The following is a 56,433-nucleotide window of genomic DNA, read 5'->3' as shown; positions in this document are numbered from 1 at the left end:
ACGGCGTTCATGGCCAGTGCCATGGGGTGCTTGACGGTGTCGGAGATGGGGTTGACCTTGGCGAAGTAGTAGGCCAGGGGCGTGCCCTGGATCGTGTCCCCGGAGTCGATGGTGAGGGTGTTGCAGGCGCCGCGTTCTGCCCGGACCGCCTTGATCAGGGTGGCGGCCTGCGCGATGCCGATCTTGTTTCCTGCGTTGTCCGAATAAGGCACGTCCTTGAAGTAGTCCCAGTTGAAGACGTTGTTGTGCAGGTCGGTGGTGCCGAGCACGGTCAGCTGGAACTGCTTCTTCCCGTTGGCCGGCGCGGCCTGGGCCGCCGGGGCGCCAGAGAGGGCGGCAGCGGCAGCGCTGCCGCCGACGAAGGCCGCGGTGAGCATGGCGCGGCGGGAGAACGAAGGATTCGGATCGGTCATTGGGTGGACTCCTCAGGGTTTGGCGGCCGGTCGGCACAGAGCCAAAGTCTAGGGGCCGCGCACGCTCCTGAAAAGGAGAGCCCCCAATCATTTACAGAAGATTCACCTGGGCCGGATCCGACCCGGAACGCAGGAAACCCCGCCCACCGGAGTGGACGGGGTTTCCCGAAGCTGGAAAGCTGAATGCCTTCCGGAGCTCAGAGTGTTACTTGAGGGTAACGGTGGCGCCGGCAGCCTCGAGCTGCTCCTTGGCCTTCTCTGCAGCTTCCTTGGTGGCGCCTTCGAGGACAGCCTTCGGTGCACCGTCGACCAGGTCCTTGGCTTCCTTGAGGCCGAGGGAGGTGATAGCGCGAACTTCCTTGATCACTGCGATCTTCTTGTCGCCAGCAGCTTCGAGGATGACGTCGAAGTCAGTCTTCTCTTCAACCTCTTCAGCGGCGCCGCCGGCGGGGCCAGCAACAGCAACCGCAGCAGCGGTAACTTCGAAGGTCTCTTCGAAGAGCTTGACGAACTCGGAGAGCTCGATGATGGTCAGTTCCTTGAAAGCTTCAATGAGCTCTTCGTTGGTGAGCTTCGCCATGGTTGGCGTCCTTCCTATAGTGGTGCTTGGCGGCCGGGGCCGTGCCTTCGCACCGGAGTCTGGTTTGAAAGAGAGTTAGTTCTCTTCGGCAGCTGCGGCTTCGGCCGGAGCTGCGGCTTCGGCGTTAGCCTCGGCTGCGGGGGCTTCTGCTTCTTCAGCGGCGGGCGCTTCGGCAGCTGCCGGTGCACCGTTCTCTTCTTCAAGCTTGAGGCGCAGTGCGTCGATGATGCGTACAGCAGCGGCAGCAGGAGCCTTGAGGACGCCTGCAACCTTGGCGAGCTGCAGCTCACGGGACTCGAGTGCTGCCAGGGCAGCAACTTCGCTGGCGTTCAGTGCCTTGCCTTCGAAGTAACCGGTCTTAATAACCAGCTGCTTGTTGGCCTTGGCAAAATCCGTCAGGCTCTTGGCAGCGGCAACTGCGTCACCCTTGATGAACGCGATTGCAGTGGGGCCGGCGAGCTGGCCGTCGAATGCTTCGACACCAGCTTCCTTGGCTGCAATTGCGGTCAGGGTGTTCTTGACGACCGAGAACTTGGTTTCCTGGCCGAGAGAAACACGCAGCTGCTTGAGCTGTGCAACGGTGAGCCCACGGTATTCGGTCAGGACAGCGGCGTTCGATTCCTTGAAATCGTTAGTGATCTCAGCTACTGCTGAAACCTTGCTAGGCGTTGCCATAACCCTCCTTCCGGGGATAGTGCCGGTTTGTCCGGGTCCCCGCTCAGATGAGCTAAAACTAAAAACGCCCCGCGCAGATGCACGGGGCTTGGCTCAACGCGATCATGCCGCGGAGCTTTGCTTCGTTCACCTGCGCCGGCCGCCCTATGTCAGGGTCCTTCGTCTGGAGATCCACTGGCCCTCCCGGCGCAGCTGCAGAATTGAGCCTTGCTTGGGAGAGTGGATTTCCAACAACCGACGGTCTTTGGTCCCATCAGCTTACGGGAAGGGCACCGTGTGCTCCAAATCGGCTCAGCTGACACTGGGCCGGAAGTCCGGCAGCTCCTTTTGCCAGATGCCCGTCACGCCCGCGGTGGTGAACCCGAGCTGCTGGTTAACGGTGAGGAGGTAGCGGTTTTCCGGAGCGTTCCAGGTATAGAGCACACGCGCGTCCGGGAACTGTTCGGTCAGCCTTTCCATGTTCGCCACCTTAATCAGCAGGCCAAGCTTGTTGCCGCGGTGCTCGCGCAGCACAACGGTGTCGTCCTGGAAGACGACGTCGGGGCGCAGGGCCAGGACGCTGATGGTGGTCAGCCCCACGAGCGTTCCGCTGGCGATGTGCTCGACGGCGGTGACCACCGTCCGGCGTCCCTGCGCGATGGCGACGTCCTCCGCCTCACGGAGGATGCCGCCGTCGAACACCAGAGCCCCGTCGTCGGCGCCGGGGATACCATCCTCTCCGGCCTGGTTCTCCAGCGCGGCGACAGCCTCGAGCCACTGCTCCGGGCAGCGGTCCGTCCAGTGGTGCAGCCGGTAACGTCCGGCGTTGGCTTCTTCCGCCTCGGCCTGCAGCTCGGCGACCAGCTTGCTGTCCAGCGGAAGGGTGCAGGAGCTGAACTGTTCGATGTGCTGCAGGGTGTAGCCGGTGTGCTGCGCGAATTCCACCTCCCGGCTGTTCAATGGCACGAACCCCATCCCGGTACCGGGAATCAGCTGCCCTGCCTTGCTGTCGGCGAGCGTCGCGCCGGGGTGGTTCGTGTCGATCAGGATGATGCGCCTGCCCTCCTCCCGGGCCAGGTGCTCCGCGGCTTCCAGCAACTGCCGCCCCACGCCGCGGCCCTGGAACTCCGGCAGGATGTCGAGGGTGAATTCGGCCAGGTCCAGGTTGTCCGCGAGCGGCAGGGCAATATCCACGGTTCCGACGATCTGGTTGTCGACCTTGGCCACCAGGATCACCTGGCGTTCATAGGGGTCCGCCAATTCCAGCAGCTTCTCCAGCGGCGCGTAGGCCAGGTCATCGCTCCCCCACGTCTGCATCCGGACTTTCCGCCCTACTTCGACGGCGGCAAGGAAATCTGCTGCATCCGGTCCGTCCAGCGAATCCGGGATCCAGAGCTGCTCGACCCGTACCTCGTGTGCCTTAGCGGGCATGTTCCCAGCCATCCTGCCGCCCAATGCTCTACCGCCCCATGCGTTGCCCGGCCCGCGCCGGGCTTTCAAGCGTCAGCATATGCCCGTTTGGGTCCGCATTCCATGGCCGGCACCGGGATGTTTGCGGGCAGCCTCGATGCAGGCGGGGTCACTCGGACGCCGCTGCTGTCCCGGACGTGACGGAGCGTTGCCATTCCCCGTCCCAACCGGCCGGACGGAAGCCGAGGGCCACGTTGATGGCCAGCATGTGGTCGTTTTCGGCGGCGTTGAAGGTGGTGACGCGTTCGACGCGGGGGTAGTCCGCCAGACGGCGGAGGTTGGCGATCTTGACCAGCATGCCCAGGCGGTGGCCGCGGTGGTTGGCGGCCACCAAGGTGTCATCCTGCTCGGCAAGCCACGGCTTGCTGGGCGCCAGCTCGAGGACGGAGTAGGCGGCCAGTTCGCCGCTCTCCCGGTGCCGGGCCGCAGCCACAAGCGAGACGTTGCCGGCCTGTTTCCAAGTGTCCTCCACATGCCGGACGCGTGCGGCGTCCCAGGTTTCCTCGTCAAAGCTGAGGCCTCCCGTGGGCGCGTCCGTGCTCATCCGTGACATCAGCACGGCAAGCTGCTCCACGTGTTCGTCCGGGCAGCGGTCCGTCCAGGTCAGCAGCTCGTACCCGGCGGCCCTGGTCTGCGCGTCCCGCTCCAGGCCGTCCAGCGCCGGCGCCGCGGCAGCGAGATCCAGGCTGCTGAACCGCTCCACCTGCTCGAGCTGGTAGCCTGCCGCCGCGGCGAAACGAACGCCGCGGGCCGCAGCCGGCAGGGCGCCGGTCCCGGTCAGCGGGGCGATCACGTCCGGGCCGTCGGCGTCGAAGTCCGCCGGGTGTTCCGTGAAACTCATCAGGACGCTGCGGCCGTCAGCGGCGGCCAGCTCCTCCGCGTGCTGCAGCAGCGCCCGGCCGATCCCGCGGCCGGCATACGCCCTGAGCACGGCGACGTGCAGGAGTGCCCGGCCAAGGTTCTCCTGCTGCTCGAAGCGGATCCAGGACTTCGCCGCCATCCGGCCGTCAACGCGGACAAAGAAGATCCGCATCCGGGTGTAGGCGTTGTCGCGCCAAAAGCGCAGCCGCGCCGGGGGCGCCGTCGCCCGGTCCAGGCTTCCCCAGGTTTCGAGGGTCAGCGCGTCACAGAGGCGACCGAATTCGTGGAAGTCCGCGGCGTCCGGGGCGTCGATGGTTTCCGGGAGGGTCAGGGGTTCGATGAGGTACGTCGCTGGAGTCACCGGGACAGCCTAACCGGGGTCCGGAATGCAAAAAAGACCGCCCCGCGGACGCGGGACGGTCTTTTCGTTGCTTACTACGGCAATCCGGGAGGGGATTAGACCTCGGTCAGGACCTTGGTGACGTTGGGGTCAACCGAGATGCCCGGGCCGAACGTGGTGGCGACGGTGGCCTTCTGGATGTAGCGGCCCTTGGAAGCGGACGGCTTGAGGCGAAGGACCTCTTCCAGAGCGGCTGCGTAGTTCTCGGCCAGCTTGATGGCGTCGAAGGAAACCTTGCCGATGATGAAGTGCAGGTTCGAGTGCTTGTCGACGCGGAAGTCGATCTTGCCGCCCTTGATGTCGTTGACAGCCTTGGCGACGTCAGCGGTCACGGTACCGGTCTTCGGGTTCGGCATCAGGTTGCGCGGGCCGAGGACCTTACCGAGGCGGCCAACCTTGCCCATGAGGTCAGGGGTGGCGACGGCGGCGTCGAAGTCGGTCCAGCCGCCGGAGATCTTCTCGATCAGGTCGTCGGAACCGACGAAGTCGGCGCCGGCAGCGATTGCGGCCTCAGCCTTGTCGCCCGTGGCGAAGACGAGGACGCGGGCGACCTTGCCGGTGCCGTGCGGCAGGTTGACGGTGCCGCGGACCATCTGGTCGGCCTTACGGGGGTCGACACCGAGGCGGAACGCGACCTCAACGGTGGCGTCGAACTTGGACGGGTTGGTGTCCTTGGCGAGGGTCACTGCCTCGAACGGCGCGTAGAACTTCTCCGCGTCGATCTTGGCGGCGGCTGCCTCATATGCTTTGCTGCGCTTTGCCATGCTGCTTATTCTCCTTGTGCAGTTGTGGTCTGCGGACCGCGCTGGGCCCTGCCACAGTCGGATGCCGAACGGTTGATCCGTTCCTGGTTCCCGACATTTCAATGTTTAGGTGGTGCCGGTCGCCCGGCGGTGCTGTCCGTCGTCGGTTTCGGTTTCCCGGACCCGGCGCCGCATCAGCGGTGGGGGAATTAACCCTCGACGGTGATACCCATGGAACGGGCGGTGCCGGCGATGATCTTCGCGGCGCCTTCCAGGCTGGTGGCGTTGAGGTCTTCCATCTTGGTGGAGGCGATCTCGTTGACCTGGGCCTGGGTCAGCTTCGCAACCTTGACGGTGTGCGGGGTAGCCGAACCCTTGGCGACGCCTGCAGCCTTCTTGATGAGCTCTGCAGCCGGCGGGGTCTTGGTGATGAACGTGAATGAACGGTCTTCGTAGACGGTGATTTCAACCGGAATAACGTTGCCGCGCTGGGCTTCCGTCGCAGCGTTGTACGCCTTGCAGAATTCCATGATGTTGACACCGTGCTGGCCAAGCGCAGGACCGATCGGCGGGGCCGGGTTAGCGGCACCTGCCTGGATCTGCAGCTTGATGAGGCCGGTGACCTTCTTCTTGGGAGCCAATGTAGGGTCCTTCTCTCAATTACGTCCTGGGACACAGGAGCGTGCCTCAGGTTGTTGGCCGCCATGGCGAGGCGGCCTGCCGCTCCAAGGCTGCTAAGCGGGCAGCCCGGGGCGAATTCTGTCGGTGTTGCTAGATCTTGCTGACCTGGTTGAACGCCAGCGTGRCCGGGGTCTCGCGCTCGAAGATGGAGACCAGCACCACGAGGGTCTGCGAATCCACCTTGATCTCGGAGATCGTGGCGGGGAGGGTCTCGAAGGGACCTTCCTTGACGATAACGGATTCGCCGACCTCGAAGTCGACGTCGACCGCGGCGGCTGCGTGCTTGACCGGCTTGCCCTTCTCGGCCTGCTCTTCTTCGAAGACCGGGGCGAGCATGGAGAAGACCTCGTCGAGGCGCAGCGGCACGGGGTTGTGGGCGTTGCCCACGAAGCCGGTGACGCCGGGGGTGTGGCGGACGGCGCCCCACGAGGCGTCGGTCAGGTCCATGCGGACCAGTACGTAGCCGGGGATGCGGACGCGGTTGATGACCTTGCGCTGAGCGTTCTTGATCTCAACGACTTCCTCCATCGGGACCTGGATTTCGAAGATGTAATCTTCCATGTCCAGGGTCTGGATGCGGGTCTCAAGGTTTGCCTTGACGCGGTTTTCGTAGCCGGCATACGAGTGGATGACGTACCAGTCACCCTCCTGGCGGCGCAGCTTGGCCTTGAATTCGTCGGCGGGGTCGACCTCGGCCGCGGCGGCGGCAGCCGCGAGGGCGTCGCCTTCCTCGCCGGTTCCGGTTTCCTCGGCAGCTACGGCCTCGTCAGCAGTCTCATCGGCGGCGTCGGATTCGGGCGCAGCAGACACAGCCTCGGACTCTTCCGTGGCTTCCGCCGCGGCGTCCTGGCTCTTATCCAGCTCAGTCTCAGTTACCTCGAGCTCCTGCTCAGACACTTGGTCTCCTGCTTCCTCATTGCCTAACATGCCTATTTAAATGACTCAATTCCGCACACCCCGCGGAAGCTCCGGTTTCCCGGAGGTCCACGCAGTCTGCGGACCGGTCGCCTTAGCGGTCCGTGGCGCCTGTTCCGCCGAATACCCAGCTCACTCCGGTCCCGAAGGCCAGGTCCAGCAGGGTGACGATCACCATCATGATGACCACGAACACCAGCACCACGAGCGTGTAGTTGATCAGTTCCTTGCGGGTGGGTGCAACGACTTTCTTCAGTTCACCGATGACCTGGCGGACGAAGAGTGCAATCCGAGCGAAGAATCCTGCCTTAGGGGCATTCTTGGCGGGGCGGCCTTTGGAGCTGCTGGCAGCTGTTTCGGTCACCTGATCCTCACTCATCCTCGCGATGTCGGATACCCGGCTCTGGACTGAACCATGGTTGCTGCGCTGGTTCCGATAAACCCCGGAACAGCTTGCGCAGGGCAGACAGGACTCGAACCTGCAACCTGCGGTTTTGGAGACCGCTGCGCTACCAATTGCGCCACTACCCTATGGATCGAAAACCGGTCAGACCGCGCATTTCCGCAGGCTTCCCTGAGGCGCACGCCATCATCGTGTTTTCAACACCGGAGAACCAGTCTACGCAACAACTGCGTCCACGTCGAACCGGCTCCGTCCGGACCCCTGGCTGCCTGCGGAAACGGCGGACCCTAAAGCCGCATTCCCGCTCTGGGTCACATTCATACCCGGCACCCCGGAGGATCCGCTGAACAGCATAGAGTAGATTTCGTCGAATCCCCTCATCCAGCCACGAGCTGAACGCGAAGAACGGACCCGCAATGCCTGCCGCCCGCATTTCCCAGCGCATTTCCGCCATAGCCGAATCCGCCACACTGGCTGTCGATGCCAAGGCGAAGGCGTTGAAGGCGGCCGGCCGGCCGGTGATCGGCTTCGGCGCCGGCGAACCCGATTTCCCGACTCCCGGCTACATCGTCCAGGCAGCCATCGAGGCCGCGGGCCAGCCGAAGTACCACCGGTACTCCCCCGCCGGCGGACTGCCCGAGCTGAAGCAGGCCATCGCGGACAAGACCTTCCGGGATTCCGGCTACAAGGCCGAGGCATCCCAGGTGCTCGTCACCAACGGCGGCAAGCAGGCTGTCTACAACACCTTCGCCACGCTGCTGGATCCGGGCGACGAAGTGATCGTCCCTGCGCCGTTCTGGACCACTTACCCGGAGGCGATCCGGCTGGCCGGCGGCGTTCCGGTGGAGGTCTTCGCCGGCCCGGAACAGGGCTATCTGGTCACGGTGGAGCAGCTGGAAGCGGCCGTCACGGACCGCACCAAGATCCTGCTCTTCGTCTCCCCGTCCAACCCCACCGGCGCTGTCTACTCCCCGGAGCAGGTCCGCGAAATCGGCCAGTGGGCGGCCGCCAAGGGCCTCTGGGTGGTCACCGACGAGATCTACGAGCACCTGACGTACGACGGCGTGCCCTTCACCTCGATCGCCACGGCCGTCCCCGAGCTCGGCGACAAGGTGGTCATCCTCAACGGCGTCGCCAAGACCTACGCCATGACCGGCTGGCGGGTGGGCTGGATGATCGGCCCGGCCGACGTCATCAAGGCCGCCACCAACCTGCAGTCGCATGCCACCTCCAACGTTTCCAACATCATGCAGATCGCTGCCCTCGCGGCAGTTTCCGGCCCGCTCACGGCGGTCGATGAGATGAAGGTGGCCTTTGACCGCCGCCGGAAGGCCATCGTGGCCGGGCTCAACGCGATCGAGGGCGTGGACTGCCCCACGCCCAAGGGCGCCTTCTACGTCTACGCCGACGTCCGGGCGCTGCTGGGCAAGGAGTTCCCCACCGCGAACGGCCCGGTCCGGCCCTCGACGTCGGCCGAACTCGCCGCGCTGATCCTCGACGAGGTGGAAGTCGCTGTGGTGCCGGGCGAGGCCTTTGGCCCCTCCGGTTACCTGCGCTTGTCCTACGCACTGGGCGACGAGGACCTCGCCACCGGCGTCGGCCGCCTCCAGGACTTCCTCGGCAAGGCCAAGTAGCGGCCCGAACCTCTGATGCTCCCTCACATAGGGTCCCTAAGCCGCCGGCTTGGGGACCCTACGTGATGGAGCATCTTGGGGTTAGAGGAGGCGGCGCTCCGCGGCCCAGCGGGTCAGCTCGTGCCGGCTGGAGAGCTGGAGCTTGCGCAGTACCGCCGAGACGTGGGTTTCTACTGTCTTGATCGAGATGAACAGCTCCTTGGCCACTTCCTTGTAGCTGTAGCCCCGCGCGATCAGCCGCATCACCTCAAGTTCGCGGGCCGACAGCCGRTCCAGTTCGTCGTCGGCGATGTCCGCCGGGGCGGTGCCGAAGGCGTCGAGGACAAAGCCCGCCAGCCGGGGTGAGAAGACGGCGTCGCCACCCGCCACGCGGCGCACCGCGTCGCTGATCCCCGCCCCTGAAATGCTCTTGGTGACGTAGCCCCGCGCTCCGGCGCGGATTACGGAGACGACGTCCTCGGCGGCATCCGAAACGCTCAGCGCAAGGAACCTGGTGCTGCCCAGCAGCGCCGCGGAGCCGGCCAGGACCTCGCGTCCGCCGCCGCCCAGTCCGCCGGGAAGATGGACGTCCAGCAGCACGACGTCGGGACGCGCCTCGGCGATGACGGCGACGGCTTCTTCTACGGTGCCCGCCTCGCCGACCACGAGGATGCCGGGATCCAGGTCGGCCTTCAACCCGGAGCGGAAGATGGCGTGGTCATCGACGATCACCACGCGCGTGGCCACGGGAGGGGTCCCGGCCCCGCTGCTGGCCAAGGGCTGGGTGCTCATGGTTGGTCCTCTCCGTTGGTTCTGGTGCCGTTGCCGGCGGCTGTGTTGTTGGTGGTGGCAGCGAGCGGCAGCCTGAGCCGCACCTCGGTACCGTCGGGGCCGCTGGCGATGGCGGCGGTGCCTCCGTGGCGCCGCATCCGGCCGATGATGGATTCCCGGACGCCCAGGCGGTCGGCGGGGATCGCGCCCGGATCGAACCCCGGCCCCCGGTCCTTGACGAAGACCTCGGCGGCGTCATCGGTGACTTCCAGGTACACCGAGACGGCGCCGCCGCCGTGGCGGGCCGCGTTGAGCATGGCCTCGCGGGCTGCCTGGACGAGGGCCTCGAGGCGTTCTGTCATGGCGCAGTCCCCCACGGTCACGACTTCCACGGCGTGCCCCAGGGAGTCCTCGACGTCCGCGGCGGCAGCCTTGAGCCCGGCGGAGAGCTGGCCCGAGTCCGGCCCGGGGTCGCGGTAGAGCCAGCCCCGCAGCTCCCGTTCCTGGGCGCGGGCGAGGCGGACGACGTCGTGCTCGTTGGCGGCGCGCCGCTGGATCAGCGCCAGCGTCTGGAGCACGGAGTCGTGCAGGTGGGCGGCGATCTCGGCCCGTTCGGTGGCACGCACCCGGCCGGCGCGCTCGGCCTCCAGATCACGCCAGAACTTCAGGCCCCAGGGCAGCAGCACCAGCGCCACGCCGCCCAGGACGGCCACGGAGGCCAGCAGCGCGAGCCAGGTCTGCTCCCAGGAGCCCGAGCCGGACACCATCAGCAGCACCCCGGCCACCACCAGGGCGAGCCCGGCCGCGAGCCTTGCCCAGCCCCCGGCTTGGTCGGCCTTGGTCTTGTCCACGAGGCCGGCCCGCCGCGTTTCATCCAGCTGCATCCAGGCGATGGCGGCGCCGCCCAGGATCGCGGCAACCGGGATCAGTGTGCCCAGCGGCACGTCCAGGCCAAAGAGCCGGGCGATCAGGATGCCGGCCGCCAGCAGCAGCCCGGCGCCGAGCAGGATTTCCTTGCCGTACGGCATGCCCGGGAACCGCGTCCGCCAGGCCCCTGCCGGGACGCCGGCGCCGGCATCCACGCCGACGCCTCTCCCCCCGCCTACCGCGGGACCGCCTACCGCGGGCGCGCTCACCGCGGGAGCGATCGGCGACGCCGGCTGACGGGCGTTGCGCTTAGAGTTCTCGTCCGCGGTGGGCACCATGATCCAAAGCCAGGCATAGAACRCGACCCCGGCGCCGCCCGCGAGCGCCGCCACCACCATGCCGATCCGGACCATCCGCACCGGCCAGCCCAGATGATGGGCCAGGCCCGCGCAGACGCCGGCGATCACGCGGTCGCTGCTGCGGACCAGCGGCGGGCGGGAAACGGCTGTCGTCATGGGTCAATCCAAACACGGACCGGGGTTTCCCGGAGCCGTTTTCGGGCGGAACCGGGGACCGCTCAGGGGCCGTTCAGGGTCTTCCCCAGTAGAGCGCCGGGCCCCCTGGGCGGGAGGATCGAGGTATGAACCCGCACACTCCGCACCCAGATGAGGACCCGAACGCTTCGGGCCGTCCGGATAGCACTCCGGACGCCACTTCCGGCGGCCCCGCCGACACCACTGCGGCGGCCGGCGAACCAGCGCAGGAGGCTCCGCCGCTTTACCCGCCGGGCGGCCCGTACCCGTCCGGCCCCGGGGCCACCCCTCCGCCGTACACCGGCGCCCCGCCGGCCCCGGGCGTGCCGCCGCAGAATTTCTTTGACTGGATCCGCAGTCACGGGATCTACCGCGGCCGTCAGCGCTGGGTCGGCGGCGTCGCCAGCGGCATTGCCCAGCGGCTCGGCGTCGACCCCTTGATCGTGCGCGGCATCCTGATCGTTCTGACCGTGTTCGCCGGCGTTGGCGTCCTGTTCTACGGCCTGGCCTGGGCGCTGCTGCCGGAGCCGGACGGCCGGATCCACGTCCAGGAGGCGGCCGCCGGCCGCTGGAGCTCGGGCATGACCGGCGCCCTGATCACCACCATCATCGGGTTCCCCAGCCTGGGCAGCGGCGTCTGGGGCTGGGACCGCTACGGCTTCGGCGCCTTTGTCTGGACCGTGTTCTGGGTGGGCGGCGCCATCTACGTCATCTACTACCTCACGCAGCGCAACAAGGCCAGGGCCGGCGGACCCCCCGCGTCCCCAGGGCCGGGGACGGAAGGTGCCGGCTGGAGCGCGGCGGCCGCCGGCACCTACGGCACCATGTCCGGCACCGGCACCGGCCCGGGCAACCCCGCCACACCCGGCGACAGCGCCCTCGACGGCACCTACGGGAGCACCTACGAGAGCACCTACGGCGGCACCGGGCCGACCCCCACCGGCACCAACCAGACCCTCCCGCTGGAAGGACTCCCGGCGCGGAATTGGGAGGACCATTCCGGAGCTGCCCCCGGCTGGGCGGCACCGCCCCCCGCCGGCCCCACCCCGCCCTACGGCGGCGGTTACGGCCCCGTGCCGCCGGCCGCGCCGGTGCCGGCCCCCAAGCCCCGCAACCAGGGCCCCGGCGCTTCTGCCGTGGCGGTAACCGCCGGCATCGCGCTCCTGGTCGGCGGCGGCATCAAGGCCCTCGACGCCGCCCACGCGATCAACCTCGGCACCGCGGGCAACGCCGTCGTATGGGCCAGCGCCGCGGCGGTGCTGGGTCTGGGGATTCTGGTCTCCGGGCTCCGGGGCCGGACGGCGGGCATCCTGGGGTTCTTCGCCGTCGTGGCACTGATCATCGGCGGGATCTTCAACCTGGTGCCCAACGCTGACCGGGCCCGCTTCCAGAACATCGACTGGGCCCCGGCGAGCATCGAGCAGGCCCGGGACGGCTTCGACATCACGGGCGGGACCGGCACGGTGGACCTGACCAAGCTCAACCTGAACCCGCCGCTGGGTTCCGACGTCGTGGTCCGGCTGGATGCCACGGCGAGCAATGTCACGGTGGCCATCCCCACCAGCGTCCCGGTCCAAGTCCAAGCGGACATGACGATGGGAAACCTCAGCGACAGCCGCGGCAACCACGGCGGCATGACCACCCAGCAGAACGACTACAACACGGACAAGCCCGGCAGCCGCCTGATCGTCAAGATCTCGGGGACCCTGAGCAACGTCACCGTGAAGGAAGGGAACTGACATGAGCAGCTATGACCCGGCGGACACGCCGGCAGGGCCCTCGACCGACGGCGGTCCGCGGGCCCGCGTGGGAACCGTGGTTTGGGGGCTGATCGTGCTGGCGCTGGCCGCGCTGATCATCATCTCCCGGCTGGGCCTCGTCGCCCTGAACGGAACCTATGTGCTGATCGGCCTGATGATCGGGGCCGGCGCCGCGCTGGTGGTCGGCGGATTACTGTCCGCCCGCAGACGTGACAAAGACACTACGACAGGGAAGTCTTGAACCATGGATAAGTTCTTCAGCATCGTCCGGGGCCTAGGCCTGAAACGCGGTCCGCAGCGCTGGCTGGGCGGCGTATGCGGCGGGATCGCCGCCAAGCTGAACGTCGACGTCGCGTACGTCCGGATCGGGTACCTGCTTTTCGCCCTCATCCCCGGCCCCGCCTTCGTGTTCTACCTGGCAGCCTGGCTGATCCTGCCGGACCAGCGGAACGCGATCATCCTCGAGTCCTTCCTGGAGAGGCGCGCCGGTCGGCCCTGACCCGGCCCTGAGCCGCGGCGGCAGCCGCCTGCCCCACCACGAACGCGCAGTGCCCCCGCCGACTCCGGCGGGGGCACTGCGCGTGGGTCACCGTTTGTGTGCTGCCCCACATCCGCGATTACACTTCTAGGTGAGCTCAGCGTGGCGCTCTGCCTGTACCCCTTCGAACCAGGATTTGAGCCGAGACATGAAAATTGGAATCCTCACCAGCGGCGGAGACTGCCCCGGACTGAACGCCGTGATCCGCGGTGCCGTCCTGAAAGGCATCGCCGTCCACGGCCACGAATTCGTGGGGTTCCTGGACGGCTGGCGCGGCGTGGTCGAAGGCGACATCATCGACATCCCGCGCGCGCTGGTCCGCGGCATCGCCAAGCAGGGCGGGACCATCCTCGGCACCTCCCGGACCAACCCGTTCGAGAACAACGGCGGCCCCGAGGTCATCAAGGCGAACATGGACCGCCTCGGCATCGACGCCATCATCGCCATCGGCGGCGAAGGCACCCTCGCCGCCGCGAAGCGCCTGACCGACGCCGGGCTGAAGATTGTCGGCGTGCCCAAGACCGTCGACAACGACCTCGACGCCACCGACTACACCTTCGGATTCGACACCGCCGTCGAGATCGCCACCGAGGCCATCGACCGCCTGCGCACCACCGGGGAATCCCACCACCGGACCATGATCGCCGAGGTCATGGGCCGCCACGTCGGCTGGATCGCCCTGCACGCCGGCATGGCCTCCGGCGCCCACGCCATCCTGATCCCGGAGCAGAAGGCCTCCATGGAACAGATCACCGAATGGGTCATCTCGGCCCGCGACCGTGGCCGCGCGCCGCTGGTCGTCGTCGCGGAAGGCTTTGTCCCCGAGGGTCAGGAGTCCCCGCACTCCGAGCGCGGACTGGACACCTTCGGCCGGCCGCGCCTCGGCGGCATCGCCGAACTGCTGGCCCCCGAACTGGAGGCCCGCACCGGCATCGAGACCCGGGCCACGGTGCTGGGCCACATCCAGCGCGGCGGTGTCCCCACGGCCTTCGACCGGGTGCTGGCGACCCGCCTCGGCATGGCGGCGATCGATTCGGTGGTGGAGCAGCGCTGGGGAACCATGGTGTCGCTGAACGGCACCGACATCGTCCATGTCGGCTTCGACGCCGCCTTGGGCAACCTCAAGAGCGTGCCGCAGCACCGCTACGAGGAAGCGGCCGTTCTCTTCGGCTGAGGCGTCCCCGGTCTGGGCTTTCCCGGCTGGGCGTTGCCGCTGGGTAGGGTTGAGGCATGACTCTTGCGCCCGGTTCCGCTGAAATCATCCAGCTCGCGTGGGCCCGCCGGCTGGGGCTCGACGACGGCGCTTTTGCCACCGCCGCGGGTCGCCGCCTCACCCGGGTGGACGACGCGGCCCGTTCCCTGCAGTTCGTCCGCCTGTTCGGCAGCTCCGCCCTGGTCGGGCCGGGATGGGCCATCGACGCCGCGGCCGGGTACTCCGAGGAGGAGCTGGCGCAGCACGTCACGCTGCTGACCATCACGCGCGGGCACGGCGGCCACGGCCTGGGCGCCGCCGCACTCTTCTTCGCCGACGACCTGCCGCTGCAGCAGCCGGCCGAGGAGCTGACCGTCTCGCAAGGGAACCCGGAAGCGATCGAACTCGAAGCACTGTGCCCGCCGGACGACGTCAACGAGGTCGGCCTCGCGGACCTCGAACACCGCTTCACTATCATGCACGTCGAAGACGGCCGGCGGACGCCCGTGGCCTGCGGCGCCTACACCGAATGGGAAGGCATCTTGGCACAGCTTGGCGTGCTGGTGGCCCCCGAGTGGCGGCGCCGCGGCGTCGGCACCCTGGCCGCCTCGATTGCGGCCCATGAGGCGCTGGCCTCGGGGTTGACGCTGCAGTGGCGCTCCGATGTCAGCAACAAGGGCTCGCTGGCCCTGGCCCGGAGCCTGGGCTTCACCGCCGGCGGCATCCAGACCAGCGTGCTGCTGGGCTAGTCGGGCCGGGTCCGGTTGCGCCCGGCCGCGTTGCCCTAGCCCCGCTGGGCGTCGGCGTCCTCCGTGACGGTGGCCTCCGTGACGGTGGCCCCGCCGGTTGCTGCCGCCGGAACCGTGCCGGGGGTTCCCCAACCCTCGTGCGGCTGCGGCTTGGCGAAGAACAGCGCCACGGCAGCGCCGAGCAGGATCACCGCCGCGGGCAACAGGATGGACTGGCCCATCGCCGTCGAGAATCCCTCGTGCAGCGCCTCGGGCAGCCTGCCGCCGAACGCCATCGGGTTTGACTCCCCGGACGCACCCGGGGCTGCCGGGAGTTCCGCGGCAAGCCGGGCCTGGATCAGCACGGCGATGGCAGCGCTGCCCAGGACCGCACCGATCTGGCGGGTGGTGTTGTAGACGCCGGAGCCGGCCCCGGCCTGGCGCGGCGGCAGGTTCCGGGTGGCGGTGGAGCTCAGCGGCGCCCAGATGCCGGCGTTCGCGAATCCCAGCACGGCGCTGGGCAGCAGGAAGAGCCAGATGGGGGTGTCCGGGTGCATCAGCGAGGCGTTCCAGAACAGCGCCACTGACATCAGGACCAGGCCGCCGGCCGTGATGAACTTCGGGTTGACCCGGTCGATGATCTTGCCCACGACCGGTGCCAGGCCGCCGGAGATCACGGCCATCGGAACCATCATGAGCGCGGACTGCGTCGGGGTGAGGCCCCGGACCACCTGGTAGTAGAAAATCAGCGGCAGGCTGAAGGCGGTCACGGTGAAGCCAACCGTGGTGATGCCCACGTTGGCCAGCGAGAAGTTGCGGTCCTTGAACAGGCCGAGGGGCAGCAGCGGTTCGCCCTTGTTGAACCGCTGCCAGGCCACGAAGGCGACGAGGACAACGACGCCGCCTATGATCAGGCCCCAGACGGTGATGGGGCCGGTGATGGTGCCCCAGTTGTAGGTTTCGCCTTCTTGGATCCCGAACACCAGCAGGAACAGTCCGACGGCGCTGAGCAGCACGCCGGGGATGTCGAACTTGTGCGGGTGCGTACTCAGGGCCGGAACGAAGCGCAGGGCCAGGATAAAGCCGGTGATGCCGACCGGAATGTTGATGAAGAAGATCCACTCCCAGCCCAGGCCGTCCACCAGGACCCCGCCCAGGATCGGCCCCACCAGGGTGGCAACCCCGGCCGTGGCACCCCAGATGCCCATGGCGGCGCCGCGGCGGTCCGGCGGGAAGATCCGCGTGATGACGGCCATGGTCTGCGGTGTCATCATCGCGGCCCCGAGGCCCTGCAGCACCCGGGCCTCGATCAGGGTGTGCACGTCGCCGGAGAGCCCGCACCACAGCGAGGCAAGGGTGAAGACCACCAGTCCGGACAGGTACAGCTTCTTCGGACCAAAGCGGTCGCCCAGCCTGCCCGTGATCAGCAGCGGGACGGCATAGGCCAGCAGGTAGGCACTGGTTACCCAGATCACCGAATTGATGTCAGCGTTCAAGCCCTCCATGATCCGGGGGTTGGCCACCGAGACGATGGTGGTGTCGATCAGGATCATGAAGAATCCGATCACCAAAGACCAGAGGGCGGCCCACGGCCTCGCTACGTTTTCCATTCGGTTCCTTAGGGTGCGTGGGTGGCCGGTTCAGGCGAGGAGCGCCAGAATATCGTTCCGGGCAAACATTTGGGCGGCTGCCCGGGCGGAGGGACTTCCGGCGTCGGGGTCGGCGCCCGCGTCCACGAGGACCTGGACCACATCCGGGTAGCCCTTGAACACGGCCCCGGCCAGCGGTGTCTGGCCGCGGTCGTTGGCTGTGTTGGCGTCGCCGCCGTGCGCCAGGATCAGCCGGACGGAGTCCGCGTGGCCATGGTAGGCGGCAAGCATCAGCAGGGTATCGCCGGCCGCGGTGGTCAGCGTGGCGGGCGCCCCGGCGGCGAGGTAGCTGCCGAGCAGGGCGGAGTTGCCGTCGCGGGCGGCGTCGAACAGCGCGTGGGCGAGGGCGAGGGTCTCCTCGTCGGGGGCGGCCGGCTCGGAAGCGGCCGCTTCCGGCCCGCCGCTCACCGGGTCCCCCGGAGGAAGCCGGTCTGGCGTCCCACGACCTGACCGGCGTCGGGCGCCACAATGAGTTCCTGGGCGGCGGTGTACGCTTCGTCGCCGTCCATCACGGTGAGCACCTCGTCCGGGGCGACGGAGCGCTTGATGACGGCCAGGGCCACCGGACCCATTTCGTAGTGCTGCGCCACGGAAGTCAGCGTGCCGACCTTCCGCTCGCCGGCCCGGACTTCGCTGCCGACGGCGGGCAGCGTGTGCTGGGACCCGTCCAACTGGAGGAAYACCAGCCGSCGCGGSGGRTGRCCCAGGTTGTGSACSCKGGCGACKGTTTCCTGTCCCTTGTAGCAGCCYTTCGCCARGTGCACKGCCGTGCGCAGCAGGTCCAGTTCGTGCGGGATGGTCTTGTCGTCGGTCTCCGACCCCCAGCGGGGGCGCCACGCGGCGATGCGCAGCGCCTCGGCCGCCAGGACACCGGCCAGCGGGCGTTCCGCCACGGTGGCCTCAAGCTCTGCAGCCGGCACGAGGTATTCGAACCACGGCCGTTCCAGGCCAGGGTGGGTGTCCTCGCCCACCACGGCGTAGGAGTACCCGCCGGCGCCGACGTGCGGCCAGGGATCTTCCCAAACACGGAGACCGGACCACTCCGGAACCGGCCGGGTGGCGCCCAGCACAGCCCAGTCCGCCGAGACGTCGGCGACCTCGACCCGGAGCATGAACTTCATCCTGGTCAGCCATTCGGCCAGCGGCGCGGCCTCGGCCGCCTCCACGATCAGCCAGGTGGTCTCGCCGTCGTCCAGCACCCGCGCGTCGAACTCGATCCGGCCCTGCACGCTGAGCAGCAGCAGTTCGGTGGACTGGCCGGGGGCCAGGGCCGTGAGCTGCTGCGAGGACAGGGTGTTGAGCCAGCTCAACCGGTCCGGCCCGCTCACCGTGACCACGCCGCGCTGGGACAGATCGACGACGGCGGTGCCGGCAGCCAGGGCGCGCTGCTCGCGCAGCGGTTCGCCGTAATGGGCGGCGACGCCGGCGTCGGCACCGGCCGCGTCGACGGCGCCCGGGCGCGACAGCAGGGGGCTCTTGGTAGTCATATGAAGTAGAAGTCCTCAGCGCTCAGCGGTATTCCGGATTTTCGAAGTCGAATCGGGTGCCGGCTTTCCAGCCTTCGGGCAGGTTGCCGTACGCGGGGATGCCGCCGGCATCCTTGAGCATCCGGGCCAGGTGCAACAGGTTCCACGTCATGAAGGTGGTGTTGCGGTTGGTGAAGTCACTTTCCGGGCCGCCGGAGCCTTCGTCAAGGTAGCTCGGCCCCGGTCCCACAGCACCGATCCAGCCCGCATCAGCCTGCGGCGGGATGGTGAAGCCGATGTGTTGGAGGCTGTAGAGCACGTTCATGGCGCAGTGCTTGATGCCGTCCTCGTTGCCGGTGATGAGGCAGCCGCCCACCTTCGGATAGAACGCCCACTGGCCCTTGGAATTCAGCTCGCCGGAGTGCGCGTAGAGACGCTCGATCAGTTTTTTGGTCTGGGACGAGTTGTCCCCCAGCCAGATCGGGCCCGCCACCACCACAATGTCCGCTTCCTGCACCGCCGGGTACAGCGCGGGCCACTCGTCGCTCGCCCAGCCGTGCTCGCGCATGTCCGGGTAGACGCCGCTGGCAATGTCGTGGTCCACCGTCCGGATGACGCTGGTGGCGACGCCCTGCTTCTCCATGATCCTGCGGCTGATCTCGATCAGGCCCTGCGTGTTGGACGTCTCCGGGGATTTCTTCAGGGTGCCGTTGAAGAAGACTGCCTTGAGGTCGCCGTACGTGCCGGGTCTCGCCGCGTCAGTGCCGGTTTCATTTGCGGTGCCACTTGCTGTGTCGTTCACTGTGGTGCTCCCTGCGTTCGCTGCGGACAACGGAAATCCAGTGAGACCCCGGCTTCGGCCGGACGTGCGGTTCAGCCGACCTTGCTGAGGATGGCGGAGGCGTGCGCTTCCAGGCCGCCGCCCGGCGTCGAGCCCTTGCCGGCGGCGACGTCCCAGCGCCAGAGCAGCTTGCCGTCGACCAGGCCGAAAATCCGTGTTGCCGCGGTGTACTCCTTGGAGTGGCTGCCGCGCATCACCATGTCGGTGCTGAGCTGGATCTGCGGTCCCTTGATCTGGCCGTAGTAGAGCTCGGAGATCCCGCCCGGATGCGAGATGGAAACGGAAATGTCGAAACCGCCCTCGCTGTTGCGCAGTTCCTCGACCTCGTCGGCGCTCTTGAGCACCGGGACGATGTCGGCCGGAATGAGCCCGGGGCCGCCGTCCTCCTCGCGCTGCTTGCGCTCAAGGGCCCAGAAACCGGTCTCCACGGTCAGCGGCCGGAGTTTGGTTCCCTCGTCGTCCGTCAGCCACGATTCGGCCCGGTACTGCAGGTACGGCAGGCCGTTGTGGGTGAAGGAGACGTGCTGGAGGAAGTGCTCCGAGTCCTCTTCCCCGGCGCCGAGCCGGCCGCGGCCCTCCCACTCACCAATGAGCCAGGACAGCGGAACAAGTTCGGGGGTCAGATCTGTAGGAATTTCAATCGGCACAGCAGCTACCTCTGGAAACTACGGGTTCTGGACGCTTAGCGGCTTTTTACTTCTGGCCCTTGAAGAGCCGGTACACCACGAAGCCGGCAAACCAGGCCATGGAAAGGCCGGCGACGGCAAGCAGGACAAGGAAGAAGATCTCAAATGCAAGTACGGACATGATGCCATCCTAACGCGTTAGTGGAGGAGTAGTTTGTCTATGAAGTAAGCCAGCGAACCGACCGCGGAGACGGGCGCCAGGCCCATGCTCAGCACGGCCGGCAGGTTCAATGTAGCGCCCCGGATGATCACCAGCCGGCGGAAGCTGACCAGGACGGCCCCGACCACGATCCCGACGAGGGCGGCCGGCAGCACGGCGATGTCGGAGAGCACGAGGCCGGCCAGCGGGCCGGCAAGCCCTGCCCCGACGATGCCGAGCGGAGCGACGATCCGGTCCGGCCAGCGGATCAGGCCCGCCATCAGGGCGATCGCCGCGCTGATGGCGGCAACGAGCAGCATTTCCCTGACCCCGTTGAAACGCGAGCAGGCGATCCAGCCGGCGCCGAGGCAGGACAGCAGCACGCCGGCGCTGGACCCCAGGGTGGACTCCAGCCGCTGAGCCTGGCCCGTGCCGCGGATCAGCTGCATGACGAAGATGGCCATCACCCCGGCCGCCACGAATGCTGGCGTCCAGTTCAGGAACCCCGGCGCGGGCAGGTAGGTGGCGGCCACAGCGGAGCCGATTCCGGGGAGGCCGATCAGGGCGGCGAGGGTCTTCTTGGCCGGGATGCCGAGGAAGTGCGGCCAGCCAATGCCGACGCAGGCCGCGGTGAGCACCGCGACGGCCAGCAGGACCTCAGGCGCGGAGTAAGCCCCGGCAATGATCGCGGCGAGTCCGGCCAGGCCGATGACGCCGACACTCCAGGACTTCACAGTTCCCCCTCCAACGTCTGTCTCAAAGCCCTCCCCAGCAGGGCACCCGGAACGCGGTCCCCCACGATCAACTTAGCCACGATCAACCGGTACCTTCGCTCACTGCGGACCCGTTGGGCCTGCTCGACTCGCCGGGCTGGAGGCCCTGACGGATCAATCCTGCCCTATATGAACGTTTTGTGTCGCAAAAGGGCCAAGCTGGAGCGGCGGAACAGTGCCTGTCGGGGGCCGTTTGGGTATACTCAAAGCTCAGCTACGCTTCCTCCGGCAGCCGCAGGCAGGTCACCGTCCGGAAGCTCAGTACCGGCCGGTGAGAGCCCGGCTCAGACGCCCAATGATGCGCGGACACCCCTTGGAGGAACCATGTCGCACATCCTGCTACTGACGAACAGCACCGGGTCATCGGTGGATGTCCTGCCTGCGCTGGAACTGCTTAATCACCGCGTCCACATTCTTCCCGCCGAGCCCACGGCCCTGCTCGAGACCGACCCGTGCGACATCGTGCTCCTCGACGCCCGCAAGGACCTGGTCGGCGCCCGCTCCCTCACCCAGTTGCTCAAGGCGACCGGGCTGAGCGCACCCCTCATGCTGATCCTGACCGAAGGCGGCATGGCAGCGGTCTCCTCGGCCTGGGCCGTGGACGACATCCTGCTGGAGTCGGCCGGGCCCGCGGAAGTCGAAGCCCGCATCCGCCTCGGCGTCGCGCGTGCCCTGCCGGACCAGGACGACACCCCCACGGAGATCCGGGCGGCCGGCGTCGTCATCGATGAAGCCAGCTACACGGCCCGGGTCAACGGGGCGGCGCTCAACCTGACGTTCAAGGAATTTGAACTGCTCAAGTACCTCGCCCAGCACCCCGGCCGCGTCTTCACCCGGCAGCAGCTCCTGACCGAGGTCTGGGGCTACGACTACTACGGCGGCACCCGCACCGTGGACGTCCACGTCCGGAGGCTGCGGGCAAAGCTCGGCGCCGACCACGAGAACCTGATCAGCACCGTCCGCAATGTCGGATACCGCCTGACGCTGGTCCGGCAGCCGGACGAGGAACTCACCGAGGCCTGAGCGGCTCCGCCCACCGCGCTGGCCCGTTTCGAACACAGAAAAGCCCCGGACTCAACAGTCCGGGGCTTCCTTACGCCGCTTGGCGCTGCAGTGGAGGACATACGGGTCGAACGTATCGAGGCCACCCCAGTGGTGGATCCCCCTCGCATCCATTCAACGTTTCGAACCGTTGAGCCGGATGAGATAACGACTATACGTGCCCCGAACGGATGCATCAAATCGACGCGGCCCCCACCCGCCGGCGGGCAGCGGACGTATAGCCTTGCATCATGAGTCCTGCGCATCCGGAAAACTGGCCCGTACTCACCCTGCAGGGAGCTGTGGACGAACAGCTGCTGCGGGACGTCAAGACGCTCGTGGCGGCCGCCGAGGAGTCCGACGGCAACCCGCCGCTGTCCGAGCAGACCCTCGTGACGCTCCGCGCCGCGGGCGCGGGCCCGCATTCCGTGCTGGCCTTGGCCCTCTACTCCCCCGACTATTTCCGCGAGGACTCCGGCGTGGATGCCGCTGCCCCCGGCCACGCCGGATCACCACACCCGGGCCGGGGCAACGACTTGGCGGGCTTCGCCGTCGTCGTCGAGGAGGCGGACGGCACCGGGGTGCTGGAGGTGGCCGTCCATCCGAGCTACCGCAACCAGGGCGTCGCAGACCGGCTGGTCGGGGAACTCCGGAAGGTGCGCGGCTTCGCGGGCCTGAAGGCGTGGTCACACGGCAACCATGAGGCCGCCGCTGACCTGGCCGCCCGCTACGGCTACGCCCCGGTGCGCGAGCTGTGGAAGATGCGGCTCGCCACCGCGGCCTCGGAACTGCCCGACGTCGCCCTGCCCGACGGCGTGTCGCTGCGCAGTTTCGTGCCCGGCCGGGATGAGGAGGCCTGGCTGGCGGTCAACCGGGCCGCCTTCGCCCACCACCCGGAACAGGGAAATATGAGCCGCGCGGACCTGGACGCCCGTATGGCCGAGCCGTGGTTCGACCCGGCCGGTTTCCTGCTCGCGGTCGACGCCGACGGCCGGATCCTCGGCTTCCACTGGACCAAGGTGCACCCCCGTCACGGCGAGCACCCGGCAATCGGCGAGGTCTACGTGGTCGGCGTCGCCCCCGAGGCGCAGGGCACCGGCCTGGGCAAGGCCCTGACCGTGGCCGGCATCAAGCACCTGCAGCAGCAGGGCCTGCACGCCGTGATGCTCTACGTCGACGCCGACAACATTCCCGCCGTCGCACTGTACCGGCGTCTGGGCTTTTCACGCTGGGATGTGGACGTCATGTATGCCCCGCTGGAAGGGCAGTAGCCGGGCCGGCGGCCGGGCACCCGGCCGGGGTCGAAACCTGGGCTCATCCGGATCTGATTCCTTGTAAGGTTGAAGCTAAATCGCGCCAGCATTAGGAGAGACCATGCAACGGGAATCTGCCCGGACAGCCACGTCTGAAGCCGCTACGCCGGACAAGGCTGCGCGTCCCGTGCGGGCGCGGTTCGGTTCCTCCGAAGTGCCCGCCTCCCGCGCCACCCAGGACCGGATCGACATCCCCGAGTTCGCCCCCAACCTGGAACCGGAAGGCGACATCAGCCCGGACCGCTTCCTGGACCGGGAGCTGAGCTGGCTCGCGTTTAACTCACGCGTCCTGGAACTCGCCGAAGACCCCAACCTTTACCTGCTGGAACGCGTCAGTTTCCTCTCCATCTTTGCCTCCAACCTGGACGAGTTCTTCATGGTCCGCGTCGCCGGCCTCAAGCGCCGCATCGCCACCGGTCTGGCGGTGCCCTCCCCCGCCGGCCTGAGCCCAATGCAGGTCCTGGAACAGATCGGCGACGCCGCCCACCGGCTCCAGCAGCGCCACGCCAGGGTCTACGCGGAACAGATCCGCCCCGCGCTGGCCTACGAGCACATCCACCTGATGCACTGGGAAGAACTCGACGACCAGGCCAAGGACCAGCTCAGCGCCATGTTCGCGGAAAAGGTCTTCCCGATCCTGACGCCGCTGGCCGTGGATCCGGCCCACCCGTTCCCGTACATCTCCGGGCTCTCGCTGAACCTCGCCGTCGTGGTCCGCAACCCGGTCAGCGACAAGGAGCTCTTCGCCCGCGTCAAGGTCCCGGACCAGCTGCCGCGGCTGATCTCCATTGACGGCCCGCGCGCCGGCTCCGTGCCCGGGCGGGTGGCCCGCTTCATCGCGCTTGAGGAAGTCATTGCCGTCCACCTGGACCAGCTCTTCGCCGGAATGGAGGTGCTGGAACACCACACCTTCCGCGTTACCCGCAACGAGGACGTCGAGGTCGAAGAGGACGACGCCGAGAACCTGCTGCAGGCTCTGGAGAAGGAACTGCTGCGCCGCCGCTTCGGCCCGCCGGTCCGGCTCGAGGTCACCAACGACATCAACCCCAACATCCGGGCGCTGCTGATCCGCGAACTCGGCGTGGAGGAATCCGAGGTCTACTCCGTCCCGGCCCCGCTGGACCTGCGCGGGCTCTCCGTGATCGCGGGGATCGACCGCGCGGACCTGCACTACCCCAAGCATGTGCCGCACACGTCCCGGTACCTCAACGAGTCGGAGACCTCCAAGGCAGCGAACGTCTTCGCGGCCATGCGGCGCCGGGACATCCTCCTGCACCACCCCTACGATTCCTTCTCCACCTCCGTGCAGGCCTTCCTCGAGCAGGCCGCCGCGGACCCCAAGGTGCAGGCCATCAAACAGACCCTGTACCGCACCTCCGGCGACTCGCCCATCGTCGACGCCCTGATCGATGCCGCGGAGGCCGGCAAGCAGGTGCTCGCCCTTGTGGAGATCAAGGCCCGCTTCGATGAGCAGGCCAACATCTCCTGGGCCCGGAAGCTGGAGCAGGCAGGGGTGCACGTGGTCTACGGCATCGTGGGCCTCAAGACCCACTGCAAGCTCTCGCTCGTGGTCCGCCAGGAAGTCGACGGGCTGCGCCGCTACTGCCACATCGGCACCGGGAACTACCACCCGCGTACCGCGCGCTATTACGAGGATCTCGGCCTGCTGACGGCCAACGAGCAGGTGGGCGAAGATCTGTCGAAGCTGTTCAACCAGCTTTCCGGCTATGCACCCAAGTCCACCTTCAAGCGGCTGCTGGTTGCTCCAAGGTCGGTGCGCTCCGGGCTGATTGACCGGATTGAAACGGAAATCCGGAACGCCCGGGCGGGAATCGCCGCCCGCGTCCAGATCAAGGTGAACTCGATGGTGGACGAAGCCATCATCGATTCCCTCTACCGTGCCTCGCAGGCCGGGGTGCAGGTGGACGTCATTGTCCGCGGCATCTGCTCCCTGCGTCCCGGCGTCCCCGGACTCAGCGAGAACATCACTGTGCGCTCCGTCCTGGGCCGATTCCTGGAACACTCCCGCGTCTTCGCCTTCGCCAACGCCGGAGACCCGGTGGTCTACATCGGCTCGGCGGACATGATGCACCGCAACCTGGACCGACGGGTGGAGGCCCTGGTGCAGCTCAGCAGCGGGGACGACACCTCGTATGTCCTGGACATGCTCCGCCGCTACATGGATCCGGGTACCGCCAGCTGGCATCTGGACAACAGCGGCGAATGGGTCCGCCACCACCTCGCGGAGGACGGCACCGCCCTGCAGGACGTCCAGTCATGGCTGCTCGCATCGCGTTCGCGGCAGCGCTCGGCGAGCCTGCGCTAGGGCCTCCGGTTGTGAGCAGCGATTCACTGGTCGCGGACCAGACCGACCATCCCGGCGAGGCCATAGCCGTCGTCGCGGCCGGCGCCCTGCCGTGGCGCGTCAACAAAGACAAGCTTGAGGTCCTGCTGATCCACCGCCCGCGCTACGACGACTGGTCCTGGCCCAAGGGCAAGCTTGATCCGGGCGAGACCGTTCCCGAGTGCGCCGCCCGCGAGGTGGAAGAGGAAATCGGCCTCAAGGCTCCCCTGGGCATCCCGCTCCCGCCCATCCATTACCACGTGGCAGCAGGCCTGAAGGTGGTGCACTACTGGGCGGTCGACGTCGACGGCGCCCCGCTCCGCCCGGATGGCAAAGAGGTGGACAGCGTCATGTGGTGTTCGCCGGAGAAGGCCGCCGGCCTGCTCAGCAACCCCAGCGACCGGGCCCCGCTGGAGCACCTCGCGGCAGCACACTCCCGCGGCGAACTGGACACCTGGCCGCTGCTGGTGTTGCGTCATGCCAAAGCCAAGCCGCGCTCGTCCTGGTCAAAGGCCGAGGGCGACCGTCCGCTGGCTGCCACCGGGACACGCCAGGCCCAGGCCGTGGGCCGGCTTCTCCAGGCCTGGAGCCCGTCGCGGGTGGTGACGAGTCCCTGGCTACGCTGCGTAGCCACGGTCGCGCCCTATGCCAAGGCCGTCGACGCCAAGGTGAAGCTGCATGAATCACTGACCGAGCACCTGCACGGCCGGAGCCCGCACAAGACCGCCAACGTCGTCGAATCCCTGTTCGACAAGGGGCGCCCGGTGGCACTGTGCACGCACCGCCCCGCACTGCCCACGGTCTTTGCGCAACTGGGCAAGCACATGAACTCCCGGCTGCGGGCCCTGCTGCCCTCAAACGATCCATTCCTCTCGCCCGGGGAAATCATCGTCTGCCATGTCTCGCACAGCAAGGGCAAGGTCGTGGCCGTGGAGCAGTTCCGGCCCTTCGACGACTAGGGTCCTTGACCCCGGCGCCCCCCGGCCCTAGTTTGTATCAAGTACTTGGTACATAACTGCGGGATCTTTGGGGGATTTCATGCCGGGCGAGTTCTACTTTCCATCGATGCTGCTGTTCGGCCCGATCATCGCCGCCGTGCTGGTCTACGCCGTGCTGCGCTGGGTAATCTGGGCGCCGGATACAGGCACCTCCCCGGCATCGGTGTCGGAACACGCATTGTGGGTGGGGGTCATCGGCTGGCTGGCGAGCTCGCTGCAGGGCGCCATGAATCTGGGCATCATTCCGGCCGACCCTTCCGCCGGCGGCGCCATGACGACCCCCGCGACGATCCTGCCGGCCCTTACCTGGCCGATCCTGGGTTGCCTGGGCGTACACGCGCTCGGCCAGGTCAGCTATCCGGGGCCGCGGCGAATGCGGCGGCAGACCGTCCTGTCGGTCCGGCGGATCCGCGACTTCCTGCCGCACCGGCTGGCCGCGGTCACGGCGGCCGTCTTTGCCGCCGCCGGCGCGCTCATCGCGTGGACCGCCACGCTCCCGGGGTTCGCACCCGTGCCGCCCACAACCGGGGCGGACGGCCCGTACACCCGGCAGACGCTGGGCGTTGACGGCCGTATTCCCGGGGTTGAGCTAGCCGCCTGGCTGGGCGGAGCCCTGGCCGTCCTGGCCGCCGGGACGATGCTGGTGCTGTGGCTGATTGCCAGCCGCCGCCAGCTGGAGGCCCTCGACGCCGGCGACAATGCGGTGCTGCGCACCATCGCCATGAACCGCCTGCTGCGGACCGCTTCCATAGTGGCTGCGGGGCTGGGCGTGATCGCAGGCAACTTCGCAGCGCGGCCGGACCCGTCAACCGGCGTCTCGTCCTGGACGAATGCGGCCGGCCTGGCGGGCATGGGTGTCCTCTTGATGATGTGGTTTTGGGGGCCGCCGCGGCTCGCGGCCGCCGGGCTGGGCGCGCGCAACCGGCCGCCTGCAGGACTGCAGGCCGGCGGCCAGCACCCCGCGGCCCGGCTGGTCTCGTCGCTGGGTCCGCTGCTGGGACTCGCGGCGGCGGTGCCCCTGCTGGCGGGGGTCTTCATCGTCCCCGGATTGACCGCCGCCGCGGCGGGCTTCGGAATGGCGGGCTTCGCTACCCTGATGGCGGCCGCGGTGCTGGCGGTCATTGCGGCCGGCGAGCTGCTCCTGCAGCGCAACTACGGCGACCCGGGAGCGCCGCGCAACTGGCCGCGGCAGCCGGTTAGCCCGGCAATGCTGACCACCGCCGTCCTGGCCCTGCTGTCGTTCCTGCTGGCCCCGGCAGTCACGGCGGTCGGTCAGGAACGGCTCTATGGCGAGCCGGACTGGGTTCCGCCGGCCCTCCTCGCGGCCGGCGGCGCGCTTGCCTCGGTGCCGGCTTTCCTCGCCGCCAGGCACCGGCAGGGGGTCCCCGGTCTTGCCGCCGGCATGGACGCCGCGCTGCGCGCCGTCGCGATCCACCGGACCGTGCGGACCCTCGCGGCCCTGTTCACCGCCCAGGCCGCCGTGTTGCTGCTGACCCAGGGGCCCGCGTGGGCTGCCTTGTTTGCCGCCGAATCCTTCGGGGGACCATTCAATCCCGACGCCAACACGTGGTGGCCGGCGACCCTGGCCGGAGCGGTCCTCGGCACCCTTGCCACCATCATCGCCGTTATCCCCGTCGCCGGCCCCGCGCGCAGCCCGGCCGGACCCGTGCCGCGGCGGGACAAGGAGCCCGCCGCGTGACCGCGGGAATCTCCATCGACCTCCGCTCGGCCACACCGCCGTACGAGCAGATTCGGGCGCAGATCGCCTCGCTGATCGTCATCGGGGCGCTGCCGCCGGGAACCCGGTTGCCGACCGTCCGGCGCCTCGCCGCAGACCTCGGCATTGCGGCCGGAACCGTCGCACGTGCCTACAAGGAGCTCGAACAAGCCGGGCTGATCCAGACCGGGCGCCGCAACGGAACCGTCGTCGCCGGCCCGGTCGGCGGGGACGGCCCGGGTGGCGCCCTCGGTGATGCTGTCCCGGCGCGGCCGGCGGCCGGACCGAACGCCGCGGTGATCGCCGCCGTCGACCGCTGCATTGCCGCAGGCCGCGCGGCCGGCCTCKACGACGGCGCGTTGCTCGCCGTGATGCGCGCCCGGCTCGGCCAAAGCCATGAATACGGCGAGCAAGACTCTTCTCAGTAGACTGGGAGCGTGAGCATCCCAACGCCCTACGAAGACCTGCTGCGCGATGTCTTCGAGCACGGCACCCACAAATCGGACCGCACCGGGACGGGCACCCGCAGCGTGTTCGGCCGGCAACTCCGCTTCGACCTGGGCAAGAGCTTCCCGCTCATCACCACCAAGCGCGTGCACTTCAAGTCCGTCGCCGTGGAACTCTTGTGGTTCCTGCGCGGGGACAGCAACGTGAAGTGGATGCAGGACCAGGGCGTCACCATCTGGAACGAATGGGCCGACGCCGACGGCGAACTCGGCCCGGTCTACGGCGTCCAGTGGCGCTCCTGGCCCACGCCCGACGGCGGGCACATCGACCAGATCGCGGAACTGGTGGAGAACCTCAAAAGCAACCCCGATTCACGCCGCCACATCGTCTCGGCCTGGAACGTGGCAGAGCTCAAGAACATGGCCCTGCCCCCCTGCCACGCCTTCTTCCAGTTCTACGTCGCCGACGGCAAACTCTCCTGCCAGCTGTACCAGCGCTCCGCGGACACCTTCCTGGGTGTGCCCTTCAACATCGCCTCCTACGCCCTGCTGACCTGCATGCTGGCCCAGCAGACCGGGCTGGAACCGGGTGAGTTCGTCTGGACCGGCGGCGATGTCCACATCTACGAGAACCACCTGGACCAGGTCCTCACGCAGCTGGGCCGGGAGCCTTACGAATATCCGCAGCTGAGGATCACCCGCCAGCCGGAGTCCATCTTCGACTACACCCTCGAGGACTTCGAGGTCGTCGGCTACCAGCACCATCCAACGATTAAGGCCCCGATAGCCGTATGAGCAACGAGACCAGCAACCCCACGGATCCCGTCGATTTCACCGAGCAGCTCCGCGGCACCGTCACCGGCCTCGGCCTGGTGTGGGCGCAGACCAGCACGGGAGTGATCGGCCAGGCCGGGACCATGCCGTGGCACCTTCCAGAGGATATGAAGCACTTCAGCCGGCTCACGGCCGGGCACCCCGTCATCATGGGGCGCAAGACCTGGGATTCCTTCCCGGACAAGTACCGGCCGCTGCCCGGCCGGACGAACATTGTCATCACCCGGCAGGAAGGCTGGGGCGGGACCCCGGAGGCCGACGGCGCCTTGGCGGTCAAATCCCTCGACGACGCCTTGCTGGAGTCGCAGTTCGCGTCCGGTCCCGAGATGGTCTGGATCATCGGCGGCGGCGAGATCTTCACGCAGTCCCTCGACCTCGCCGACGTCGCCGTCGTGACGACCATCGACACCGCGACGGAGGGCGACACCTTCGCCCCGGAACTCGGCTACGACTGGACCGCGGAGGCCAGCCTCCCGCCCGACGGCTGGCTGACTGCGGCGAACGGCACGCGGTACCGCATCACCCTGTGGCGGCGGACGGAGGCCAAATAGTGCTGCGTAAACCGGAAATCCTCTTTGTCCTCGGCTACATGCTGCTGCCCCTGCTGGCGCTGCTGTCCGCGATCGTGGGACTGACCATGATCCTCGGCGGCAACAAGATCGCGGGCGCGATCGTGCTCGTCGTCGTCACGCAGCTGTTCGCTTTCGGCGCCATGTTCGCCCTGCGCCGGCGCAAGAGCGCACTGCTGGCGGAGCCCGACGGCGAGTAGCGGCACCGGCCGCGGCTCCCGCCGGTGCCGGCGGATGGGGAGACCACCCCATCGCGCGATCCCGGCGGCACGGCTAGATTGGGGCCGGTCAGATTCTTTGGTCTGGCTGTAATGAGCTGGAATGCACTTGGTCTTGGCAGTGGCCCGTTAGGCTGTTGCCCGTAAGGGGGGATGCCATCATGGCAGGTAACGTGTGGGGCGCCGACGTCGCCCAGCTTCGGTCGCTCGCGCAGCACTTCGGCAAGACGTCGGAAACGCTACTGCAGCAGTCCTCGGTCCTCACGTCCACGATCAACAACAACACCTCGTGGAAGGGCGCCGACGGCGCGCGCTTCAAGTCCGACTGGAACGACACCCACCGTGCCTTGATCCAGCAGACCGCCCGGGCGCTGAAGCAGCAGTCCAAGGCACTCCTGACCCAGGCCGACGAGCAGGAGAAGGCCAGCAACGCCGCCCCGGGCTCCGGCGGCGGCCCGCTGGGCCCCCTCGGCCACGGCGCCGGCCCCGGGGCGTGGGCCGTGGCCGGCGGCATCCTCGCCGGCGGAGCCGCCCGCCTCAAAATGTTCATGGGGATCCAGAAGAACTTCAAGACCCCGCTCACCCTGGCCAAGCACCTCGGACAGTACGGCTGGGTCTTGAAGAACGAGCGGGATGCACTGTCCAAGGCGTTCTTCACCACCGGCCGCCACCGGTTGGGGGGACCCGGATTCACCGCAAGCAACCTCTTGCGCAGCGACCCGCTCAAGGAGCTGCTCACGGCATCGACGAAGTCCAGCAGGGCCCTCGGCCTGATCGACAAGGCCTCGGACATCGCGTCGCTCAAGGACCTCAACAAGCACATACCCGGGCTGTCACGTCTGGCGCCGCTGCTCGAAGAGCGGCAGCTCTTCGGGGCCAACAAGAGCTGGGACTGGCTCGGGAAGTCCGGACTGTCCCGCACTCTCGGCTGGGCCGGAGTCGGATTCAACGCCGTGGACACAGTAAAGAGCTTCGCGGACGGCGACCTCAAGGGTGGTGCCGCCAGCCTTGGCAAAACGATGCTCGGCGTCGGATGCTTCATGCCGCCGCCTGCCGGGACCATCTGCCAGGTGGCGAGCGTGGGCGTAGCCGTTTACGAGAACTGGGACACCATCAGCAGCGTCGGCAAGAACGTCGGCGAAGGCATCGTCGACGCCGTCAAGGATCCGGGCAAGTTCGTCAGCGATGCCGCTGACAGCGTCAAGGATGCCGGCGAATCCGTGGCACACTTCTTCGGCTTCTAGATTAGGAGAATCACATGACAGTTCAGGATGAAACTGCCTACGAGCCCCGGCTCGGCGTCGATGTCATCGGCTTCGGCATCGGGGAAATCGCGTACCTGCTTGATGTTTTCGAGGGACCGGCCCGTGACCGTTCCGTCAGCGTCTTCCGGGCTGAAGAGATGGTGGACGACGTCACTCTGGCGACCGCCGGCGCCTCCTCGCTCCTTGCACGGGACCTGGCCACGGTCAACGAGGAGGGAGAGCTCGGCGTGACCGGTGTCGCCGCCGCCGTCGCGTCCGCTTTCGGCCACGCAACCCACTGGACGGAGGTGTCCCTCCTGGCACCCGAGTCGATGGACAACGTGTTGCTCATCGAAGCCCCCGACGTCGCGCTGATGCTGCAGCCCCGGCTGCTGGGCACCTGGTTCGTGTTCGCGCAGGACCCCGCCATCAGCTCGGCCGAGGCTACGCTGCGGCTGGTCAAGCAGCACGCCGCAGAAACCCCCGGCGGCTCTGCCTATTTCGTGTTCAAAACCCTCACTGCCGAGACCCGTCTGCTGGTGCGCCGGGAAGGCGAAACGTGGACGACCGGCGTGCCCGACTTCGAGACGGATGAGGTCGTGGAAACCGCAGGCCTGGACGACGCCGCGCTGCTGCGGGCGATTGAGGAGTCCCGTGGACAGGCATAATCAGAACACCCCCCAGGATCCCGCCCGCGACGGCGCGCAAGGAGAGCCTGAGCGGGGAGCCGGGCCAGAGCGCCCGATCCGCCGCAGGGCGGACAACGGGGATCTTGTCGCTTACAGCGCCGAAGAGTACGGGGTCCGCAAGGATGAAGGCCTCGGCGTGATCAAACCCGTCAATAGCGCCAACGGCATTCTCTTCCTGGCTATCCTGCTGACGATCGGAATGGGAGGGCTGGTCTACTTCGTCGTCCAGATCATCAGGCAGGACGCCTGGCACATCGCCGGCGAGGTCTGGTGGGTCTTTCCCGCCTGCATCTTCCCCTTCGCCGCTGCCTGGTTCAACTACTTCAAGGAACGCAAGGCCGAAAAGCTCCGCAAGGCCGGCAACCTGCCGCGGCCGGTCGAGTAGCGTGACGGAGGCACCGCCGCTCCCCTTTCAGTCGCGGAGCATGCTGAATTTTCCCGACGTCGCCGAGGGTCCGACGATCTCGTCGAATGCTGCGCAGGCCTACGGCACCGGAGGTAATCTCCTGAAGCCGCGAGGGTCCCGTGGCGAGGCGTAGCCGGGACGTGCCCCAGGAACGCGGTTACACACCGCCGCCGGCCCCGGAGGCGCCCGTGAAGCACCGGATGGCCGAAAATGGCGAAATTGTCAGCTATACCGACGAGGAATACGGCGTACGCAAAGACGACGGGCTGGGCATCATCAAGCCGTTGAACGCCTCCGGCGGCCTGCTGTTCCTGGCCCTGTTGATAACCGCCTTCTTCGGACTGATGCTCTACGGCGTGGTCCAGATGGCCGTCACCGACCAGTGGCACATCATGGGCGAGATCTGGTGGATGTACGTGCTGGTACTCTATCCACTGTTCGCCGGCTGGGCCGGCTACTTCAAGGAACGCAAAGCCGAGAAGCTGCGTAAGGCCCGCAACCTGCCGAGGCCGGTCAAGTAGCTTCTCCGCAGGTAAAAAGTTCCGTGGCCCGGTGGGCGCGACGGCGTCATCTGAAGGGCCGCTGGCAACCGTCTTCCCGAGCAGATCCGCACCGTTAGTCAGGACGAACTGTGAGCTTCGATCGCGAGCGTGAACGCCGCAACGACGACGTCAATGCCGAGCACAAGGAGGCGCTCGCGCGGGGCGAGAAGCGCGTGCTGCGAAAGACCGACACAGGCGAACTGCACAGTTACCCCGCGGACGAAATCGGGTTTTCCCCCGGCCGCGGCCAGGTGCAGGTCCGGTCCTGGTGGGGCATGGGAATCCTTACCGCCGTCATGGGGCTCTTAGTCATTCTTTCCGGGGTGATCCTGCTGGCCCCCGTGGGCCGCGGTGAGCAGCCTTTCTGGGGAGCACTGTTCCTGACGGCATTCGGCGGTTTCGGAGCCTGGTATACCTTCGGCATGGCAAGTGACGAGTACCGGGCCAAAAAGCTACGGACGGAGCGGCAGGCGCCCGAGCCTGGAGCCGGGCACATCTCGCAGTAGTTCGCAGGGCCGGGCATCGCTCGCTCGCATAACGTACCCGACTGCGAATGCGTCATCCACACCATCCAGAAGGTAGAACCACGTGCCTACAGACACTGACAACCACCAGCACGACGAAGAGATCCGGGCCCGCCATGAACGGGCAGTGGCTGCCGGGGAGAAACGGTTCCTGACCAGGACCATGGACCACGGGCGACTGCACTCCTACGCCGCGGACGAGATCGGCTTTGCCCGCGCCGGGTCCGGCCCGATCGTCGCCACGGCGTCCGGGATGGTCCTTCTGGCGGCCGTGTTCGCCGCGGTGACCGTGTTCTCGATTTTCCTCGTCGCCGCCCCTACCTCGCGGGGCGAAAGCCCGCTGTGGGGCGCTCTCGTGCTGACCGTGATCGGCGCCTCGGGTGTGCTCTACGCTGTTCGGCTCGCCGTCTCCGAATTCAAGGCCAGGCGCATCCGCCGCGAGCGCGGCCTTCCGGAGCCCAGCCCGCGCCAGCTGAACTGATACGGGACGTTGCCGAGCCCTGCGGGAGGGCCGACGTACCCACGTGACGTAACCGGCTGCGGGCCAGGCACCGCAAAGTCTAAACTGGCCCAATGACTACAGCAGCTACCCCGTCCGTCGGACTGGTCGGTTGGCGTGGCATGGTCGGCTCCGTCCTGATGCAGCGTATGCAGGACGAGGGCGACTTCGCCAACATCAACCCGGTCTTCTTCTCCACCTCGAACGCCGGAGGTGCCGCCCCGGCCATCGCCGGTGCGGCGGCAGGCGCTGCCGGCAAGCTCGAGGACGCGTTCGACGTCGAGACGCTGGCGAAGCTGCCGATCATTGTGACCGCCCAGGGCGGCGACTACACCAAGCGGGTGCACGGCGAGCTGCGCAGCCGCGGCTGGGACGGCCTGTGGATCGACGCCGCTTCCACCCTCCGCATGAACGACGACTCGATCATCGTGCTGGACCCGATCAACCGCGACGTCATCGACGCCGGCCTCTCCGGCGGCGTGAAGGACTACATCGGCGGCAACTGCACGGTCTCCTGCATGCTGATGGGCCTCGGCGGCCTGTTCAAGAACGGCCTCGTCGAATGGGGCACCTCGATGACCTACCAGGCCGCGTCCGGAGGTGGTGCCCGGCACATGCGTGAACTGCTGAGCCAGTTCGGCACGCTGAACGCCGAGGTCAGCAGCGAACTGGACGACCCGGCGTCGGCGATCCTGGAGATCGACCGCAAGGTCCTGGCCCACCAGCGCACCGACATCGACGCCACCCAGTTCGGTGTGCCGCTGGCGGGCTCCCTGATCCCCTGGATCGACGCGGACCTCGGCAACGGCCAGTCGAAGGAAGAGTGGAAGGCCGGGGTGGAAACCAACAAGATCCTGGGCACCACCGGCGCGGACCGCGTCATCATGGACGGCCTGTGCGTCCGGATCGGCGCCATGCGCTCCCACTCCCAGGCGCTCACGCTCAAGCTCCGCGAAGACCTCTCCGTCCCCGAGATTGAGAAGCTCCTGGACGCGGACAACGAATGGGCCACCGTGGTGCCCAACACCAAGGAAGCCTCGATGGCGGACCTGACCCCGGTGGCGGCGTCCGGCACCCTGGATATCCCGGTGGGCCGCATCCGCAAGCTCGAAATGGGCCCGGAGTACATCAGCGCGTTCACCGTCGGCGACCAGCTCCTCTGGGGCGCCGCGGAGCCGCTGCGGCGCATGCTCAAGATCGCCACCGGCACGCTCTAGGAACTGCGGGTCCGGTCAGGTTCGGTCGAGGCCGAGGAACCGGCGGTACTTCGCGGCCTGCAGCTCAAAGGATTTCCGAGCCGCAGGCCGCAGCCCGTTAACGCCGTCGAACGGTTCGGGCACGACGGCGCCGGACCGGCCGTTGCCGGGCGCCGCCCAGGTCCCGACCACGGCGCCCCCGGCCACGATCGTCTTCTTGAACACGCCGTTGCCGCCGGGGACGATCTTGTCCGCGTGCTGCGCGTGCAGCGCGATGGACCGGTCGGTGTAGCCCAGGAGGAACTCGTCGAATCCCGGCAGCGCCAGCACGGTGCGCTGGCCGGGGACGGCGCAGTCGAGCAGGGCCGCCGTCTGCGGGGAGAGCCAGTAGGTTTTTCCGTCAAATTCCAGCTCCGCCAGCCGGTCGCGCACGTCCGCCAGCGCAGCCCGGACCTCGGTCAGCGGGACGCCGGACCACCAGGCGAAGTCACGTTCGGTGGCAGGGCCGTGGCTGTAGAGGTAGCGCAGCAGCCACTCGGCGATCCCTTCCTCGCGGCCCAGCCGCCGCGAGTCCTTGATCCAGTCGTCAAACGCCACCACCAGCTGCTGGTTGCCGGCGAGCGGGCCCAGCACCAGCAGGCCGCGCTGGCACAGGGTCCCCAGGAGATGGATGCCGCGCTGGCCTGCCGTGGACTGGCCGGCTTGTTCGAAGGCCTGGAACAGCTCCGCCCGGCTGGCTGCTGCCCCGCCGGCGACCCGCTGCAGGGCGGCATCCGCGGCGGCGTCGACGTCCGCGGCAGAGATGCCCAGTTCCCGGTGCCGCCCCGCCAGGCCTTTGATGAGGCGGGCGGAGGTGATGTCCAGGACCCATTTCAAGTCCTCGGGCGCCAACAGGTGCAGCGTGCCGCGCATCGGCCAGGACCGGACGATTTCGCCGCGGTCCAGCGAAGCGCGGACATCGGCCGCGCGGGAGCCCGGCACGCGCTGTCCCACCGCCCACAGCGCAGCCTGGAGGTCCTGCGCCTGCATGGCGGTCATGCCCCGGACGGCGCCGGGAACAGACTCGAAAGCCGGGCCGGCAAGCCCTTGGGAGACCAAGCGGAGCCGGCCCATGACGCTCCGGCTCAGACGCGTGCGCACCACTGCTGCCATGACAACATCCTAGGCCGGGCTCAGCCGCCCCGGTGGAATCCGGCCGGTGCGCGGCCACCGCCCGGTCCTCTCCCAGCCTGCGTCCAGCCGGCTTCATTACCGTGGATGCATGACTTTGGGTGATGTGTGGCCTCTCCTGCGGCCCCTGTGCAGGAGGCTGGCCCTGCTGGGCTGGGCCTCCAGCGCGGCCGGCATGGCGGCAGGCCTGGCCGTCGCCATCGCCAGCGGCACCCGTCTCTCCCCCATGATGACAACGTTCCAGACGGTGTCCGCCGCGTCCATGGCGGTAGCCGTGGTCAGCTTTGTCACGGCTGCGATGATCCAGCCGCGGTCTCCGGCGTTGCAGAACGCCGACCGCGGGGAAGCCGACCCGGATCCCGGCGCGGAGTTTCCCGCCACGGTGCACAGTTTCCTCCTCGGTTCGCTGGCACTGCTGGCCGGGGCGGTGGCTTTCGCCTGCGCCGGGCTCCTGCTGCGGAGCGGGCCCAGCGCCCAGTCCGTGGCGTTCTGCCAGGTCTTCCTGCTGGGCGCCGCGGCGTCCGGCTTCACCTTCATGCTCTTCAGCAAGGTGGTCCCCCGCCGCGGGAGGAGCTAGTCCACAAGCACCGGACAGCCTCCGCTAGGCTGGCCGGATGACTTTGGGGAGTTTACTGAAAGTGCTGGACCGGGGCCGGCTCCGCTGGATGCTGCTGGCAAGCTTGGCTGTGCTGGCCGGAACTGCATCGATGGCGGGGGCCCTCCTCAGCCAGGCGACGGGCAAGGACGCCGAGCCTTACCTGACGGGTGGAGTCCTGGGACTAGCGGCCGGCTACGCAGTGTCAACCTTGGGAGCCCTCGCGGCAAGCAGCCTGGGAGTCAGGGTACGGCTGCTGCGCGACTGGGGCCGGTACCCGGCTGTCGTCCGGCTCGCGGTGGTGCTGACGGCCGTGGGGGCCCTGGCGTCTGCGGCATCCATGCTCATGTCGGCGACCGGCGTGCTCGGCCCACTGCGGCCCACGAGCCTGGCATCGGCCTTTTTCTATCCGACCATGGCCACTCTGGGTTGGGCCCAGGCGCTGGCCGCAGCGGCACTGCGCCAATCGGCCTCCGCCGTCAAGGCCTCCGTCGGCCCCTGACTTAGAGCTCGACGCCGATCAGCAGCGGCTCGGGGTGCAGCTCAATACCGAAGCGTTCGACGACGCCGCGGCGCACCTCGCGGGCAACCGCCAGGAGATCTGCCGCGCTGGCGCCGCCCCGGTTGGTGATGGCCAGGGTGTGCTTGGTCGACAGCGAGGCCCGGCCGCCGGAGACGCTGCCCGGCTCAAGCCCGAAGCCCTTTCCGTAGCCGGCATGGTCGATCAGCCAGGCCGCGGAGAGCTTGGTCAGGCCCTCGGCGCCGCCCGGGTAGCGGGGGGCATCCTCGGGCAGCCCCGCGGCAACCTCGACGGGCACGATCGGGTTCGTGAAGAAGGATCCGGTGGAGTACGTATCCCGGTCCGCCGCATCCAGCACCATGCCCTTGGAGGCCCGGAGCCGGAGCACCTCGCGCCGGACGTCGTTGGAGTAGGCCCGCTGGCCGGTCTCGACGCCGAGAGCCCGGGCCAGTTCGGCGTAGCGGATCGGAGCGCTCATCCGGCCCAGCGGCAGCTGGAATTCGACCGTGAGCACCACGTACCGCGGAGAGCCGTTGGTGGTGGTCTGTTTCAGCACGGAGTCCCGGTAGCCGAACTTGAGCTCCGAATTGGTGAACGTCTGGACGGCATTGCGTTCCCGGTCCCAGGTGCGCACCGCGGCGATGGTTTGCGAGACGTCGGAGCCGTAGGCTCCGACGTTCTGCACCGGCGTCGCGCCGGTGGCGCCGGGGATCCCGGACAGGGCCTCTACGCCCGACCAGGCATGCTTGACGGCATGCTCCACGAGGGCGTCCCAGTTGTGCCCGGCCTGGACCACGACGGCGACTCCGCCGCAGGAATCCTCAGCATTGACGGTGAATCCTTCCGACGCGATTTTCACGACGGTTCCAGGGAAGCCTTGGTCGCCGACCAGCAGGTTGGAGCCCCCGCCGATGATCAGCAGCGGCTCGCCGGCGGCGTCGGCCGTGCGGACAGCGTCGATGATCTCCGCTTCGGTGCGGGCTTCGACGTAGTTGGCGGCGGGGCCGCCGACGCCGGCCGTGGTCAGGGCGGAAAGCAGTGTCTGGGTCACCCCACCAGCCTAGCCGGGTTCGGCGTATGCCCGGAAAGGCGGCAGGGCCGGGCCTAGGCAGCCTTGCGCGCCACCGGGGAGAGCAGGAAGCTGACGACGAGCATCACCATGACGGCCAGCAGCGAGTGCAGGATGCCGACGTGCTCGGCCAGCAGGCCGAGCAGGGGCGGTCCGCAGAGGAACGCCCCGTAGCCGATGGTGGAGACCACCGAAACGCGTGCGGCGGCCTTGACGGGGTCGTCCGCGGCGGCGGACATGCCGACCGGGAAGCCCAGCGAGGCGCCCAGCCCCCAGACGGCCAGGGCGACGTAGGCCAGCCAGGGAACCGGCGCGAAGACGAACAGGCCCAGTCCCGCCACGGCCAGCGCCGCACACCAGCGCATCACCGGGACCCGGCCGTAACGGTCCAGCACCAGGGTGCCGGCGAAACGGCCCACGGTCATGAAAGTGACGAAGAGGCCGTAGCCGGCGGCTCCGGCGGCGTCGGACTGGCCGTGCCCGTCGGCGAGCGCCAGCGCCACCCAGTCCCCCGCCGCGCCCTCGGCCAGGGCGAGGCCGAGCACCAGGACGCCGAGCAGCAGGGTCCGGCGGTCCCGCCAGGCCTGCGCGATCTGCCGTTTGTTATCCAGCGGTTCTTCCGGGCCCTGTGTGGCCTGGCTGATGATGGGCAGCGGACCGGTGGAGGGATCCTCAAAGGTGTCCGGCCCGGACGGGGTGAAATCCTTCTCGGCCTCGACCGGGGTGATGTCGGCGCGGAACCAGCTGGCGGCCGTGGCCACGGAACCGGCGACGAGCAGTCCCACGGCGGCCAGGTGCCAGAAGACCGGCACGCCGGCGCCGGCAGCCCAGGCCCCCGCGCCCGCGCCCGCGACGGTGCCCAGGCTGAACGCGCCATGCAGCCGCGGCATGATGTGCCGGCGCACCGCGCGCTCGACGGCGGCGCCTTCCACGTTGGACGCCGTGTTCCAGCTGGCCGTGCCGAGGCCAACCACCACGAGCCCAGCCGCCACCGCCAGCGGGTTGACCAGAACCGAGGTTCCGAACCCGGCAAGGACCAGCCCGGCGCCCACCATGATGCTGCCGATCCGGATGGTCTGCTTGGAGCCGAAACGCAGCACGATCAGCCCGGACGCGGAGACCGAGACGAAGGAGCCCAGCGTCATGCAGAGCAGCAGCAGGCCGACGTTCCCGGGCGTGAGGTCGAGTCCGTCACGGATGGCCGGAAGCCGGGACACCCAGCTGGCGAAGGCTATCCCGCTGAAGGCATAGGCCGCCACGACGGCGTTGCGCCACCGGGTCACCTCGGCGGACTGGGCCACACGGACCCTCACGGCTGGATCATTCGGTCAGGCCAGCCTGACGACGGCCTGGGCCTTCATGAGGACCTTCTGCCCGCCTGAGACGACGGTGAGGTCCACGCGGGCGGTGCCCGCGTCGGCGTCGAGCGCCCCAATGGCGCCGCTGACTTCGATCACCGCGCCTGCGTCCGGGGTACCGGTGGTGTCGGCCACCGGGACCGGCTTGCTGAAGCGGGTCTGGAAGTCGACGACGGCGGCCGGGTCACCGGCCCAGTCGGTCACGAGCTGGACGGCGGCGCCCATCGTGAACATGCCGTGGGCGATCACGCCGGGGAGGCCGACGCCGGTGGCGAAGGCCTCGTTCCAGTGGATCGGGTTGAAGTCACCGGAGGCGCCGGCGTACTTGACGAGGTCTGTGCGTGTGACCTCGATGCTTCGGCTGCCGAGGTCCTGGCCGACCGTGAGTTCTGAAAATGTGGGGGCCATGGCTTACTGTCCCTCTCCGCGGACCAGGATGGACGAGGTGGTGGTGGCGACGGCTTCACGCGGGGCGGCCGCATCGCTGCCGGCGAGGGCGAAGATCTCGGAGCGGGTGGTGATCATGGCGCCTCCCCCCATGGCGCGGACGCCGTCGACGTGCAGTTCGGCCACGAGCCGGTCCCCGGCGACGATCGGGCGGTGGTGGACGAAGCGCTGGTCGGCGTGGACCACGCGGGAGAAGTCGATGCCGGAATCCGGGTCCTCGATCAGCTGCGCGTCGGCGCGCTGCGCGACGATGATCGCGAAGGTGGGCGGGGCCACGAGGTCGCCGTGGCCCAGGGCCCTGGCGGCGTCCACGTCGAAGTGGGCGGGGTGGGTGGCTTTGACCGCGCGCGCGAACTCGCGGATCTTCTCGCGGCCGACGTCGTACACCTCTGCGGCAGGGTAACTGCGGCCCTGCAGATCCGGATTGATAGTCATGGTTCCAGCCTAGCGCCCTGCCTTCGGATGGCTTTCCCCGTTACACGGCCCCGCGGCGCTTGCACCCGGACGATATGATGGAAACATCAATTCGTAAATCCACGGTGCGGGCGGTGCCCGTCCGCAGGCCAAGAGAGCGCAGGACCGCCATGATTTCCGCAGCGCAGACCCCCTTGTACGAAATCAAGGCCAACCTGTTCAAGGCCCTCGCCCACCCGGCGCGGATCCGGGTGCTGGAACTGCTGGCGGCGGCCCCGGACGGCTCGGCTCCGGTCAGCTACCTGCTGGCCGAGACCGGTCTGGAGGCCTCGCACCTGTCCCAGCACCTGGCCACGCTGCGCCGGCACCGGGTGGTGACCTCGGTCCGGACCGCCAACGCCGTGACCTACCGGCTGGCCCACCCGAAGATTGCCGAGCTGCTCGCCATTGCCCGGATCTTCCTGCTGGACAGCCTGGCGGATTCGGGCGAACAGCTCCGGCTCGCGCAGGAACTGCCGGCCGCGCACCTCCAGGGGTCCGCCTCGTGACCGCCGCGACGGCAACGACGGCGGCCCGCGGCGTCCGGGGCTACCTCGCCCGCTTCCTGCCCTCCCGCCGCGACTACGACGGGCTGCGCGGGTCGTGGCGGACGGACTTGCTCTCCGGCATCACGGTGGGCATCGTGGCCCTGCCGCTGGCCCTCGCCTTCGGGGTGAGTTCCGGGGTGGGTGCCGAGGCGGGGCTCATCACGGCAGTGGTCGCGGGACTGGTTGCCGCCGTCATGGGCGGCTCCCACGTCCAGGTTTCCGGGCCCACGGGCGCGATGGTGGTGGTCCTGGCCCCGGTGGTCGCCGCGCACGGCGCCGGCAGCATCGCCCTGGTCTCCGTGATGGCCGGGCTGCTGGTCATCATCCTCGGCGTCAGCGGCCTGGGCCGGGCGGTCGCGTTCATCCCGTGGCCCGTCGTGGAGGGCTTCACCCTGGGCATTGCCGCCATCATCTTCCTGCAGCAGGTGCCGATGGCCACCGGCACTGAGGGAGTACCGGGCCACAACACCGTGCTGGCCGCCGTCGAGAGCGCCGCCACGGCGACGGCCCCCACGGTGCTGCAGACCCTGGCTATCGTGGCGGGCGTCGCCGCGGTGATGTTCCTGCTGCCCCGGCTGAACAAGGCCATCCCCGCCAGCCTGGCCGCCGTGTTGCTGGCCACCGTGGCCGCCGAACTCCTGGACCTGCAGATCCCGCGGATCGGCTCACTGCCGCATTCCCTCGCCGCACCGTCCATGCCGGCACTGGACCCGTCGGTGCTGGGTGGCCTGCTCATGCCCGCCGTCTCCATCGCCACGCTCGCGGCCATCGAATCGCTGCTGTCCGCGCGGGTGGCCGCCGGCATGGTCGGCCCCGACGGCCGGCCCACCGGGACCTACAGCCCGGACCGCGAACTCACCGGCCAGGGCCTGGCGTCGGTAGCGGCGGGTTTCTTCGGCGGCATGCCGGCCACGGGCGCGATCGCCCGGACCGCCGTTAACGTCCGCTCCGGGGCGAAGACCCGGCTCGCGGCGATCGTCCACGCCCTCGTGCTGCTGGCCATCATCTACCTGGCGGCGGGCCTGGTGGGCAGGATCCCGCTGGCGGTCTTGGCCGGGATCCTGATGGTCACGGCCACCCGCATGGTCTCACGGCAAACCGTGGCGGCGGTGATGCGCTCCACCCGGGCCGATGCCTTCGTCTTTGTCCTGACAGCACTAATAACCGTCGCGTTCGACCTGATCGTGGCGATCGAGATCGGGCTGGTCGCGGCGGCGGTGTTCACGCTGCGCAAGTTCGCCTCGCTCAGCGGGGTGCAGCGCGAAGACATCCCGGGCCCGGCTGTACCCGGTGACAGGCACATCGCCATCTTCCGGCTCGACGGCGCCATGTTCTTCGGGGCTGCGGAACGGGTCCTGCAGGAGATCAGCCAGGTCAAGGACATCCAGGTCGCGATCATCCGGCTCTCGCAGGTGCGGATGCTCGACGCGACCGGGGCCCACACGCTGGTGGACGTCATCTCGGCGCTGGAGCTGCGCGGAGTCACGGTGCTGCTCAAGGGCGTCCAGCCTCAGCATCTGGACCTGGTGACCAATGTCGGCGTGATCCGCTCGCTGCGGCACCACAAGCATTTGTTCGCCAGCCTGCCGGACGCCGTGGAGCACGCCCGCAGCCACGTGGTGCGGAACGCCGCCGCTAGCGCTTGAGGTTTTTCCGGATTGTCTGGCCGCGGACCACGATCCCGGCGATGTGCAGGATGAGACCGACGCCGATGACGGCCAGCGAGGCCAGGGCCAGGCCTTGGTTGCCCGTGTTGTTGCCGACCAGATTGAGGATGATGCCTGTGGCGATCAGGCCCATGGCGCTGAAGACGAGCACCTTGTAGGTGGTTGACGCGGTGGCCCAGAATTCGTTCAGCACCGTGCCAGTCTACCGGGGACCCCTGCACCCGCCGTCGTGGGCGGACCCGGGCTCAGAACAATGCCTCCTGGACAGCGGGGACCTCGGAGCCGTGGTCGCCAAGCTCGATGGTCCGCGCTTTCAGCTCGCCGAGGCTGACGACGAATTCAAGGTCGGCGCCGTCGAGCCTGGCCAGCGCGACGCTGCCGCTCAGCGACGCGAGCCGGAAGCCGTGGGCGTCCGAGCCGAGGTCGTGGGGGTAGGCGTGCCGGGCGCCCGGGGTGCAGGCCGCGTCGGCCAGCGCGGGACGCAGCCACCGTTCGTCCACGACCTCAAAGCCGTCCGTATTGGCACCGCCCAGCAGGTTCCGGACTCCGGCTGCGAGCCGGCTGTTGAGGGCCTCCAGTGCTGCGGCGGGCGGCGGCGCGGTGAGCCCGGCGGCCTTCGCCGCCGAGCGGACCTGCTGCGGCAGCCCGGCGTCGCGCGTGACCAGATCCTCCAGCACCCTGACCACCCGCCCGTCGTCGGCGCGGGCGACGTAGCGGGCCACGACGGCACCCTGCTCGGCAAGCCGGTGCCACTTGCGCAGGTTCGAGGCGGTGCCCACCTTGCTGGCGCCATTGGCGAAAGTCGCGACATAAAGCCAGTGCGGCTGCATCAGGTAGGCGCGCAGCCCCGGCGGGACCCGGCCGCCGCGGTGGAAGTCATGGATCAGCCGCGAATCGTCGACGGCGAAGCACGGCCCGCACTGCTTTCCTCGGGCGGCCGGGGCACGGTCCGGGCAGACCATGTGCTCCCGGTCCGCGGGTCCGTGCACTTTGTGGTGGCCCAGGCAGTGCTTCCCCCGCGAGGCGAGCCGGAAACCGAGGCGCGTACCGGCGTCGAGCACCAGTTCGGTGAACGCACCCGCGGGGTCCTGCAACCGCAGGACGGCCCGGCCGGCGTCGGGCTGGCCAGGAACCGGCGAGGCCGGCTGCAGACCATCCCAAAAGACCCCGTGGACCAGATAGCGGGTATCGGTCACGGGGTCTCCTTGCTTGGGCCGGGAACCGGCTACAGTGCCGGCTGCACCCCAAAGGCTACAGCGAGCTTCATGATCTTTTCGGCTCGGCCCAGGCGCGGCAGGTCGGAGCCGTCCCGGATGACGCGGCCGTTGGCCTCGAAGTCGGCCATGAAGTCGGTGGCCCAGGCGACGTCGGACGGCGTCGGGCTGATGACCTCATTGATGACGCTGGTCTGGTCGATCGCGAGGCAGAGCTTGCCGGTCATGCCCATCATCACGGTGATGCCGGTCTGCTCGCGCAGGATCGGGTGGTTGGTGCCGACGGTGGGGCCGTCGATCGGCCCGGGCAGGTTGCCGACGCGGCTGGCGACGACGAGCTTGGCGCGCGGGTAGGCCATGGCCTCCGGGGTGGCGGCCATGCCGGTGTCGCGGCGGAAGTCACCGGAGCCGAAGGCCAGCCGGAACGCGCCCTGGGCCTTGGCGATGTGGTTGGCTTCCTCGATGCCGACGGCGGACTCGACCAGCGGTATGACCGGGGTCTTGCCGTCCATGCGGTGGTAGCTCTCGGTGACCTGGTCCGCGGACTCGGTCTTGGCGAGCATCACGCCCAGCAGTCCCGGAGTGCCGCGCAGGCCGGCGAGGTCATCGGCCCAGAAGGGGCTCGTGGCGTCGTTGATCCGGACCCAGGCGCTGCCGCCGGCGGTCAGCCAGTCCACAACGTGCTCGCGGGCGGCATCCTTCTGCGAGGGATCCACCGCGTCTTCGATGTCCAGGATGATGGCGTCCGCGCGGGACTCCGCCGACTGGCCGAAGAGCTCCGGCTTCATGGCGTTGACCAGCAGCCAGGAGCGGGCGATTTCGGCCGGGACATTGCGCTGGGGCCGGACGATCCCGGCGGTGGTGGTAGAGGTCATGCCTCTACGCTAGCCGCCCGGGGCCGCCCGCCGCCAAGTAATACCCCTGTTTAGGGCGACCAATACGACCAAAATCACCCCGGCGCGCGAAACTGGCTCGCGGTTGTTGTCGTTTGAAGGAATCTAAACGACAACAACTGCGAGCCAGTTGGGCGGGCACGACGGCCGGCGCGGCCGGTGCGTGCCTAGGGGATGTTGCTGCCCCGGGCCGTGATCCAGAGCCGGTACCACTCGGTGCGCGTCATGGCCGAGGCCACCTTGGCGGCGCCGGCGCAGGCCCGGATCCGGTCCGGCTTGGCGGTGCCGATCACGGGGGCGATTCCGGCCGGGTGCTTCATCAGCCAGCCCAGCAGCACAGCCTCGCCCGTGGTGCCCTTCTCCGCGGCCAGCTCGGCGACGAGTGCCGCGGCGGCCTCCTCCGCGGCACTCGGGCTCGCCGCCGGCGCCCCGGTATAGAGCCCGCGGGAGAGCGCGCCGTAGGCCTGCAGGGTGATGCCGCGCCGGACGCAGTGCTCCACGGTGCCGTGCGGAAAGCTGTAGTCCGTGCCCTCGGCGTGGTTGACCAGCACGGTGCTCTCCAGCCAGGCCCGCGCGGAGAGGCTCATTTCCAGCTGGTTGGCCACCACAGGCACCTCGAGCCGGTCCTGCAGCAGCTCGATCTGCGGGGCCGACATGTTGGAGACCCCCACCGCGCGGACCTTGCCCTCGGCCATGAGCTGCCCGACGGCGGACGCCACCTCGGCAGGGTCCAGCAACGGGTCCGGGCGGTGCAGCATCAGCACGTCCACGTAGTCCGTCCGCAGCCGGTCCAGGCTGTCGTTGACCCGGTCCAGAATGCCGTCCCGGCTCAGGTCGTAGAACGCATCGAGGCCCTGTTCGCCCAACCGGATGCCGCATTTGGTCTGCAGCCGGACCCGTTCCCGCAGGCCGGGCGTCTGCGCCAGCACCTCGCCGAAGACCGCCTCGGACTTGCCGTTGCGGTAAATGTCGGCGTGGTCGAACAGGGTGATGCCGGCGTCCAGGGCGGCGTCGACGGCCGCGGCCGCCTCGTCCACGTGCGCGGACGAGTACGGTTCCGCCGACCAGCTGCCGCCCAGGCCCATGCAGCCATAAATCAGTTCCTGGGTGGGGAACCCTCCGGGCTTAGGGGGCGCGGAATTCACCGAAGCCAGACGGTGGTGTTGCCCGGGAGCAGCTGGCCGTCCAGCGGGCCGCTGCTGACCAGCACCTCGCCGGCGGGCAGTTCGACGGCGTCGTCCCCGAAGTTGGTGACGGACTGCCAGCCGCCGTGGCGGCGGAAGTGCAGCACGTCGGCGCGGCCGGTCTCCAGCCACTCCAGTTCCTCCGAGGTCTGCAGCTCGCGGCGCAGCTTCAGGGCCTTGCGGTAGAACTCCAGCGTGGAGCCTTCGGTCCCGTCCTGGGCTGCAACGGCGTAGCGGCTGAACCATGCCGGCTGCGGCAGGTGGGCGCCGCCGTCGCCGAAGCCAAAGGAGGAGCCTTCCGGGGCCCAGGGCAGCGGCACCCGGCACCCGTCGCGGCCGATCTCGACACCCTTGTTGCGGAAGAAGGTGGGGTCCTGGCGTTCGGCGTCGGGGATCTCAGCGACCTCCTGCAGGCCCAGCTCCTCGCCCTGGTAGAGGTACGCGGAACCGGGGAGGGCCAGCATCAGCAGGGTCGCGGCACGGGCGCGGCGCAGGCCCAGTTCGACGTCGAGTTCCTCGGCCGGGGCGCCGGCCAGCAGCCAGCCCTTGCCGTCCTGGCCCTTGGCGTGCCGTCCGCCGCCCTTGGGCAGGCCGTAGCGGGTGGCGTGCCGGACGACGTCGTGGTTGGAGAAGACCCAGGTGGAGGAGGCGCCGGACTCGGTGGCTTCGGCGAGGTTGCGGGTGATGATTTCGCGGAACTCGTCGGCGTCGAAGTCGGCCTGCAGCAGGTCGAAGTTGAAGGCCTGGCCGAGCCCCTCCGGGCTGGCGTAGCGGGCGCGGCGGGACGCGTGCACCCAGGCCTCGGCGACGGCGGTGCGCGGCGGGTTGTACTCGTTGAAGACCTCGCGCCATTCGACGTAGATCTCGTGCACCTCGTCGCGGTCCCAGAACGGGTGCGAGCCGTCGTCGAAGCCGTCGGTGCCGGAGTTGGCCTCGCTCAGCTCGACCTTGGACAACAGCGGCTCGGTGAGGTCCTTGGTCAGGGCGTGCGCGACGTCGACGCGGAAGCCGTCCACCCCGCGGTCCGACCAGAAGCGCAGGGTCTTGAGGAAGTCGTCGCGGATCTCGCGGTTGGACCAGTTCAGGTCCGGCTGTTCCTTGGCGAAGATGTGCATGTACCACTGGCCGGGGGTGCCGTCCGGCTCGGTGATGCGCTCCCAGGCCGGGCCGCCGAAGACGGACTCCCAGTCCGACGGCGGGATCTCTCCGTTTTCGCCCTTGCCGTCGCGGAAGATGTAACGCTCGCGGGCAGCCGAGCCGCGCGGGGAGGCGAGGGCTTCCTTGAACCATTCGTGCCGGTTGGAGGAGTGGTTCGGGACGATGTCAGCGATCAACTTGATGCCTGCGGCATGCAGCGCGGCGGACATCTCGTCGAAGTCTTCCAGGGTGCCGAGCTTGGGGTCGACATCGCGGTAGTCGTCGACGTCATAGCCGCCGTCGGCGAGGGCCGAAGGGTAGAACGGGGAGAGCCAGACGGCGTCGATGCCGAGTTCCTTGAGGTACGGGACCTTGGCGGTGATGCCCTTGATGTCGCCCAGGCCGTCACCGTTGGAGTCGGCGAAGCTGCGCGGGTAGATCTGGTACACGGAGGCCTGGCGCCACCAGTTGGGGTCTGCGGCGAGGTCGGAACCGGACAGGGTTGCCAGCGTGGCGGTGTTCGACAAGGTGAATCCTTCGGGGCTGGGGAGCGGTGTCTGACAAAAGCGGGTCTGATAATTTAGATACAAGCTAAATCTATTGCAGGTTCAATTATGGGTCCGCACTTACAGGGAGGTCAAGATTCCGAAGCCGCAGGCAGCCGCCACCCCCCAACTGCTGCGCCGCGTCAACGCCCAGGCGGTGCTTGCCGCTATCCGGGGCACCGAGGTGGCCACCGGCACGGAACTGATGGCGGGAACCGGACTCACCCGGGCTTCGGTGATTGCCGTCTGCGAGGACCTGATCCGGCGCGGCTGGATCCGCGAACTGGACGCCCCGCGGAAGGACGCTCCCGCCGCCGGACACCCGCAGAAGGGACGGCCTGCCCGGCGTTTCGAGCTCCGGGCGAGGGCCGGCGTCGTACTCGGCATCGACATCGGCGCCGCCACCACCACCGCGGCCGTCGCGGACCTCCGGGGCACAGTCCTGGGCCGCGCCAGCGGGAGTTTCCGTGCCGCGGACATCCCCGCCGCGGAGCGGATCGGCGTCGTCGACCGGGCCTGCCGAGAGGCGCTGGAGGCCGCCGGCGAGGCCCCGGGCAAGGTTCTGGCTGTGGGTGCCGGCATTGCCGCTCCGGTGGACCGCGGCGGCAATGTGCTGGCCGCCCAGCACTTCTGGAGCCTGTTCGACGTCGGGCTCCGCTCGGCCCTGCAAGACCTCCACGGCTGGACCGTGCTGCTGGAGAACGATGCCAACCTGGCAGCACTCGGTGAACGCTGGCGTGGATCCGGCGCCGGCGTGGATGACCTCGTGGTGCTCCTGGCCGGCGAGCGGCTCGGCGCGGGCGTGCTGGAGTCCGGACGGCTGTTGCACGGCCGCGGCGGCGGCGCCGGTGAAATGGGCTTCCTGGACATGGTTGAGGGCGTCGGCTCCAGCGACGGCATCGCGAGCCTGGCCCGGCAGTGGCAGTCAGCGGGCGGCGGCCCGGCCGACGGCGGCGAAGCGAGCGCCCGGCGCGTATTTGAGGACGCCGCCGCGGGGGACGCCGCGGCCCTCGCGATCCTGGGCCGGCTCTCGGAGCGGATGGCCCGGGTCATCGCCGCCATCGCAAGCTTGATCAACCCGGAGCAGGTGGTGATCGGCGGCGCCGTCGCGGATTCGGCCGGCGCACTGGTGCCCGGCATCACCGCCGCGCTGCCGCGTTTCACCGCCACTCCCCCGCGTGTCACGGTCTCGCCGCTGGGCGACAAGATCGTTACGGTGGGAGCCATCCGGCACGCCCTGGATTTCGTCGAGGCCAACGCCCTGGAAGTGGAACTGGCCGGCTGACGGCCGCCCAAGCAGGCCACTTTTCCAAGGAGCCGAATCTCAAGATTCGGCAACGATTGGATACCCAAGTCGAAAGTTTGACGCAGGTTTCCTTTTATTCTTCTCTCTCATCCGTAGACTGGCGTCACTCTGGTCACTTGCGGCCGTCCAGCTGACCCGTCGGCCGGGCGGCGGTCTCATGAAAGATAAACGTGAACTCTTTACGGATGAAGGCCGCGTTCTTTGCCGCGCTTGTCCTTGCCCTGGCGTCGGTCCCAACAACCGGCACGGCACCTGCACACGCTGAGCTGACGCCGGCACCTGTCGCGACCGCCACGGCGACACCGACTCCTAGCGCTCCGGCCGCGGCAACGCAGACGGCGACCGCCACCCAGACGGCAACACAGACGCCGACGGCGGCGCCCACCGCGGAAGCCCTGACTCCGGGCGCGGACGCCGTCCAGCCGGCGCCGACCCCCTCCGCTACTGCCGGCACCAGCCCGTCCCTCACGACGGTCGAATCGCTGCCCCCGGAAAACTCGGGCGAGCCCTTTGTGGCACACACCTTTGAGAATCCGCCCCCGGCCGGCGTGAAGGGGGCTCCGGCCACGGCCAGCGCGGGCATGCTGTCCACGGAGTCCTATTCGCTTGCCCGCCAGGGTGACATCAAGGTTCGCCTCGTCCTGGTCCAGTTGGCCGACAAGAAGGCCACCATCTCGCAGACAGCGGCTAAGGCCTCCATCACCACCAGCAGCAATTACTGGAAGACCATGTCCAACGGCCGCCTGTCGATGAGCGTGGCGACGGTGGAGAGCCGCACCAGCAAGGCCACCTCGACGCAGCGCTACCCGGACATGATGAACACCATCGCCACCGAGCTCAAGTGGACGCCGAATCCCTACACCGCACTCGTCGTCTTCGTGTCCACGCCCACGCTCTCCGACGGGGCGTACGGCGCAGGCTGGAGTTATAGCGGCACGAGCGGGCGGGTCATCATGCCGCTCCCGGCCACCCTGACCAACAGCGTGCTGACACACGAATTCGGGCACGTGCTGGGCCTGATGCACGCCAACAGCTTGCAGTGCGGCAGCGGCGCGCAGGACGTCGCCACCAAGTCGGACGGAACGTTCGCCGACTCCACCTGCAGCATCCGTGAATACGGCGACAGCCTGGACCTGATGGGCGTCTCCCAGACCACCCAGCCCGCCATCAGCTCGACCCTCTGGACCTATGGAGGATTCGGCCGCGGGGACGAGGTTCTCGACGCCGGGATCCTCAAGGACGTCAAGAAATTCACCTTGAAGGCCTGGGCCGGCACCGATGCCAGACGCGCCGTGAAGTTCACCGACCCGGTGAGCGGCGAAGTCTATTTCCTCGAGTTGCGCCTGCCGGTCAGCTACGACACCGCGAAGGCCGTGAACCTCAACAGCGGCGTCAAGATTGTCCAGCAACTGGGGGCGGGCTCGCTGATCCTGCTGCCAGACTCACGACCCTTCTCCGGGTACTACAACCCCAGCCAAACCTGGCAGGCCGGCCAGACCTTCAGCACCCATGCCGGCACCCGGGTGAAAATTGATTCCATCTCGGCTACCGCCGCGGCCATCACCATCACCGCTGCCAACGCCGTGACCGGAGTGTTCCGGGACGCCTGGCTGCAGGCCGGCGGGGAAGCCAGCCTGGGCTACAGCACCAGCGACGTGACCTGCCCGTACGGCGCGGCGGCCACCACCACTTGCCACCAGACTTTCCAGCGCGGCGTGGTCTACAGCACCCCGGGCGTGGGCACCTATGCCGTCTCGAACACCTACATGTCCGGGTGGAAGGACGCCGGCTGGCAGCAGGGCATCGGCTACCCCACCGGGACCGCGAGCTGCGGCCTGTACGGCGGAGGCTGCTACCAGCCCTTCCAAAAGGGCAACATCTACTACTCCACAGCGTCGGGCGCCCACGCCGTCGTCGGCGTCTATTGGAATGCCTGGCGGGACGCCGGCTGGCAGCCCGGCATCGGCTACCCCACCGGAGCACCAAGCTGCGGACTCTACGGCGGCGGCTGCTTCCAGCCCTTCCAAAAGGGCAACATCTACTACTCCACAGCATCCGGCGCCCACGCGGTCATCGGCGCCTACTGGAACGCCTGGCGGGAAGCCGGCTGGCAGCCCGGCATCGGCTACCCGACAGGCGAACCCGTCTGCGGGCTCGCCGGCAGTGGCTGCTCCCAGTCGTTCCAAAAGGGCAATGTCTACTTCACCACCGCCACCGGCGCCCACGCCGTGAGCGGTGTTTACGCCACAGCCTGGGCAGCGGCCGGACTCCAGCCGGGCCTCGGCTACCCGACCGGCGCACCGGCGTGCGGGTTGTACGGCGGCGGCTGCTACCAGCCCTTCCAGAAGGGGAACATCTACTACTCCTCCGCCTCCGGCGCGCACGCGGTCATCGGCGTCTACTGGAACGCCTGGCGGGAAGCCGGCTGGCAGCCCGGCATCGGCTACCCCACGGGCGAACCCGCCTGCGGGCTGGCCGGCGGCGGCTGCTCCCAGCCGTTCCAAAAGGGCAACGTCTACTACACGCCCACCACCGGCGCCCACGCCGTGAGCGGCGTCTACACTACGGCCTGGACGGCGGCCGGACTCCAGCCGGGCATCGGCTACCCCATCGGAGCTCCCAGCTGCGGGCTCTACGGCGGCGGCTGCTACCAGCCTTTCGAAAAGTCCAACATCTACTACTCCGCCGCGTCCGGCGCCCACGCCGTCACCAGCCGGTACTTCAACTCCTGGCGTGCGGCCGGATGGCAGAAGGGCGTGGGGTACCCCACGGGCCCGGAAAAGTGCGGGTTGTGGGGCGGCGGGTGCTACCAGCCCTTCCAGACCGGCAACAGCTATTACACCGCCGCGACCGGCGCGAACATGATCGGCCAGCCCTACCGGGAAGCCTGGCGGCTGGCCGGCTGGCAGTCCGGCGGACTGGGCTACCCGCTCGGCGCAGCTGTGGCCTACAACGGCTACCGGACGGTGCCGTTCCAGGGCGGTTCCATGATCTACAGCTCGACGGGAGTCAAGGTCGTCCGTAAGTAACGGACTTACCGGTGGGCCGGTGCGTCACTCCGGCATGATCATGGTGCGCAGATCCAGCTGCCGCAGCACCCGGTCCGCGACCTCCGGGTCCATCTCGGGTTCGTTCCGGGCCGCCACAACCTCCTGACGCGCGGCGTCGAGGGCGATGGTCTGGACGGCAATGGCCAGCTCGCGGCCGCGCTTGCGTTTTTCGGTGACGCTCTCGTTCCGCAGGCTGCCGTCCAGGAGTTCGGCGTGTAGCCGGGTCATCTTCTCCTTGACCAGGGCCACCTTTTCCTGCGGCAGCTCCTTCATAAGCTCGTGGTCCTTCAGCGCCGCAATGGCCGCCTGCTGCGCGCGGGAGGCCAGCAGCCGGGCGGCGTCGCGCTCCACGGACCCGTCCTCCGAGGCCCTCAGGACCCGCATCAGCCACGGCAATGTCAGACCAGGCAGCACGAGCGTGGCCAGCAGCACGGCGCACGCAATCACCAGCAGCTCGCTGCGGGCCGGGAACGGGGTCCCGTCGGCCAGCGTGGCCGGGAGGGCCAGCGCCAGCGCCAGGGTGGCCAAGCCGCGCATGCCGCACCACGTCAGGATCAGGACCTCTTTCGTGGAGGTGGGGCGCAGCGTGTTTTTCTTGCTCCGCGCCAGGCCCGACATCATCGCCAGCCAGCCGAACCGCACGGCGAAAACCAGCACGCAGACCACGGCGGCTGTTCCGGCCATTCCGATCACCGCGGTGCCCTCGTCGTGGATGACCTGGCGGATCTCCAGGCCCACCAGCCCGAAGGCGAGGCCCGTGGCGAGCAGCTCCACCACGTCCCAGAACGCCGTGCGGGTGACCCGCTCGGCGGCCTCCTGCGGCCGTGAATGCCGCTGGATCTCCAAGGCCGTGACGACGACGGCGATCACGCCGGAGGCGTGCACCTCCTCAGCGAGGATGTAGGCGGCAAACGGGACCACTAGCGTGACCGCGCTGCGGGCCACCATCGAGTGCACCAGACGCGTGATGAGGCGCGTGAGCCAGCCCATCCCGATCCCGACGCCGACGGCAAGGGCCGCCCCGACGGCGAACTGGAGCACGACGTCGGGCCCCACCCTGCTGCCGGCAACGGAGGCCGCGACGGCCGCCTGGAAAATGACGATGGCGGCCGCGTCGTTGAACAGGCCCTCGCTCTGCAGGACCGTGATGAGCCGGCGCGGCATGTGGACCCTGCCTGCGATGGAGTCCACCGCCACGGGATCGGGCGGGGCCACCATGGCGCCCAGGGCGATCGCGGCCGGGATGCCGATACCCGGGATCATGAGCCAGGCGGCGCCTGCCACGACGGCGGTGGAAACCACCACAAGCGCTACGGCGAGCATCAGCAGCGTCCGCCAGCGCACCCGGAAGACGGCCCAGGAACTGCGCTGCGCGGTCGCGAAGAGCAGCGGCGGCAGGAAGATGGGCAGGATCAGTTCCGCCGGAATGTCCACCTCCGGAAAGCCCGGGATAAACGTCAGCGACGCGGCGAGGATCAGCATCAGGACCGGGTATGGCAGGCGGAGCCGGTCGCCCAGGCCCACCGCCACCACGGTGGCCAGAAGAAGTCCGATGATGAGGGCCAGCTGGTCCATGTGCACTCTTTCCCCGGGGTGACGGCGACCAGTCCCCGGCCATCGACGCGCCAGCCGCCCCCACCACCCTATCGGGGCACTGGTTCGCCGGGGCCGGCCCGGCCGACTACCTCACGGGTCCAGTTCGCCGGTTTAGCTCACGGGACCGAGGGCCGCGGCGAGCGGCAGGGTTCCGTCCCGGAACTCGATTGTCCGGCCTGCGGTCTGCGGCAGACCCAGCACCGCGGCGGCGACGAGCGCCACGTTGGAGCGCGAGGTGCCGGTGCCGTCAGAGGTATCGGTGGGGTTGACGTCCAGCAGACCGTTGCCGGGGCCGTCGGTCAAGGCTCCCGGGCCCAGGATGGTCCACTCCAGGCCGCTGCCACGCAGGTGGGCGTCCGCGGCAGCTTTGGCCTCGGCGTAGGCGTGGAAGCTGTTGTCCGCGGGGACGCCATGGTCCGGCCCGGCCCCGAGGTAGGAGACCATAACGTAGCGCCGGACGCCGGCGTCGCCCGCGGCGTCGATCGACCGGATGGCCGCGTCCCGGTCCACGGCATAGGTGCGTTCCGGGCTACCGCCGCCCGCGCCGGCGGACCACACCACGGCGTCGTGGCCCTTCAACGCTTCGGCGATTTCCGCCGTCGTCGATTTCTCCACGTCGAGCACCAACGGGGTGGCGCCGGTGGCGGCGACGTCGTCGCGATGGTCCGGGTTGCGGATGATGGAGGTCACCTCGGCCCCGTCCTTCGAGAGGATGCCGGACAGTTCCATAGCCACTTTTCCGTGGCCGCCGATGATTGCGATTCGCGTCATCGTCCCATTCTGTCCCACCGAGCCCCGTCCCCGCACCCGGACCGTGGCCATTCGAGCGCGATGCGCTATCACTTCTGGCGGTTGTGGGCGCGGCAGAACAGCCATAAGTGACAGAGCAACGGCGGAACCCGGACCGCCGAACCTGGCAGGTCCCGTAGTAGTTACCCGATGGTGTAGCCGTTGAAGCCGTGGCCGATCTGCACGCGGTGCTTGAGTCCGCGTTCACTCGCGTAGAGCCACAGCCCGCCGTGGGTGTCCGTGGCGACGAAGTCGATGTACCCGTCCACGTTCACGAAGTCACCGTCCTCGACTATGCTCCTGTACTTGCCCCAGCCGGAACCGTAGTTGAACGGCGACCGGTGGACGTGCGGCCCGTAGTGGCTGTCGTAGGTGAAGTAGTAGGGCCAGAGCGTGCCGTGCGTGTCCCGGGCCAGGAAGTCCGAGTCGTTGTACCCGCGCGAGGCGACCAGCATGTGTCCGGCCCATCCGGCGCCGAGCCGCTGGCGGGTCAGCCAGTGGATGCTGTGCGATCGGACCTCATACGGATACCGCCACAGCGTGCCGGAGCGGTCGATTGCCAGGAGCGCGGGTTCGTGTGAGGCGGGGATGATGCTGGTCATCTGGTTCCAGCCGCCGCCGGTGCGTATCCGTTTGAGCCAGCCGCCGTGGCCGTTGCTCGGGATCGCCCAGAGGGTTCCTTCGCGGTCCCGGGCGAAGACGCCCGTATATTGGGCCGGACCGGGCACCACCCCTTCCAGAATGGCGGTGTAGTGCCACCCCGTGCCGGACCTAATACGCGGTTTCAGATGGCCGTCCCCGTCGTTGGGGTAAAGCCAGAGTGTGCCGTGGCTGTCCTGCGCGAGCAGGTCCGGACGGCCGTCGCAGGTGAAGTCGCGAACACCGGACCCACACGGCGCCGGTTGCAGTGCGGCCTGCGCCGGGGCGGCGAAGATGCCCGCGGCCAGGAGCAATGGCCAGGTGATGCTGATCAGAAGACGCCGGCTTGCTTTCATGGCCCGGAGCCTAGACCCGTGTGCCATTGTGCACACGAGTATCAAAACCCGTGACTAGTACGACCCCTACGCAAGTAGCGGCTGCCGCCCTCGACGCTCACCTGGTTCCGCGGATATGAAACGCAGCCAGCAAGACCGATGACCTGCTTCTTCGTGGCGGTTAAGACAAAAGGACCCCGCAGGCCGGGCCTGCGGGGTCTTTCTGTAGCGGCGGGGAGGCTCGATCTCCCGACCTCACGATTATGAGTCGTGCGCTCTAACCAACTGAGCTACGCCGCCACGAATGAGAAAAACCTGCGTCAAGCCGGTCAAAAACCGCCTTGACGCAGGCCCTCATTCAGAGCCCCCCACCGGAATCGATCCGGTGACCTCGTTCTTACCAAGAACGCGCTCTACCACTGAGCTAGGGGGGCAACGAGTAAATACTCTACCGGAAGATTCGGCTCCCAACAAATCGGCTGGCCTCCCCTGCCGGCGGTGCCAAAATCCGCGCGATTTCGGGGGTATCCCGGGCCTTCGGGCATCCCCCGCGGGCCCATTCCGGCCGGTCCGCACCCCGGATGTGACGAAGGCGACTCACGGGTCCGGAGCGTGCCAGGAACTGCGCACGCTCCGGACCTTAAAGCAGGACGGGCCGGCTC

The 56,433-nt window shown here is 68.4% G+C and carries 58 protein-coding genes and 3 tRNA genes (1 of these 61 only partly in view); 28 read left to right on the top strand and 33 right to left on the bottom strand.

The window, feature by feature from the left end; translation table 11 throughout:
- The 10 genes from AC1DGE_RS11165 to AC1DGE_RS11120 form a co-directional block, all read right to left on the bottom strand.
- Positions 1–413: the beginning of a bifunctional metallophosphatase/5'-nucleotidase gene (locus AC1DGE_RS11165; protein WP_476917470.1), read on the bottom strand. It extends 1,420 nt beyond the left edge of the window; only the first 413 of its 1,833 coding nucleotides appear in the window; the start codon lies at positions 411–413; its stop codon lies off the left edge, out of view.
- A 205-nt stretch (positions 414–618) separates the two neighbouring features.
- Positions 619–993, bottom strand: coding sequence for a 50S ribosomal protein L7/L12 (gene rplL, locus AC1DGE_RS11160; RefSeq protein WP_441417028.1), 375 nt, complete (start codon positions 991–993; stop codon positions 619–621).
- A 75-nt stretch (positions 994–1,068) separates the two neighbouring features.
- Complete coding sequence (rplJ, locus tag AC1DGE_RS11155; RefSeq protein ID WP_441417027.1) at positions 1,069–1,668, bottom strand: 50S ribosomal protein L10; 600 nt, start codon at positions 1,666–1,668, stop codon at positions 1,069–1,071.
- A gap of 291 nt (positions 1,669–1,959) precedes the next feature.
- Positions 1,960–3,078: a GNAT family N-acetyltransferase gene (locus tag AC1DGE_RS11150; protein ID WP_476892115.1), complete on the bottom strand. Its 1,119-nt coding sequence runs from the start codon at positions 3,076–3,078 to the stop codon at positions 1,960–1,962.
- Between the two features lie 148 nt (positions 3,079–3,226).
- Positions 3,227–4,339: a GNAT family N-acetyltransferase gene (locus AC1DGE_RS11145; RefSeq protein WP_476917469.1), complete on the bottom strand. Its 1,113-nt coding sequence runs from the start codon at positions 4,337–4,339 to the stop codon at positions 3,227–3,229.
- 95 nt (positions 4,340–4,434) lie between these two features.
- Positions 4,435–5,142: a 50S ribosomal protein L1 gene (gene rplA, locus AC1DGE_RS11140; protein WP_441417024.1), complete on the bottom strand. Its 708-nt coding sequence runs from the start codon at positions 5,140–5,142 to the stop codon at positions 4,435–4,437.
- A 188-nt stretch (positions 5,143–5,330) separates the two neighbouring features.
- Positions 5,331–5,762 carry a 50S ribosomal protein L11 gene (rplK, locus tag AC1DGE_RS11135; protein WP_003803853.1) on the bottom strand — a complete coding sequence of 144 codons (432 nt, stop codon included), beginning with the start codon at positions 5,760–5,762 and terminating at the stop codon, positions 5,331–5,333.
- Positions 5,763–5,892: 130 nt separating this feature from the next.
- A complete protein-coding gene (gene nusG, locus AC1DGE_RS11130; RefSeq protein WP_476917468.1) occupies positions 5,893–6,699 on the bottom strand; it encodes a transcription termination/antitermination protein NusG in 807 nt (268 codons plus the stop codon).
- Positions 6,700–6,811: 112 nt separating this feature from the next.
- Positions 6,812–7,096 carry a preprotein translocase subunit SecE gene (secE, locus tag AC1DGE_RS11125; RefSeq protein WP_056738571.1) on the bottom strand — a complete coding sequence of 95 codons (285 nt, stop codon included), beginning with the start codon at positions 7,094–7,096 and terminating at the stop codon, positions 6,812–6,814.
- Between the two features lie 79 nt (positions 7,097–7,175).
- Positions 7,176–7,248: transfer RNA gene (locus tag AC1DGE_RS11120), tRNA-Trp, on the bottom strand.
- A 288-nt stretch (positions 7,249–7,536) separates the two neighbouring features.
- Between AC1DGE_RS11120 and AC1DGE_RS11115 the strand changes: the two genes are divergently transcribed.
- Positions 7,537–8,754, top strand: a complete 1,218-nt coding sequence (locus AC1DGE_RS11115) for a pyridoxal phosphate-dependent aminotransferase (protein WP_441417022.1) — start codon at positions 7,537–7,539, stop codon at positions 8,752–8,754.
- Positions 8,755–8,835: 81 nt separating this feature from the next.
- Here the strand turns inward: AC1DGE_RS11115 and AC1DGE_RS11110 are convergent, their stop codons facing one another.
- Both AC1DGE_RS11110 and AC1DGE_RS11105 read right to left on the bottom strand, forming a co-directional pair.
- Entirely contained in the window at positions 8,836–9,525 is a 690-nt protein-coding gene (locus AC1DGE_RS11110; protein ID WP_441417021.1) for a LuxR C-terminal-related transcriptional regulator, read from the bottom strand.
- Positions 9,522–10,886, bottom strand: a complete 1,365-nt coding sequence (locus AC1DGE_RS11105) for an ATP-binding protein (protein WP_476917467.1) — start codon at positions 10,884–10,886, stop codon at positions 9,522–9,524. Before AC1DGE_RS11105 ends, AC1DGE_RS11110 begins: the two co-directional genes overlap by 4 nt.
- 125 nt (positions 10,887–11,011) lie before the next feature.
- On the opposite strand from AC1DGE_RS11105, the gene AC1DGE_RS11100 reads away from it, so the two are divergent.
- From AC1DGE_RS11100 to AC1DGE_RS11080, 5 genes are all read left to right on the top strand, one after another.
- The gene (locus tag AC1DGE_RS11100) at positions 11,012–12,643 is read left to right on the top strand and encodes a PspC domain-containing protein (RefSeq protein WP_476917466.1); all 1,632 of its coding nucleotides are present in this window, start codon (positions 11,012–11,014) and stop codon (positions 12,641–12,643) included.
- Between the two features lies 1 nt (position 12,644).
- Positions 12,645–12,905 (top strand): hypothetical protein, encoded by a 261-nt coding sequence (locus AC1DGE_RS11095; protein WP_441417018.1) that lies wholly within the window; start codon positions 12,645–12,647, stop codon positions 12,903–12,905.
- A gap of 3 nt (positions 12,906–12,908) precedes the next feature.
- On the top strand, positions 12,909–13,163 hold the full coding sequence (locus AC1DGE_RS11090; RefSeq protein ID WP_441417017.1) for a PspC domain-containing protein: 255 nt from the start codon (positions 12,909–12,911) through the stop codon (positions 13,161–13,163).
- A gap of 187 nt (positions 13,164–13,350) precedes the next feature.
- On the top strand, positions 13,351–14,376 hold the full coding sequence (locus AC1DGE_RS11085) for a 6-phosphofructokinase (RefSeq protein ID WP_175321157.1): 1,026 nt from the start codon (positions 13,351–13,353) through the stop codon (positions 14,374–14,376).
- Positions 14,377–14,432: 56 nt separating this feature from the next.
- A complete protein-coding gene (locus AC1DGE_RS11080) occupies positions 14,433–15,143 on the top strand; it encodes a GNAT family N-acetyltransferase (RefSeq protein ID WP_441417016.1) in 711 nt (236 codons plus the stop codon).
- A 35-nt stretch (positions 15,144–15,178) separates the two neighbouring features.
- On the opposite strand, the gene AC1DGE_RS11075 is transcribed toward AC1DGE_RS11080, so the two are convergent.
- The 6 genes from AC1DGE_RS11075 to AC1DGE_RS11050 all read right to left on the bottom strand — a co-directional run bounded on the left by AC1DGE_RS11075 (position 15,179) and on the right by AC1DGE_RS11050 (position 20,637).
- Positions 15,179–16,732, bottom strand: coding sequence for a DHA2 family efflux MFS transporter permease subunit (locus AC1DGE_RS11075; protein WP_476892111.1), 1,554 nt, complete (start codon positions 16,730–16,732; stop codon positions 15,179–15,181).
- Between the two features lie 30 nt (positions 16,733–16,762).
- Positions 16,763–17,179 (bottom strand): ankyrin repeat domain-containing protein, encoded by a 417-nt coding sequence (locus tag AC1DGE_RS11070; RefSeq protein WP_476917465.1) that lies wholly within the window; start codon positions 17,177–17,179, stop codon positions 16,763–16,765.
- On the bottom strand, positions 17,176–18,258 hold the full coding sequence (gene ygfZ / locus AC1DGE_RS11065; protein ID WP_476917464.1) for a CAF17-like 4Fe-4S cluster assembly/insertion protein YgfZ: 1,083 nt from the start codon (positions 18,256–18,258) through the stop codon (positions 17,176–17,178). Before ygfZ ends, AC1DGE_RS11070 begins: the two co-directional genes overlap by 4 nt.
- 22 nt (positions 18,259–18,280) lie before the next feature.
- Positions 18,281–19,039 (bottom strand): flavodoxin family protein, encoded by a 759-nt coding sequence (locus AC1DGE_RS11060; protein ID WP_476892108.1) that lies wholly within the window; start codon positions 19,037–19,039, stop codon positions 18,281–18,283.
- Between the two features lie 71 nt (positions 19,040–19,110).
- A complete protein-coding gene (locus AC1DGE_RS11055) occupies positions 19,111–19,725 on the bottom strand; it encodes a nitrobindin family protein (RefSeq protein WP_441417011.1) in 615 nt (204 codons plus the stop codon).
- 177 nt (positions 19,726–19,902) lie between these two features.
- Positions 19,903–20,637: a permease gene (locus AC1DGE_RS11050; RefSeq protein WP_441417010.1), complete on the bottom strand. Its 735-nt coding sequence runs from the start codon at positions 20,635–20,637 to the stop codon at positions 19,903–19,905.
- Between the two features lie 363 nt (positions 20,638–21,000).
- On the opposite strand from AC1DGE_RS11050, the gene AC1DGE_RS11045 reads away from it, so the two are divergent.
- The 16 genes from AC1DGE_RS11045 (at position 21,001) to asd (ending at position 35,277) form a co-directional block, all read left to right on the top strand.
- Positions 21,001–21,699: a winged helix-turn-helix transcriptional regulator gene (locus tag AC1DGE_RS11045; protein WP_175321149.1), complete on the top strand. Its 699-nt coding sequence runs from the start codon at positions 21,001–21,003 to the stop codon at positions 21,697–21,699.
- 269 nt (positions 21,700–21,968) lie between these two features.
- Entirely contained in the window at positions 21,969–22,988 is a 1,020-nt protein-coding gene (gene mshD / locus AC1DGE_RS11040; protein WP_476917463.1) for a mycothiol synthase, read from the top strand.
- A gap of 103 nt (positions 22,989–23,091) precedes the next feature.
- Entirely contained in the window at positions 23,092–25,356 is a 2,265-nt protein-coding gene (locus AC1DGE_RS11035) for an RNA degradosome polyphosphate kinase (protein WP_441417008.1), read from the top strand.
- 11 nt (positions 25,357–25,367) lie between these two features.
- Entirely contained in the window at positions 25,368–26,333 is a 966-nt protein-coding gene (locus AC1DGE_RS11030) for an NUDIX hydrolase (RefSeq protein ID WP_441417007.1), read from the top strand.
- A gap of 79 nt (positions 26,334–26,412) precedes the next feature.
- Entirely contained in the window at positions 26,413–28,071 is a 1,659-nt protein-coding gene (locus tag AC1DGE_RS11025; RefSeq protein ID WP_476917462.1) for a hypothetical protein, read from the top strand.
- Positions 28,068–28,517 (top strand): GntR family transcriptional regulator, encoded by a 450-nt coding sequence (locus AC1DGE_RS11020; protein ID WP_476917461.1) that lies wholly within the window; start codon positions 28,068–28,070, stop codon positions 28,515–28,517. Before AC1DGE_RS11025 ends, AC1DGE_RS11020 begins: the two co-directional genes overlap by 4 nt.
- Before the next feature lie 9 nt (positions 28,518–28,526).
- Entirely contained in the window at positions 28,527–29,330 is an 804-nt protein-coding gene (locus AC1DGE_RS11015) for a thymidylate synthase (RefSeq protein WP_476892104.1), read from the top strand.
- Positions 29,327–29,920, top strand: coding sequence for a dihydrofolate reductase (locus AC1DGE_RS11010; protein WP_441417003.1), 594 nt, complete (start codon positions 29,327–29,329; stop codon positions 29,918–29,920). The genes AC1DGE_RS11015 and AC1DGE_RS11010 overlap by 4 nt, the downstream gene beginning before the upstream one ends.
- Positions 29,920–30,138 (top strand): NF038396 family protein, encoded by a 219-nt coding sequence (locus AC1DGE_RS11005; RefSeq protein WP_441417002.1) that lies wholly within the window; start codon positions 29,920–29,922, stop codon positions 30,136–30,138. The genes AC1DGE_RS11010 and AC1DGE_RS11005 overlap by 1 nt, the downstream gene beginning before the upstream one ends.
- Before the next feature lie 179 nt (positions 30,139–30,317).
- Positions 30,318–31,400, top strand: a complete 1,083-nt coding sequence (locus AC1DGE_RS11000) for a WXG100 family type VII secretion target (RefSeq protein WP_476892103.1) — start codon at positions 30,318–30,320, stop codon at positions 31,398–31,400.
- Between the two features lie 14 nt (positions 31,401–31,414).
- Complete coding sequence (locus tag AC1DGE_RS10995; protein WP_476892102.1) at positions 31,415–32,068, top strand: hypothetical protein; 654 nt, start codon at positions 31,415–31,417, stop codon at positions 32,066–32,068.
- The gene (locus tag AC1DGE_RS10990; protein WP_441416999.1) at positions 32,055–32,474 is read left to right on the top strand and encodes a hypothetical protein; all 420 of its coding nucleotides are present in this window, start codon (positions 32,055–32,057) and stop codon (positions 32,472–32,474) included. Before AC1DGE_RS10995 ends, AC1DGE_RS10990 begins: the two co-directional genes overlap by 14 nt.
- 161 nt (positions 32,475–32,635) lie before the next feature.
- A complete protein-coding gene (locus AC1DGE_RS10985) occupies positions 32,636–33,016 on the top strand; it encodes a hypothetical protein (protein WP_476908451.1) in 381 nt (126 codons plus the stop codon).
- A 110-nt stretch (positions 33,017–33,126) separates the two neighbouring features.
- Positions 33,127–33,543 (top strand): hypothetical protein, encoded by a 417-nt coding sequence (locus AC1DGE_RS10980; protein WP_476892100.1) that lies wholly within the window; start codon positions 33,127–33,129, stop codon positions 33,541–33,543.
- 82 nt (positions 33,544–33,625) lie between these two features.
- The gene (locus AC1DGE_RS10975; RefSeq protein WP_476908450.1) at positions 33,626–34,042 is read left to right on the top strand and encodes a hypothetical protein; all 417 of its coding nucleotides are present in this window, start codon (positions 33,626–33,628) and stop codon (positions 34,040–34,042) included.
- A gap of 92 nt (positions 34,043–34,134) precedes the next feature.
- Positions 34,135–35,277: an aspartate-semialdehyde dehydrogenase gene (gene asd / locus AC1DGE_RS10970; protein ID WP_441416995.1), complete on the top strand. Its 1,143-nt coding sequence runs from the start codon at positions 34,135–34,137 to the stop codon at positions 35,275–35,277.
- Between the two features lie 15 nt (positions 35,278–35,292).
- Here asd and AC1DGE_RS10965 read toward each other — a convergent pair whose 3' ends face one another.
- Positions 35,293–36,408 carry a winged helix DNA-binding domain-containing protein gene (locus tag AC1DGE_RS10965; RefSeq protein ID WP_476892098.1) on the bottom strand — a complete coding sequence of 372 codons (1,116 nt, stop codon included), beginning with the start codon at positions 36,406–36,408 and terminating at the stop codon, positions 35,293–35,295.
- Positions 36,409–36,517: 109 nt separating this feature from the next.
- Here AC1DGE_RS10965 and AC1DGE_RS10960 point away from each other — a divergent pair, with 109 nt between their 5' ends.
- Both AC1DGE_RS10960 and AC1DGE_RS10955 read left to right on the top strand, forming a co-directional pair.
- Complete coding sequence (locus tag AC1DGE_RS10960) at positions 36,518–37,003, top strand: hypothetical protein (RefSeq protein WP_476892097.1); 486 nt, start codon at positions 36,518–36,520, stop codon at positions 37,001–37,003.
- 37 nt (positions 37,004–37,040) lie between these two features.
- Positions 37,041–37,523 carry a hypothetical protein gene (locus AC1DGE_RS10955; protein WP_476892096.1) on the top strand — a complete coding sequence of 161 codons (483 nt, stop codon included), beginning with the start codon at positions 37,041–37,043 and terminating at the stop codon, positions 37,521–37,523.
- A 1-nt stretch (position 37,524) separates the two neighbouring features.
- On the opposite strand, the gene AC1DGE_RS10950 is transcribed toward AC1DGE_RS10955, so the two are convergent.
- Genes AC1DGE_RS10950 through AC1DGE_RS10935 form a run of 4 tightly spaced genes read right to left on the bottom strand, consistent with a single transcriptional unit; the run spans position 37,525 to position 40,850 of the window.
- A complete protein-coding gene (locus AC1DGE_RS10950; RefSeq protein ID WP_476892095.1) occupies positions 37,525–38,592 on the bottom strand; it encodes a UDP-N-acetylmuramate dehydrogenase in 1,068 nt (355 codons plus the stop codon).
- A 53-nt stretch (positions 38,593–38,645) separates the two neighbouring features.
- The gene (locus tag AC1DGE_RS10945) at positions 38,646–39,923 is read right to left on the bottom strand and encodes an MFS transporter (protein WP_476917460.1); all 1,278 of its coding nucleotides are present in this window, start codon (positions 39,921–39,923) and stop codon (positions 38,646–38,648) included.
- A 15-nt stretch (positions 39,924–39,938) separates the two neighbouring features.
- Complete coding sequence (locus AC1DGE_RS10940; RefSeq protein WP_476917459.1) at positions 39,939–40,376, bottom strand: MaoC family dehydratase; 438 nt, start codon at positions 40,374–40,376, stop codon at positions 39,939–39,941.
- 3 nt (positions 40,377–40,379) lie between these two features.
- A complete protein-coding gene (locus AC1DGE_RS10935) occupies positions 40,380–40,850 on the bottom strand; it encodes an FAS1-like dehydratase domain-containing protein (RefSeq protein ID WP_441416989.1) in 471 nt (156 codons plus the stop codon).
- A 149-nt stretch (positions 40,851–40,999) separates the two neighbouring features.
- Between AC1DGE_RS10935 and AC1DGE_RS10930 the strand changes: the two genes are divergently transcribed.
- Together AC1DGE_RS10930 and AC1DGE_RS10925 are read left to right on the top strand one after the other, a co-directional pair.
- Positions 41,000–41,377: an ArsR/SmtB family transcription factor gene (locus AC1DGE_RS10930; protein ID WP_476908445.1), complete on the top strand. Its 378-nt coding sequence runs from the start codon at positions 41,000–41,002 to the stop codon at positions 41,375–41,377.
- The gene (locus tag AC1DGE_RS10925) at positions 41,374–43,062 is read left to right on the top strand and encodes a SulP family inorganic anion transporter (protein WP_441416987.1); all 1,689 of its coding nucleotides are present in this window, start codon (positions 41,374–41,376) and stop codon (positions 43,060–43,062) included. Before AC1DGE_RS10930 ends, AC1DGE_RS10925 begins: the two co-directional genes overlap by 4 nt.
- On the opposite strand, the gene AC1DGE_RS10920 is transcribed toward AC1DGE_RS10925, so the two are convergent.
- From AC1DGE_RS10920 to AC1DGE_RS10900, 5 genes are all read right to left on the bottom strand, one after another.
- Positions 43,052–43,276 (bottom strand): DUF3188 domain-containing protein, encoded by a 225-nt coding sequence (locus AC1DGE_RS10920; protein WP_441416986.1) that lies wholly within the window; start codon positions 43,274–43,276, stop codon positions 43,052–43,054. The genes AC1DGE_RS10925 and AC1DGE_RS10920 overlap by 11 nt on opposite strands.
- Positions 43,277–43,328: 52 nt before the next feature.
- Complete coding sequence (locus AC1DGE_RS10915; RefSeq protein ID WP_476917458.1) at positions 43,329–44,279, bottom strand: DUF2797 domain-containing protein; 951 nt, start codon at positions 44,277–44,279, stop codon at positions 43,329–43,331.
- Positions 44,280–44,308: 29 nt separating this feature from the next.
- A complete protein-coding gene (locus AC1DGE_RS10910; RefSeq protein WP_441416984.1) occupies positions 44,309–45,172 on the bottom strand; it encodes an HpcH/HpaI aldolase/citrate lyase family protein in 864 nt (287 codons plus the stop codon).
- A 185-nt stretch (positions 45,173–45,357) separates the two neighbouring features.
- The gene (locus AC1DGE_RS10905; RefSeq protein ID WP_476917457.1) at positions 45,358–46,335 is read right to left on the bottom strand and encodes an aldo/keto reductase; all 978 of its coding nucleotides are present in this window, start codon (positions 46,333–46,335) and stop codon (positions 45,358–45,360) included.
- Complete coding sequence (locus AC1DGE_RS10900) at positions 46,332–48,038, bottom strand: glycoside hydrolase family 13 protein (protein WP_476917456.1); 1,707 nt, start codon at positions 48,036–48,038, stop codon at positions 46,332–46,334. The genes AC1DGE_RS10905 and AC1DGE_RS10900 overlap by 4 nt, the downstream gene beginning before the upstream one ends.
- 73 nt (positions 48,039–48,111) lie before the next feature.
- Here AC1DGE_RS10900 and AC1DGE_RS10895 point away from each other — a divergent pair, with 73 nt between their 5' ends.
- Positions 48,112–49,341 (top strand): ROK family protein, encoded by a 1,230-nt coding sequence (locus AC1DGE_RS10895; protein WP_441416981.1) that lies wholly within the window; start codon positions 48,112–48,114, stop codon positions 49,339–49,341.
- 191 nt (positions 49,342–49,532) lie between these two features.
- Positions 49,533–52,391, top strand: coding sequence for a M43 family zinc metalloprotease (locus AC1DGE_RS10890; RefSeq protein WP_476917455.1), 2,859 nt, complete (start codon positions 49,533–49,535; stop codon positions 52,389–52,391).
- Between the two features lie 24 nt (positions 52,392–52,415).
- On the opposite strand, the gene AC1DGE_RS10885 is transcribed toward AC1DGE_RS10890, so the two are convergent.
- From AC1DGE_RS10885 to AC1DGE_RS10865, 5 genes are all read right to left on the bottom strand, one after another.
- Positions 52,416–53,987 (bottom strand): Na+/H+ antiporter, encoded by a 1,572-nt coding sequence (locus AC1DGE_RS10885; protein WP_476892089.1) that lies wholly within the window; start codon positions 53,985–53,987, stop codon positions 52,416–52,418.
- 132 nt (positions 53,988–54,119) lie between these two features.
- Positions 54,120–54,779, bottom strand: a complete 660-nt coding sequence (locus tag AC1DGE_RS10880; protein ID WP_441416978.1) for an SDR family oxidoreductase — start codon at positions 54,777–54,779, stop codon at positions 54,120–54,122.
- 161 nt (positions 54,780–54,940) lie between these two features.
- Positions 54,941–55,792 carry a hypothetical protein gene (locus tag AC1DGE_RS10875; protein WP_476908438.1) on the bottom strand — a complete coding sequence of 284 codons (852 nt, stop codon included), beginning with the start codon at positions 55,790–55,792 and terminating at the stop codon, positions 54,941–54,943.
- A gap of 205 nt (positions 55,793–55,997) precedes the next feature.
- Positions 55,998–56,071: transfer RNA gene (locus tag AC1DGE_RS10870), tRNA-Met, on the bottom strand.
- A gap of 62 nt (positions 56,072–56,133) precedes the next feature.
- Positions 56,134–56,205, bottom strand: a tRNA-Thr gene (locus AC1DGE_RS10865).
- Positions 56,206–56,433 lie beyond the last annotated feature (228 nt).

This window comes from Arthrobacter sp. 05N425 (genome assembly GCF_056397125.1).
Note: the sequence above shows the minus strand (reverse complement) of the source record. Positions and strands in the feature narration are given on the sequence as shown.

Coding starts and splice junctions, on each gene's coding strand:
- AC1DGE_RS10965 (WP_476892098.1), bottom strand. CDS start 36,408: ATGGCAGCAGTGGTGCGCACGCGTCTGAGCCGGAGCGTCATGGGCCGG.
- AC1DGE_RS11025 (WP_476917462.1), top strand. CDS start 26,413: ATGCCGGGCGAGTTCTACTTTCCATCGATGCTGCTGTTCGGCCCGATC.
- rplA (WP_441417024.1), bottom strand. CDS start 5,142: ATGGCAAAGCGCAGCAAAGCATATGAGGCAGCCGCCGCCAAGATCGAC.
- AC1DGE_RS11000 (WP_476892103.1), top strand. CDS start 30,318: ATGGCAGGTAACGTGTGGGGCGCCGACGTCGCCCAGCTTCGGTCGCTC.
- rplL (WP_441417028.1), bottom strand. CDS start 993: ATGGCGAAGCTCACCAACGAAGAGCTCATTGAAGCTTTCAAGGAACTG.
- AC1DGE_RS11010 (WP_441417003.1), top strand. CDS start 29,327: ATGAGCAACGAGACCAGCAACCCCACGGATCCCGTCGATTTCACCGAG.
- AC1DGE_RS11080 (WP_441417016.1), top strand. CDS start 14,433: ATGACTCTTGCGCCCGGTTCCGCTGAAATCATCCAGCTCGCGTGGGCC.
- AC1DGE_RS11150 (WP_476892115.1), bottom strand. CDS start 3,078: ATGCCCGCTAAGGCACACGAGGTACGGGTCGAGCAGCTCTGGATCCCG.
- secE (WP_056738571.1), bottom strand. CDS start 7,096: ATGAGTGAGGATCAGGTGACCGAAACAGCTGCCAGCAGCTCCAAAGGC.
- asd (WP_441416995.1), top strand. CDS start 34,135: ATGACTACAGCAGCTACCCCGTCCGTCGGACTGGTCGGTTGGCGTGGC.
- AC1DGE_RS10875 (WP_476908438.1), bottom strand. CDS start 55,792: ATGAAAGCAAGCCGGCGTCTTCTGATCAGCATCACCTGGCCATTGCTC.
- AC1DGE_RS10995 (WP_476892102.1), top strand. CDS start 31,415: ATGACAGTTCAGGATGAAACTGCCTACGAGCCCCGGCTCGGCGTCGAT.
- AC1DGE_RS11100 (WP_476917466.1), top strand. CDS start 11,012: ATGAACCCGCACACTCCGCACCCAGATGAGGACCCGAACGCTTCGGGC.
- AC1DGE_RS10955 (WP_476892096.1), top strand. CDS start 37,041: ATGACTTTGGGGAGTTTACTGAAAGTGCTGGACCGGGGCCGGCTCCGC.
- AC1DGE_RS11085 (WP_175321157.1), top strand. CDS start 13,351: ATGAAAATTGGAATCCTCACCAGCGGCGGAGACTGCCCCGGACTGAAC.
- rplJ (WP_441417027.1), bottom strand. CDS start 1,668: ATGGCAACGCCTAGCAAGGTTTCAGCAGTAGCTGAGATCACTAACGAT.
- AC1DGE_RS11035 (WP_441417008.1), top strand. CDS start 23,092: ATGCAACGGGAATCTGCCCGGACAGCCACGTCTGAAGCCGCTACGCCG.
- AC1DGE_RS10940 (WP_476917459.1), bottom strand. CDS start 40,376: ATGGCCCCCACATTTTCAGAACTCACGGTCGGCCAGGACCTCGGCAGC.
- AC1DGE_RS11090 (WP_441417017.1), top strand. CDS start 12,909: ATGGATAAGTTCTTCAGCATCGTCCGGGGCCTAGGCCTGAAACGCGGT.
- AC1DGE_RS10910 (WP_441416984.1), bottom strand. CDS start 45,172: ATGACCTCTACCACCACCGCCGGGATCGTCCGGCCCCAGCGCAATGTC.
- AC1DGE_RS11045 (WP_175321149.1), top strand. CDS start 21,001: ATGTCGCACATCCTGCTACTGACGAACAGCACCGGGTCATCGGTGGAT.
- AC1DGE_RS10880 (WP_441416978.1), bottom strand. CDS start 54,779: ATGACGCGAATCGCAATCATCGGCGGCCACGGAAAAGTGGCTATGGAA.
- AC1DGE_RS10960 (WP_476892097.1), top strand. CDS start 36,518: ATGACTTTGGGTGATGTGTGGCCTCTCCTGCGGCCCCTGTGCAGGAGG.
- AC1DGE_RS11115 (WP_441417022.1), top strand. CDS start 7,537: ATGCCTGCCGCCCGCATTTCCCAGCGCATTTCCGCCATAGCCGAATCC.
- AC1DGE_RS11075 (WP_476892111.1), bottom strand. CDS start 16,732: ATGGAAAACGTAGCGAGGCCGTGGGCCGCCCTCTGGTCTTTGGTGATC.
- AC1DGE_RS10930 (WP_476908445.1), top strand. CDS start 41,000: ATGATTTCCGCAGCGCAGACCCCCTTGTACGAAATCAAGGCCAACCTG.
- mshD (WP_476917463.1), top strand. CDS start 21,969: ATGAGTCCTGCGCATCCGGAAAACTGGCCCGTACTCACCCTGCAGGGA.
- AC1DGE_RS11095 (WP_441417018.1), top strand. CDS start 12,645: ATGAGCAGCTATGACCCGGCGGACACGCCGGCAGGGCCCTCGACCGAC.
- AC1DGE_RS10935 (WP_441416989.1), bottom strand. CDS start 40,850: ATGACTATCAATCCGGATCTGCAGGGCCGCAGTTACCCTGCCGCAGAG.
- AC1DGE_RS10885 (WP_476892089.1), bottom strand. CDS start 53,987: ATGGACCAGCTGGCCCTCATCATCGGACTTCTTCTGGCCACCGTGGTG.